The organism is Kineococcus deserti, assembly GCF_050871945.1.
In the GTDB taxonomy this organism is placed as follows: Bacteria; Actinomycetota; Actinomycetes; order Actinomycetales; family Kineococcaceae; genus Kineococcus.
Genome location: NZ_JBJLSI010000023.1, coordinates 1 through 56159 on the forward strand (window position 1 = coordinate 1; position 56159 = coordinate 56159).

The 56159-nt window shown below is 74.0% G+C and carries 57 protein-coding genes, 3 tRNA genes, 1 pseudogene and 2 riboswitches (1 of these 63 running past the window's edge); of the genes and pseudogenes, 34 read left to right on the forward strand and 27 right to left on the reverse strand.

Annotation, left to right across the window (positions count from 1 at the left end):
- From ACRYR2_RS16620 to ACRYR2_RS16635, 4 genes and pseudogenes are all read left to right on the forward strand, one after another.
- A pseudogene (locus tag ACRYR2_RS16620) lies at window positions 1–155 on the forward strand (sugar ABC transporter ATP-binding protein); the annotation flags it as partial.
- A 26-nt stretch (window positions 156–181) separates the two neighbouring features.
- Complete coding sequence (locus ACRYR2_RS16625) at window positions 182–1252, forward strand: Gfo/Idh/MocA family protein (protein ID WP_432564007.1); 1071 nt, start codon at window positions 182–184, stop codon at window positions 1250–1252.
- Between the two features lie 50 nt (window positions 1253–1302).
- Window positions 1303–2157 carry a sugar phosphate isomerase/epimerase family protein gene (locus ACRYR2_RS16630; protein ID WP_432564093.1) on the forward strand — a complete coding sequence of 285 codons (855 nt, stop codon included), beginning with the start codon at window positions 1303–1305 and terminating at the stop codon, window positions 2155–2157.
- Window positions 2158–2309: 152 nt separating this feature from the next.
- A complete protein-coding gene (locus tag ACRYR2_RS16635; protein ID WP_432564008.1) occupies window positions 2310–3311 on the forward strand; it encodes a substrate-binding domain-containing protein in 1002 nt (333 codons plus the stop codon).
- 91 nt (window positions 3312–3402) lie between these two features.
- Here the strand turns inward: ACRYR2_RS16635 and ACRYR2_RS16640 are convergent, their stop codons facing one another.
- Together ACRYR2_RS16640 and ACRYR2_RS16645 are read right to left on the reverse strand one after the other, a co-directional pair.
- Entirely contained in the window at window positions 3403–4158 is a 756-nt protein-coding gene (locus tag ACRYR2_RS16640; protein WP_432564009.1) for an SDR family oxidoreductase, read from the reverse strand.
- Complete coding sequence (locus tag ACRYR2_RS16645) at window positions 4155–4607, reverse strand: hypothetical protein (protein ID WP_432564010.1); 453 nt, start codon at window positions 4605–4607, stop codon at window positions 4155–4157. Before ACRYR2_RS16645 ends, ACRYR2_RS16640 begins: the two co-directional genes overlap by 4 nt.
- A gap of 93 nt (window positions 4608–4700) precedes the next feature.
- Here ACRYR2_RS16645 and sigJ point away from each other — a divergent pair, with 93 nt between their 5' ends.
- Window positions 4701–5651 (forward strand): RNA polymerase sigma factor SigJ, encoded by a 951-nt coding sequence (gene sigJ, locus ACRYR2_RS16650; protein WP_432564011.1) that lies wholly within the window; start codon window positions 4701–4703, stop codon window positions 5649–5651.
- On the forward strand, window positions 5648–6358 hold the full coding sequence (locus tag ACRYR2_RS16655) for an SDR family oxidoreductase (RefSeq protein ID WP_432564012.1): 711 nt from the start codon (window positions 5648–5650) through the stop codon (window positions 6356–6358). The genes sigJ and ACRYR2_RS16655 overlap by 4 nt, the downstream gene beginning before the upstream one ends.
- A 20-nt stretch (window positions 6359–6378) precedes the next feature.
- Here ACRYR2_RS16655 and ACRYR2_RS16660 read toward each other — a convergent pair whose 3' ends face one another.
- The 3 genes from ACRYR2_RS16660 to ACRYR2_RS16670 all read right to left on the reverse strand — a co-directional run bounded on the left by ACRYR2_RS16660 (window position 6379) and on the right by ACRYR2_RS16670 (window position 9476).
- Entirely contained in the window at window positions 6379–7182 is an 804-nt protein-coding gene (locus ACRYR2_RS16660) for a sugar phosphate isomerase/epimerase family protein (RefSeq protein ID WP_432564013.1), read from the reverse strand.
- A gap of 64 nt (window positions 7183–7246) precedes the next feature.
- Window positions 7247–8245, reverse strand: coding sequence for a sugar phosphate isomerase/epimerase family protein (locus tag ACRYR2_RS16665; protein ID WP_432564014.1), 999 nt, complete (start codon window positions 8243–8245; stop codon window positions 7247–7249).
- A 13-nt stretch (window positions 8246–8258) separates the two neighbouring features.
- Complete coding sequence (locus ACRYR2_RS16670; protein ID WP_432564015.1) at window positions 8259–9476, reverse strand: Gfo/Idh/MocA family protein; 1218 nt, start codon at window positions 9474–9476, stop codon at window positions 8259–8261.
- Window positions 9477–9692: 216 nt separating this feature from the next.
- Between ACRYR2_RS16670 and ACRYR2_RS16675 the strand changes: the two genes are divergently transcribed.
- The 3 genes from ACRYR2_RS16675 to ACRYR2_RS16685 all read left to right on the forward strand — a co-directional run bounded on the left by ACRYR2_RS16675 (window position 9693) and on the right by ACRYR2_RS16685 (window position 12914).
- A complete protein-coding gene (locus tag ACRYR2_RS16675; protein ID WP_432564016.1) occupies window positions 9693–10082 on the forward strand; it encodes a tautomerase family protein in 390 nt (129 codons plus the stop codon).
- 68 nt (window positions 10083–10150) lie between these two features.
- A riboswitch (glycine riboswitch) is annotated at window positions 10151–10242 on the forward strand.
- A 1-nt stretch (window position 10243) separates the two neighbouring features.
- Window positions 10244–10346, forward strand: a riboswitch (glycine riboswitch).
- A 45-nt stretch (window positions 10347–10391) separates the two neighbouring features.
- Window positions 10392–11507: a glycine cleavage system aminomethyltransferase GcvT gene (gcvT, locus tag ACRYR2_RS16680; RefSeq protein ID WP_432564017.1), complete on the forward strand. Its 1116-nt coding sequence runs from the start codon at window positions 10392–10394 to the stop codon at window positions 11505–11507.
- A 3-nt stretch (window positions 11508–11510) separates the two neighbouring features.
- Window positions 11511–12914, forward strand: a complete 1404-nt coding sequence (locus ACRYR2_RS16685) for an L-serine ammonia-lyase (protein ID WP_432564018.1) — start codon at window positions 11511–11513, stop codon at window positions 12912–12914.
- On the opposite strand, the gene ACRYR2_RS16690 is transcribed toward ACRYR2_RS16685, so the two are convergent.
- On the reverse strand, window positions 12865–13773 hold the full coding sequence (locus ACRYR2_RS16690) for a DMT family transporter (RefSeq protein WP_432564019.1): 909 nt from the start codon (window positions 13771–13773) through the stop codon (window positions 12865–12867). The two genes, ACRYR2_RS16685 and ACRYR2_RS16690, sit on opposite strands and share 50 nt — an antisense overlap.
- A 59-nt stretch (window positions 13774–13832) precedes the next feature.
- Here ACRYR2_RS16690 and ACRYR2_RS16695 point away from each other — a divergent pair, with 59 nt between their 5' ends.
- The 5 genes from ACRYR2_RS16695 (at window position 13833) to purM (ending at window position 17919) form a co-directional block, all read left to right on the forward strand.
- Window positions 13833–14426, forward strand: coding sequence for a TetR/AcrR family transcriptional regulator (locus ACRYR2_RS16695; RefSeq protein ID WP_432564020.1), 594 nt, complete (start codon window positions 13833–13835; stop codon window positions 14424–14426).
- Window positions 14427–14525: 99 nt separating this feature from the next.
- Window positions 14526–14918 (forward strand): sterol carrier family protein, encoded by a 393-nt coding sequence (locus ACRYR2_RS16700; protein ID WP_432564021.1) that lies wholly within the window; start codon window positions 14526–14528, stop codon window positions 14916–14918.
- Window positions 14915–15265: a hypothetical protein gene (locus ACRYR2_RS16705; RefSeq protein WP_432564022.1), complete on the forward strand. Its 351-nt coding sequence runs from the start codon at window positions 14915–14917 to the stop codon at window positions 15263–15265. The genes ACRYR2_RS16700 and ACRYR2_RS16705 overlap by 4 nt, the downstream gene beginning before the upstream one ends.
- A 12-nt stretch (window positions 15266–15277) precedes the next feature.
- A complete protein-coding gene (gene purF / locus ACRYR2_RS16710) occupies window positions 15278–16834 on the forward strand; it encodes an amidophosphoribosyltransferase (RefSeq protein WP_432564023.1) in 1557 nt (518 codons plus the stop codon).
- Complete coding sequence (purM, locus tag ACRYR2_RS16715) at window positions 16831–17919, forward strand: phosphoribosylformylglycinamidine cyclo-ligase (protein WP_432564024.1); 1089 nt, start codon at window positions 16831–16833, stop codon at window positions 17917–17919. The genes purF and purM overlap by 4 nt, the downstream gene beginning before the upstream one ends.
- 87 nt (window positions 17920–18006) lie before the next feature.
- Here purM and ACRYR2_RS16720 read toward each other — a convergent pair whose 3' ends face one another.
- Window positions 18007–18261: a DUF3073 domain-containing protein gene (locus ACRYR2_RS16720; RefSeq protein WP_432564025.1), complete on the reverse strand. Its 255-nt coding sequence runs from the start codon at window positions 18259–18261 to the stop codon at window positions 18007–18009.
- Window positions 18262–18457: 196 nt separating this feature from the next.
- Between ACRYR2_RS16720 and xylB the strand changes: the two genes are divergently transcribed.
- Window positions 18458–19912: a xylulokinase gene (xylB, locus tag ACRYR2_RS16725; RefSeq protein WP_432564026.1), complete on the forward strand. Its 1455-nt coding sequence runs from the start codon at window positions 18458–18460 to the stop codon at window positions 19910–19912.
- Here the strand turns inward: xylB and ACRYR2_RS16730 are convergent.
- From ACRYR2_RS16730 to ACRYR2_RS16755, 6 genes are all read right to left on the reverse strand, one after another.
- Window positions 19905–20777, reverse strand: a complete 873-nt coding sequence (locus ACRYR2_RS16730) for a GGDEF domain-containing protein (RefSeq protein ID WP_432564027.1) — start codon at window positions 20775–20777, stop codon at window positions 19905–19907. The genes xylB and ACRYR2_RS16730 overlap by 8 nt on opposite strands.
- 8 nt (window positions 20778–20785) lie before the next feature.
- Window positions 20786–21097, reverse strand: a complete 312-nt coding sequence (locus ACRYR2_RS16735; protein WP_432564028.1) for a hypothetical protein — start codon at window positions 21095–21097, stop codon at window positions 20786–20788.
- A 209-nt stretch (window positions 21098–21306) separates the two neighbouring features.
- A tRNA-Phe gene (locus ACRYR2_RS16740) sits at window positions 21307–21379 on the reverse strand.
- A gap of 30 nt (window positions 21380–21409) precedes the next feature.
- A tRNA-Asp gene (locus ACRYR2_RS16745) sits at window positions 21410–21483 on the reverse strand.
- Window positions 21484–21593: 110 nt separating this feature from the next.
- Window positions 21594–21666, reverse strand: a tRNA-Glu gene (locus tag ACRYR2_RS16750).
- A gap of 143 nt (window positions 21667–21809) precedes the next feature.
- The gene (locus tag ACRYR2_RS16755) at window positions 21810–22922 is read right to left on the reverse strand and encodes a DNA topoisomerase IB (RefSeq protein ID WP_432564029.1); all 1113 of its coding nucleotides are present in this window, start codon (window positions 22920–22922) and stop codon (window positions 21810–21812) included.
- An 81-nt stretch (window positions 22923–23003) separates the two neighbouring features.
- On the opposite strand from ACRYR2_RS16755, the gene ACRYR2_RS16760 reads away from it, so the two are divergent.
- Window positions 23004–24044: a PHP domain-containing protein gene (locus ACRYR2_RS16760; RefSeq protein ID WP_432564030.1), complete on the forward strand. Its 1041-nt coding sequence runs from the start codon at window positions 23004–23006 to the stop codon at window positions 24042–24044.
- On the opposite strand, the gene ACRYR2_RS16765 is transcribed toward ACRYR2_RS16760, so the two are convergent.
- Window positions 23983–24879: a helix-turn-helix domain-containing protein gene (locus tag ACRYR2_RS16765; RefSeq protein WP_432564031.1), complete on the reverse strand. Its 897-nt coding sequence runs from the start codon at window positions 24877–24879 to the stop codon at window positions 23983–23985. The two genes, ACRYR2_RS16760 and ACRYR2_RS16765, sit on opposite strands and share 62 nt — an antisense overlap.
- 103 nt (window positions 24880–24982) lie before the next feature.
- On the opposite strand from ACRYR2_RS16765, the gene ACRYR2_RS16770 reads away from it, so the two are divergent.
- Together ACRYR2_RS16770 and ACRYR2_RS16775 are read left to right on the forward strand one after the other, a co-directional pair.
- A complete protein-coding gene (locus ACRYR2_RS16770) occupies window positions 24983–25678 on the forward strand; it encodes an SDR family NAD(P)-dependent oxidoreductase (protein ID WP_432564032.1) in 696 nt (231 codons plus the stop codon).
- Window positions 25679–25781: 103 nt separating this feature from the next.
- Window positions 25782–26282, forward strand: a complete 501-nt coding sequence (locus tag ACRYR2_RS16775; protein ID WP_432564033.1) for a DUF4383 domain-containing protein — start codon at window positions 25782–25784, stop codon at window positions 26280–26282.
- A 26-nt stretch (window positions 26283–26308) separates the two neighbouring features.
- On the opposite strand, the gene ACRYR2_RS16780 is transcribed toward ACRYR2_RS16775, so the two are convergent.
- Entirely contained in the window at window positions 26309–27502 is a 1194-nt protein-coding gene (locus tag ACRYR2_RS16780; RefSeq protein WP_432564034.1) for a phytanoyl-CoA dioxygenase family protein, read from the reverse strand.
- A gap of 122 nt (window positions 27503–27624) precedes the next feature.
- Here ACRYR2_RS16780 and ACRYR2_RS16785 point away from each other — a divergent pair, with 122 nt between their 5' ends.
- From ACRYR2_RS16785 to ACRYR2_RS16805, 5 genes are all read left to right on the forward strand, one after another.
- The gene (locus ACRYR2_RS16785; RefSeq protein WP_432564035.1) at window positions 27625–28659 is read left to right on the forward strand and encodes a LacI family DNA-binding transcriptional regulator; all 1035 of its coding nucleotides are present in this window, start codon (window positions 27625–27627) and stop codon (window positions 28657–28659) included.
- A gap of 39 nt (window positions 28660–28698) precedes the next feature.
- Window positions 28699–31566, forward strand: a complete 2868-nt coding sequence (locus tag ACRYR2_RS16790) for an ATP-binding protein (RefSeq protein WP_432564036.1) — start codon at window positions 28699–28701, stop codon at window positions 31564–31566.
- Between the two features lie 52 nt (window positions 31567–31618).
- Complete coding sequence (locus ACRYR2_RS16795; protein WP_432564037.1) at window positions 31619–33040, forward strand: FAD-binding oxidoreductase; 1422 nt, start codon at window positions 31619–31621, stop codon at window positions 33038–33040.
- Between the two features lie 8 nt (window positions 33041–33048).
- The gene (locus ACRYR2_RS16800; protein WP_432564038.1) at window positions 33049–33909 is read left to right on the forward strand and encodes an NmrA family NAD(P)-binding protein; all 861 of its coding nucleotides are present in this window, start codon (window positions 33049–33051) and stop codon (window positions 33907–33909) included.
- A gap of 116 nt (window positions 33910–34025) precedes the next feature.
- Window positions 34026–34526, forward strand: coding sequence for a DUF4383 domain-containing protein (locus ACRYR2_RS16805; protein ID WP_432564039.1), 501 nt, complete (start codon window positions 34026–34028; stop codon window positions 34524–34526).
- Between the two features lie 54 nt (window positions 34527–34580).
- Here ACRYR2_RS16805 and ACRYR2_RS16810 read toward each other — a convergent pair whose 3' ends face one another.
- The gene (locus ACRYR2_RS16810; protein ID WP_432564040.1) at window positions 34581–34946 is read right to left on the reverse strand and encodes a DUF2834 domain-containing protein; all 366 of its coding nucleotides are present in this window, start codon (window positions 34944–34946) and stop codon (window positions 34581–34583) included.
- 62 nt (window positions 34947–35008) lie between these two features.
- Between ACRYR2_RS16810 and ACRYR2_RS16815 the strand changes: the two genes are divergently transcribed.
- On the forward strand, window positions 35009–35671 hold the full coding sequence (locus tag ACRYR2_RS16815; RefSeq protein ID WP_432564041.1) for a MerR family transcriptional regulator: 663 nt from the start codon (window positions 35009–35011) through the stop codon (window positions 35669–35671).
- Window positions 35668–36615 (forward strand): hypothetical protein, encoded by a 948-nt coding sequence (locus tag ACRYR2_RS16820; RefSeq protein WP_432564042.1) that lies wholly within the window; start codon window positions 35668–35670, stop codon window positions 36613–36615. The genes ACRYR2_RS16815 and ACRYR2_RS16820 overlap by 4 nt, the downstream gene beginning before the upstream one ends.
- Here the strand turns inward: ACRYR2_RS16820 and ACRYR2_RS16825 are convergent.
- The 5 genes from ACRYR2_RS16825 to ACRYR2_RS16845 all read right to left on the reverse strand — a co-directional run bounded on the left by ACRYR2_RS16825 (window position 36575) and on the right by ACRYR2_RS16845 (window position 42154).
- The gene (locus ACRYR2_RS16825; RefSeq protein ID WP_432564043.1) at window positions 36575–36793 is read right to left on the reverse strand and encodes a hypothetical protein; all 219 of its coding nucleotides are present in this window, start codon (window positions 36791–36793) and stop codon (window positions 36575–36577) included. The genes ACRYR2_RS16820 and ACRYR2_RS16825 overlap by 41 nt on opposite strands.
- Window positions 36794–36937: 144 nt before the next feature.
- Window positions 36938–37987, reverse strand: coding sequence for a lipoyl protein ligase domain-containing protein (locus ACRYR2_RS16830; RefSeq protein ID WP_432564044.1), 1050 nt, complete (start codon window positions 37985–37987; stop codon window positions 36938–36940).
- Window positions 37977–39446, reverse strand: a complete 1470-nt coding sequence (locus ACRYR2_RS16835; RefSeq protein ID WP_432564045.1) for a GGDEF domain-containing protein — start codon at window positions 39444–39446, stop codon at window positions 37977–37979. Before ACRYR2_RS16835 ends, ACRYR2_RS16830 begins: the two co-directional genes overlap by 11 nt.
- Before the next feature lie 114 nt (window positions 39447–39560).
- Window positions 39561–41501 (reverse strand): acyl-CoA dehydrogenase family protein, encoded by a 1941-nt coding sequence (locus ACRYR2_RS16840; RefSeq protein ID WP_432564046.1) that lies wholly within the window; start codon window positions 41499–41501, stop codon window positions 39561–39563.
- Window positions 41498–42154, reverse strand: coding sequence for a TetR/AcrR family transcriptional regulator (locus ACRYR2_RS16845; protein WP_432564047.1), 657 nt, complete (start codon window positions 42152–42154; stop codon window positions 41498–41500). The genes ACRYR2_RS16840 and ACRYR2_RS16845 overlap by 4 nt, the downstream gene beginning before the upstream one ends.
- An 86-nt stretch (window positions 42155–42240) precedes the next feature.
- On the opposite strand from ACRYR2_RS16845, the gene ACRYR2_RS16850 reads away from it, so the two are divergent.
- From ACRYR2_RS16850 to ACRYR2_RS16890, 9 genes are all read left to right on the forward strand, one after another.
- A complete protein-coding gene (locus ACRYR2_RS16850; protein WP_432564048.1) occupies window positions 42241–43482 on the forward strand; it encodes an acetyl-CoA C-acetyltransferase in 1242 nt (413 codons plus the stop codon).
- 32 nt (window positions 43483–43514) lie between these two features.
- Window positions 43515–44807 (forward strand): 3-oxoacyl-ACP reductase, encoded by a 1293-nt coding sequence (locus ACRYR2_RS16855; protein ID WP_432564049.1) that lies wholly within the window; start codon window positions 43515–43517, stop codon window positions 44805–44807.
- Window positions 44807–45655, forward strand: a complete 849-nt coding sequence (locus tag ACRYR2_RS16860; RefSeq protein WP_432564094.1) for a MaoC family dehydratase — start codon at window positions 44807–44809, stop codon at window positions 45653–45655. The genes ACRYR2_RS16855 and ACRYR2_RS16860 overlap by 1 nt, the downstream gene beginning before the upstream one ends.
- A gap of 148 nt (window positions 45656–45803) precedes the next feature.
- Window positions 45804–46736, forward strand: a complete 933-nt coding sequence (locus ACRYR2_RS16865; protein ID WP_432564050.1) for an ABC transporter ATP-binding protein — start codon at window positions 45804–45806, stop codon at window positions 46734–46736.
- Complete coding sequence (locus ACRYR2_RS16870; RefSeq protein ID WP_432564051.1) at window positions 46736–47548, forward strand: ABC transporter permease; 813 nt, start codon at window positions 46736–46738, stop codon at window positions 47546–47548. Before ACRYR2_RS16865 ends, ACRYR2_RS16870 begins: the two co-directional genes overlap by 1 nt.
- A gap of 20 nt (window positions 47549–47568) precedes the next feature.
- Window positions 47569–48702, forward strand: a complete 1134-nt coding sequence (locus ACRYR2_RS16875) for a sensor histidine kinase (RefSeq protein WP_432564052.1) — start codon at window positions 47569–47571, stop codon at window positions 48700–48702.
- On the forward strand, window positions 48699–49328 hold the full coding sequence (locus ACRYR2_RS16880; protein ID WP_432564053.1) for a response regulator: 630 nt from the start codon (window positions 48699–48701) through the stop codon (window positions 49326–49328). Before ACRYR2_RS16875 ends, ACRYR2_RS16880 begins: the two co-directional genes overlap by 4 nt.
- Window positions 49328–50065, forward strand: a complete 738-nt coding sequence (locus tag ACRYR2_RS16885; RefSeq protein ID WP_432564095.1) for an SDR family NAD(P)-dependent oxidoreductase — start codon at window positions 49328–49330, stop codon at window positions 50063–50065. Before ACRYR2_RS16880 ends, ACRYR2_RS16885 begins: the two co-directional genes overlap by 1 nt.
- 46 nt (window positions 50066–50111) lie before the next feature.
- A complete protein-coding gene (locus tag ACRYR2_RS16890; protein ID WP_432564054.1) occupies window positions 50112–50903 on the forward strand; it encodes an SDR family NAD(P)-dependent oxidoreductase in 792 nt (263 codons plus the stop codon).
- Here ACRYR2_RS16890 and ACRYR2_RS16895 read toward each other — a convergent pair.
- The 6 genes in view from ACRYR2_RS16895 to ACRYR2_RS16920 are tightly spaced (at most 6 nt apart) and all read right to left on the reverse strand, a layout consistent with a single transcriptional unit that may run on beyond the window.
- Window positions 50867–52039, reverse strand: a complete 1173-nt coding sequence (locus ACRYR2_RS16895) for an alpha/beta hydrolase family protein (RefSeq protein ID WP_432564055.1) — start codon at window positions 52037–52039, stop codon at window positions 50867–50869. The genes ACRYR2_RS16890 and ACRYR2_RS16895 overlap by 37 nt on opposite strands.
- A complete protein-coding gene (locus ACRYR2_RS16900) occupies window positions 52036–53073 on the reverse strand; it encodes an LLM class flavin-dependent oxidoreductase (RefSeq protein ID WP_432564056.1) in 1038 nt (345 codons plus the stop codon). Before ACRYR2_RS16900 ends, ACRYR2_RS16895 begins: the two co-directional genes overlap by 4 nt.
- A complete protein-coding gene (locus tag ACRYR2_RS16905; protein WP_432564057.1) occupies window positions 53070–53420 on the reverse strand; it encodes a TIGR04076 family protein in 351 nt (116 codons plus the stop codon). The genes ACRYR2_RS16900 and ACRYR2_RS16905 overlap by 4 nt, the downstream gene beginning before the upstream one ends.
- Entirely contained in the window at window positions 53417–54391 is a 975-nt protein-coding gene (locus tag ACRYR2_RS16910) for an ABC transporter ATP-binding protein (protein ID WP_432564058.1), read from the reverse strand. The genes ACRYR2_RS16905 and ACRYR2_RS16910 overlap by 4 nt, the downstream gene beginning before the upstream one ends.
- Entirely contained in the window at window positions 54388–55410 is a 1023-nt protein-coding gene (locus ACRYR2_RS16915) for an ABC transporter ATP-binding protein (protein ID WP_432564059.1), read from the reverse strand. Before ACRYR2_RS16915 ends, ACRYR2_RS16910 begins: the two co-directional genes overlap by 4 nt.
- Before the next feature lie 6 nt (window positions 55411–55416).
- Window positions 55417–56159, reverse strand: partial view of an ABC transporter permease gene (locus tag ACRYR2_RS16920; RefSeq protein WP_432564060.1) — the 3' portion only. Its footprint extends 139 nt past the window's final position; only the last 743 of its 882 coding nucleotides appear in the window; the start codon falls outside the window, past its right edge; it ends in the stop codon at window positions 55417–55419.

Below are 56159 nucleotides of genomic sequence, written 5' to 3' on the forward strand. Positions count from 1 at the left end.
ACTTCGTGATCCTGAACCGGGGCAACGTGTCCCTGGACTCCTCCCGGGCCGACATCAGCCTGGACCGGCTGACGAACGAGATGGCCGGTGGGGCCGAGCTGGAAGCGCTCAGCCACGAACTGTCCGCGGTCACCGCGGCGACCAACGAGAACTAGCACGACGAAGGAGCGACGAACCCGTCATGACCACCACGAGCACCACGAGCACCACCTCCTCGCTGGAACCGGACAGCGCCCGGCAGGGCTACGACCGGGACCGTGCGGTGCGGGTCGCCGTCCTCGGGGTCGGCATGATGGGCCAGGACCACGCCCGCCGGCTGGCGACGCTGACGGCGGGCGCGGAACTGGTCGCCGTCAGCGACGTCGACGTGGCCCGCACCGACGCGGTCGCCAAGGAGTTCGGGGTCCGTGCGATCCACGACCCCAAGGCCGCCATCGCCGACCCCGAGGTCGACGCCCTGGTCATCGCCACCCCCGGGTTCACGCACGAGGAACTGGTGCTGCTGGCGCTGGAAGCCGGCAAGCCGGTCCTGTGCGAGAAGCCGCTCACGACGTCGGCGGAGACCTCGCGCCGGATCGTCGAGAAGGAGGCCGAGCTCGGCCGCCGGCTCGTGCAGGTCGGCTTCATGCGCCGCTTCGACACCGGCTACCAGCAGCTGCGCGCGCTCATCGAGTCCGGTGAGTACGGCGCCCCGCTGTTCCTGCACTGCGCGCACCGCAACGCCACGACGCCGCCGAACTTCTCCTCCGAGCAGCTGATGCTCGACTCGGTCGTGCACGAGGTGGACGTCGTGCGGTACCTGACCGGCGAGGAGATCGTCGCCATCCGGGTCATCGCGCCGCGGTCGACGACCCAGGCGCCGGAGGGGTTGCTGGACCCGCAGTTCGTCATCATGGAGACCGAGAGCGGTGTCCTGGTCGACGTGGAGATCTTCGTCAACACGACGTTCGGCTACGAGGTGCGCACCGAGCTGGTGGCCGAGAAGGGGCAGGCCCGCATCGGGCTGCCCGAGGGCATGGTCACCCAGTCCGGCGCGGGCTGGGGCGGGTCGATCCCCAAGGACTTCAAGGAGCGCTTCGGCGTGGCCTACGACGTGGAGTTCCAGCGGTGGATCGACGCGGTCCGGGCCGGCACCAACGTCGACGGACCGGGTGTGTGGGACGGCTACGCCGCGGCCGCCGTCTGCGCCGCCGGCGTGGAGTCCCTCAAGACCGGGCAGCGGATCGAGATCGACCTGGGGGCGAAGCCGTGAGCGACCTGGCCAAGGGCTTCAAGGCGGACACCGTCCCGCGCAACGAGACGTTGCAGATCGCGCTCGACACCTACATGTTCCGCGAGGTGCCGCTGCTCGACCTGCCGGCCCTGGTGGCCGACCTCGGCTACGAGTGGATCGAGCTGTCGCCGCGCGAGGACTTCATCCCGTTCTTCCGGCACCCGCGCGTCGACCTCGCGACCGTCCGCAAGTTCCGCGCCGCGCTCGACGCGGCCGGAGTGGGCGTCGCGTCCACGCAGTTCGTCCAGCGCTGGTCCGGACCGGGGGAGGACGAGCGCAAGCAGGCCGTGCGCAACATCAAGCGCATCCTCGAGGTCACGACCGAGCTCGGCGTCCCGGTGGTGCAGAGCGAGTTCAACGGTCGCCCCGAACTCCCCGAGGCCAGCGAGGCCCGGTTCTTCGACTCGCTCGAGGAGCTGCTCCCGCACTTCGAGGAGAAGGGGATCGAGCTGCGGCTGGAGCCGCACCCCGACGACTTCGTCGAGGACGGGTTCCGGGCCGTGGACCTCGTCCGCGGCATCGACAAGCCCTACGTGGGTTTCGTGTACTGCACCCCGCACACGTACCACCAGGGCGGCGACGGGCCCGGGATCATCCGCTACGCGGGCGACCTCGTCCGGCACGTGCACGTCGCGGACAGCTTCGACTTCCGCGCCTCCAGCGGGTTGCGGTACATCATCAACCCGCCCGGGTCGACCGCCCGGATCCACCAGCACCTGAACATCGGTGAGGGTGAGGTCGACTTCGACGGCATCTTCGCCGCCCTCGGCGAGGTGGGCTTCTCCGGTGCCCTGTGCTCCAGCGTCTTCGCCTGGGAGGAGAAGGCCGAGGAGTCCAGCCGCTTCATGCGCAAGCAGATCCAGGAGTACGTCGACCGCTGGTGACGCAACGGTGCCCCGCCCGCCGGAGTGGGCGGGGCACCCCACGGATGCACCGCCCGGCCCGGCCGTCGGCGCAGGTGAGCAACACCCCACTGGCCGGACTGACCGCCACCCGCACGGTGCGGGTGGCACCTGTCGATGAGGATGGGAAAGAGATGAAGAAGTCTCGTCTTGGTTTCCGTACCGCGGCCGCGCTGGCGGTGGCGGCGCTCGGGCTGGCGGCCTGCAGCAGCACCGGCGGCGCGCAGGACAGCGGCGACTCCGGCGGCGGCGGCAACGTCGCGGACACGCCGAAGTTCACCGTCGCGATGATCACCCACGCCTCGGCGGGTGACACGTTCTTCGACATCATCCGCAAGGGCGCCGACGCCGCCGCGGCCAAGGACAACATCGAGTACCAGTACTCGAACAACGACAACGCCGCGCAGCAGGCCACCCTGATCCAGAACGCCGTCGACGCCAAGGTGGACGCCATCGCGGTGTCCATGCCGAACGCCTCGGCGCTGACCGGGGCGCTGGCCAACGCCCAGGCCGCCGGCATCCCGGTCGTCGGGTTCAACGCCGGGTTCAACGACTGGAAGGCCAACGGCCTCATCGGGTACTTCGGCCAGGACGAGACGATCGCCGGGACCGCGGCCGGGGAGCGGCTGGCCTCCGAGGGCGCCAAGAAGGTCCTGTGCGTCATCCAGACCCAGGGGCAGGTCCAGCTGGAGGACCGCTGCAAGGGGGTGGCCACCGGGATGGGCACCGCGGGGTCGGTCGAGAACATCTACGTCAACGGCGTCGACGCCTCGGCGGTGCAGACGACGCTGACGGCCAAGCTGCAGCAGGACTCCACGATCGACCACGTCATCACCCTCGGCGCGCCCATCGCCCTGATCGGGGTGCAGTCGATCACCGAGGCGGGCAGCGCGGCCAAGCTGGTGACGTTCGACACCAACGCCGAACTGGTGCAGGCCGTCCAGGACGGGACGGTGCTGTGGGCGGTCGACCAGCAGCCGTACCTGCAGGGGTACGAGGCCATCGACGCGCTGTGGCTGTACCTCAACAACGCCAACACCATCGGTGGTGGCCAGCCCACGTTGACGGGCCCGGCCTTCATCGACTCCTCCAACATCGACGTGGTGGCCGAGTACGCCAAGGCCGGCACCCGCTGACCCCGGCGACTCCCGAGAACCCCGGTGGGCGTGCAGCCCGCCGGGGTTCTCCCGTGCCCGCCCCCTGGACCCGCCGCAGTCGGATCCCCGCTCAGCGGACGGGGATGGGCAGGTGCGCGATCCACTGGGTGAAGGTCTGGCTCCCGAGGTCGGCGCCGGGACCGGCGGTGAGCGAACCGTTGCGCATGGCCCGCCCGAACACGCCCGGCACGCGGACGGGCAGGACGGGGCCGCGGTGACCGCAGGCCCGGCCGTAGGCGCGGACCATGTCGGTCATGCGCTGCACCTCCGGGCCCGCCAGGTCCGGCACCCGGCCCGAGGGGCCCTTCACGGCGAGTTCGACGAGCCGCTCGGCGACCTCACGCGCCGCCACCGGCTGGGACCGCATGACCGGGGCCAGGTGCAGCGGGCCGGCGCGCAACGTCTCGAACACCTGCCGGGCGAACTCGTGGAACTGCGTGGCGCGCAGGATCGTCCACGGCACCGCGCCGGCGGTGACGACCGCCTCCTGGCGCACCTTGCCCGCGTAGTACCCCACGGGTGCGGCCTCGATGCCCACGATCGACAACGCGACGTGGTGCCCCACCCCGGCGAGCTGCTCGGCGGCCAGCAGGTTCGTCGAGGTGGTGCCGAAGAACTCCCGGCACGCCCTGGTCGACCGGCTGCGGTCCGAGGCGACGTCGACGACGGCGTCCACGTCGCCGAGCGCGGCCTCCAGACCGGTGCCGGTGACCAGGTCGACACCGCGGGAGCGGGACAGGACGACGGTCTCGTGGCCGTGTTCGGTGGCGACGTCCACGACGTGCCGGCCGACGGTGCCGGTTCCTCCGGCGACGGCGATCCTCACGGGGTGACCTCCTCGGTGCGATCGGTGGTGCGATCGGTGGTGCGATCGGTGGTGCGTGCGGGGACCAGCAGGGGGAGCGCCAGCACGAGGGTGCTGGACAGGGACACCACCTGGGCGACGACGTCGACGGTGCCGAGGTGCCCCAGGTGCCCCAGGTGGTAGGCCAGGTGCGGCACCGAGTAGACCACCCACGCCAGCCCGGCGACGGTGGCCGGGCCAGGTCGTCGGTACCGCGCCGCCAGGGCGCTCGCCGCGGCCAGGGCCAGGTTCAGGGTCCCGACGTCGCGGACCAGGTGCTCGTCGAAGGGTCCGTCCAGCGCGATCCACGCGCTGAACGGGCCGGGGAACGACTGGTGGAAGGACGCCGGGAAGAACGCGGCCCACACGCCCACGTACAGGCCCAGGAACGCGAGGACGCCCAGCAGGACCCGGCGCGCGGTGAGTGTCATGCCTGGTCGACGGAGCAGGGGCCCGGAGTGTGAGGCGAGGGTGAGCCTGACGTTCTGGCGGGCTGCTCCGTCAGGAGGACGAGGAGGTGCGGGATGAGCGCTGAGGCAGACCTGGACGAGGTCCCCGGAGAGGTCCACGACGAACGGCGGCGACTGCTGTCGCTGGCCTACCGGATGCTCGGGACGACGGCCGAGGCCGAGGACGCCGTGCAGGAGACGTACGTCCGCTGGTACCGGATGACCGAGGCTGAACGGGCCGCGGTCGTGAACCCGCAGGCCTGGCTGACCCGCGTCGCCAGCCGCGTCTGCCTCGACGTGCTGGCCTCGGCCCGGCACCGCCGCGAACGGTACGTGGGGGAGTGGCTGCCCGAGCCCGTGCCCGCGGACCTGTTCGCGGGCGCCGCCGACGGCTCCGCGACGGCGCCCGTCGACCCGTTCGAGCGGATCAGCCTGGACGAGTCGGTGAGCACCGCGGTCCTCGTCGTGATGGAGGCGATGACACCGGCCGAGCGGGTCGCGTTCGTCCTGCACGACGTGTTCGCGTTCCCGTTCGCCGAGATCGCCGCGATCGTGGGCCGGACACCGGCGGCCGTGCGGCAGCTGGCCTCCTCGGCCCGCCGCCGGGTCCGCGAGCACGGAGCCGTCGGGCTGGACCGCCGCGACCACGACGACGTGGTGCGCGCCTTCGCGCACGCGGCCGGCACGGGTGACCTGGCCCGCCTCACCGCGTTGCTCGACCCCGCGGTGACGTTGCGTTCGGACGGCGGTGGGGTCGTCAGCGCCGCGCGCCGTCCGGTCCTCGGGATCGAGAACGTGGCGCGGTTCGTGCTGGGCGTCGTGCGCAAGGACGACGGGCTCGTGTTCAGCCCCGAACGCACGGGCGACGGGCTGGCGTTCGTCATCACCTCGAAGGGGGCCGTGCGGGGCGTGCTGAACCTCCGCGTCGTCGACGGCCTCGTCCGTGACGTCTGGATCCAGGTGAACCCGGGCAAGCTCCGGGCCTGGACGGCAGCGCAGCCGGTGCAGGAGGGGGGCCGGTCGTGAGGATCTTCGTCGCAGGTGGCCGTGGACAGGTCGGCGTTCCCCTGGCCGACCTGCTGCGCTCGCAGGGCCACGAGGTCGTCGTGGGGTCGCGGGCCGACGGCGTGGACGTGCTCACCGGCGCCGGTCTCGGGGCCGCGCTCGCCGGCGTCGAGGTCGTCGTCGACGTGCTGAACACCACCGAGACCGAGGCCGGGGCGGCCACGGCGTTCTTCCGGGGAACCACCGAGCGGCTGCTGGCGGCCGAGCAGAGCGCGGGGGTGCGCCACCACGTGCTGCTCTCGATCGTCGGCGCCGACCGGGCCCTGGCCAACGGCTACTACGCCGGCAAGGTCGCCGGGGAGGACGCCGTGCGGGGCGGGGACGTCCCGTTCTCGATCGTGCGGGCCACCCAGTTCGTCGAGTTCGTGCCGACCCTCGCCGACTGGCTGACCGTCGACGGTGCGGTGCTGGCGGCACGGACGCTGCTGCAACCGGTCCCGCTCGCCGACGTCGTCGACCTGCTGGCGCGGACCGCCACCGGGCGACCCTCGGGCACGACGACGGACCTGGCCGGGCCGCAGGCCGTCCCGCTCGACGAGTTGCTGCGCCGGGCGCTGGCCGACGACCCGCGGGAGGTGCGCACCGTGCAGGGCCAGTCGCTCGGGGCGGAGTCCACCGACGCGCTGGTCCCGCTGGGCGAGCACCTCACGGGTTCGCGGCGGGGGTGACGCGCACCCGGCCGGCCGGTCTACGCACGGCGGCCCAGTTCGTCCTCCACGATCGTGCGCTGGACGCCGAGCCCGGCCCACTCGTCGCCGGGTTCGGCGTCGTAGACGAGGCAGAACGGTCCGGTGTACCCGTTGTCCAGGACGGTCGAGACGCTGCGGCGGTAGTCCTCCTCGTCGACGGAGGAACCGTTCCAGTGCGCCTTGGCGTGGCAGGTCTCGGCGTAGCGGGTGACCGCGGCCAGCTCGGCGTACTTGCCCGGACCGGTCCAGTTCCCGAGGTCGACCAGCAGCCCGACGGCGCCGTCGAGGGGGTCCAGGATCGCCTCGACGTCGGCGGCGTCGGCGGTCACCCCGAGCCAGTTCTCGGTGACGAGGCGCACGTCGCCGGCGCGGGCGGCGATGCGGCCCAGGGCCTGCGAGCTCACCCGCTGGGCGTCCTCCGTGCGGGTCCTGCCGGCGACGACGCGCATCCGGCGGGCGCCGAGGGCCGCCGCGTCGTCGAGGTAGGAGGAGATCCAGGCCTCCTCGCGCGGGCCGTCCTGCGGGTGCGTCAGGTCGCCGTCGTCGACGAGCAGCGCGTCCAGGACGACGTCCGCCTCGGCCAGCGCGGCGCGCAGTTCGTCCAGGTAGCCGGCGTCGCGGTGGGGGAGGTGGAAGTGGCACAGCTGCACGGTGCGGTACCCGCGGGCGCGCAGTTCCCGGGGCAGTTCCAGCAGCGGCAGGCCGGTGGGGTCGCCCGTGGCGCCCGCGCGGAACCTCCCCAGGGTGCGGTCCAAGGACCAGGCGTGCACGGCGGCGGCCCGGGTGGTGTCGTCGGTGACCATGCCTCCAGCATGGCCGACGGGTGCCCGGCTCCGGGACCGGGCACCCTCCGACACCGGCGGGTGATCAGACGCCGGCGGACTCCGCGGCCTCCAGCAGCACGCCGGCGGCGACCTCGAGGCCCTCGACGCGGCCGAGCGAGACGTCCTCGTGCTCGATGTTGCAGGCCATGTCGGGGTCGACCTCGTGCAGGGCGCGCAGGAACTCGGCCCAGAACGCGGTGTCGTGGCCCTTGCCGAGGGCGACGAAGTCCCACGCGGAATCCTCCGGCCACTCGTTGACCCACTCGTCGCCGCCGAGGTTCGTGCGGTCCTCGCTCGGGTCGAGGCGGCGGAACCGGTTGTCCAGCACGCCGTAGACCGCGGCGGCGGGGTTGATCCGGACGTCCTTGGCGGCGGCGTGGAACACCAACGGCCCCAGGTCGCGCACGACGGCGACGGGGTCCATCTGCTGCCAGAACAGGTGCGAGGCGTCGAGTTCGACGCCGACGTTCGTGGCGCCGGTGCGCTCGACCAGCTCGCGGATCCCGGCCGGGTTGAACACCAGGTTCTGCGGGTGCAGTTCGAGGGCGACCTTCACGTCGTGGTCGCGGGCGAGCGCGTCGATCTCCTTCCAGAACGGGACCGCCACCGACCACTGGTGCTCCAGGACGTCGAGCGCGGCGGAGTTCCAGGCGTTGACGATCCAGTTCGGGCGGGTCGCGCCGGGCTCGCCGCCGGGCAGACCGGACATCGTCACGACGCGGTGCTCGCCGAGACGGTGGGCCAGCCGGATCGAGCGGCGCACGTCCTCGGCGTGCTCGTCGCCGATGGCCTCGTCCGGGTGCAGCGGGTTGCCGTTGCAGTTCAGGCCCGCGAGGGAGACGCCGGTGCCCTCGAAGGTCCCGAGGAAGTCGTCGCGTGCGGTGTCGCTGACGAGGATGTCGTCGAAGGTGGGGATGTGGACCGGCGGGAGGAACCCGCCGGAGTTCAGTTCGATCCCCGTCAGGCCGAGGCCGGCGATGACCTGCAGCGCCTCGGGCAGGGGACGGTCGTGCAGGATCGCGTTGTAGACGCCCAGTTTCACGGTCTTCTCCGGATCAGTCGACGGGAACGAGTTCGCCCTTGCCGTCGGCGGCCTTCGTGACCGCCTCCAGCACGCGCAGGTTGTGCAGGCCGTGGGCCAGCGGCGGCACCACGGGCAGCCCTCCGATCGGGGTTCCGACGCCCCCGGCGACCTCGTTGAGGAACGCCCGGCACTGGAAGGTGAAGAAGTCGGCCTGGCCGTGCCCGACGCTGGGGAAGTCCATCGGCAGCCCACCGGCGACGTAGGGGTGCCCGGGGCCGACGAGGACCTGCCGGTACCCGTTGATCACGCCGGGTGCCGTGGAGTCGGCGATGGTGAACTCGCCGGTCCGGTTCAGGTCGAACGCCCCGGCGCCGTTCTCGGTGAAGATCTCGAACCCCAGCCCGTTGGGCAGGCCGTGTGCGATGCGGGACACCGAGAAGGTGCCCGTGGCGCCGCCCGCGAAGGAGGCGGTGAACGTGACCAGGTCCTCGTTCTCGACGTCCTCGAACTCGGTGCCGACCTCGGCCATGGCGTGTCCGACGACCGCGCCGACGGGTTTCGGCCGGCGCGTGGTGACCTGTGAGAAGACGGTGCCGCGCACCGACTCCAAGGGGCCGCAGAAGAACTCGCCCAGGTCGACCAGGTGGCTGCCGATGTCGGCCAGGGCGCCGGAACCCGGCCCGCCCTTGTACCGCCAGCTGATCGGCGCGTCCGGGTTCGCCGCGTAGTCGCACCAGTAGTGCCCGTTGAAGTGGCGGACCGCGCCGAGGTGGCCGTTCAGGACCTGCTCGCGCAGGGCGTTGATCGCGGGGGAACGGCGGTAGGTGAAACCGACGGCGGCGACCTGGTCGGGACGGGCGGCGGCCGCGGCCACCATCGCCTCGGCGTCGGCGACCGAGGGGGCCAGCGGCTTCTCGCACAGCACGTGCTTGCCGGCGGCGAGCAGGCCCTCGACGACCTCGCGGTGCAGGTGGTTGGCGACGACGACGCTCACGGCGTCGATGTCGTCGGCCTCGGCGACCGCCTGCCACGACGTCTCGGGGCGGTCGTAGCCGTAGCGGGCCGCCGCGGCCGTCGCGAAGGGTTCGTGGGCGTCGGCGACGGCGACGAGGCGGACGGGGGGCAGGCCCTCGCCGTAGGGGCCACCGGTCAGCGTCGTGGCGGCGCGGTAGCCGGCGAGGTGGGCGCGGCCGGCCATGCCGGCCCCGATGACGGCGACCCCGAGGGGACGCGCAGGTGTGGCAGACATCGTCGTGAGCCTTCCGGGAAGGGCGGGTGGAGGAGTTCCGCGCCGTCGTCGGCGCGGCTTTCAAACCGGTTTGAAAGAGCACGGCAAGAATCGGTTCGAACGCCGCCGCTGTCAAGCCGCCCGAGGCCGTTGGTCGTGCGGGCGACGACGGGGGTTCCGTGCGCGGCCGCTCTCATGTCAGAATGACAGGACAAAGTTGTCGTCCTGGAGGTGCCCGTGCCCCTGCTCCGCTTCGACCTCGTCGCCGGCCGCAGCCCCGAGGAGCTGCGTGCCCTGCTCGACGCCGCCCACGACGCCGTCGTGGAGGCGTTCGAAGTCCCCGGTGGTGACCGCTACCAGGTCGTCCACCAGCACCCGCGCGGCGAGCTCGTCGTGCACGACACCGACCTCGGCATCGAGCGCACCGACGCCGTGGTGCTGCTGCAGATGACCAGCCGGCAGCGCAGCCGGGAGCAGAAGGAGGCGTTCTACCGCCTGCTCACCCGCAACCTCGAGAAGGAGTGCGGCATCGCCCCCAGCGACGTCGTCGTCTCCGTCGTGGAGAACTCCGACGCCGACTGGTCCTTCGGGCACGGCCGGGCCCAGTTCCTCACCGGGGAGCTGTAGCCGGTCCGCAGCTGGTCGGCGCGGCGGTCGTGTGTCACGCTTCTGCTCAGAACTGAACACACGGCCGCTGCGCCCCGGCGGGAGAGTCCCACCCCGCGCGGTGGGCACCGAAGGAGCAACCACCCCGGAACCTCTCAGGTCCACGTACCGCCGCGGGCAGGCCGCTCTGGAAAGCAGGACCCGAGGGGGTCCTCACCGACGGGGAAAGCCGTGCGGCACGACCAGTGCCGTCGGTGAAGCTCTCAGGTCCCGTGACAGAGGGGGTCCGGTACGCGACCGCGCCGTGCGGTCGTGACGAGAGGAGCCCCCTTGGCCACGACCGCCAGGACAGTCCCGACCGCCAGCCCGCTCGCAGCGGCCCACGCGGCACTCGGTGCGTCCTTCACCGACTTCGCCGGCTGGTCGATGCCGGTGCGCTACGCCTCCGACCTCGCCGAGCACCAGGCCGTCCGCTCCAGCGCCGGCGTCTTCGACCTGTCCCACATGGGGGAGATCCGCGTCACGGGACCGCAGGCCGCGCAGGCCCTCGACGCCGCCCTCGTCGGCCGGCCCTCGACCATGCCGATCGGCCGGGCCGCCTACGGCATGGTCGTCGACCACGCCGGCGGCATCGTCGACGACCTGGTCACCTACCGGCTCGGCGAGACCGAGTTCCTCGTCGTGGCCAACGCCGCCAACGTCGAACCCGTCGTCGTCGCGATCGCCGACCGCGCCCGCCCTCACGACGCCCACGTCGCCGACGAGACCGCCCGCTGGGCCCTCGTGGCCGTCCAGGGCCCGGCGTCGGTGGCAATCGTCGACCCGCTGGTCGACGCCGACCTCACCGCGCTCGGCTACTACCGCTGCACCCCGGCGGTGCTCGACGGTGTGGACGTGCTGGTGGCCCGCACCGGCTACACCGGTGAGGACGGCTTCGAGGTGTTCGCTCCCGTCGAGCAGGCCGAGCGGGTCTGGAACCTGCTGCTGGAAGCCGCCCGCGAGCACGGCGGGGTCCCCGCCGGGCTGGCCTGCCGCGACACCCTGCGGCTGGAGGCGGGCATGCCGCTGTACGGGCACGAACTGTCCCGCGAGGTCAGCCCCTACGCGGCCGGCCTGGGCCGGATCGTGAAGCTCGACAAGGAACCCGGTGCCGTCGGGCTCGAGGCCCTGCGACGGCTCTCGGAGGAACCGCCCACGCGGGTGCTGGTGGGACTGCGCGGCAGCGGCCGCCGGGCGCCGCGCGCCGGGTACGCCGTGCTGGCCGACGGGGCCGTCGTCGGGCAGGTCACCAGCGGGGCGCTGTCGCCCACCCTGGGGTACCCCGTCGCCATGGGGTACGTCGAGGCCGCGCACGCCGCTGCCGGCACGGCGCTCACCGTCGACGTGCGCGGAACCGAGCTGCCCGTCGAGGTCGTGCAGCTGCCGTTCTACCGTCGGGACCGCTGAACCGTGGCGCTGTCCGTGTTCGACATGTTCTCGATCGGCGTCGGCCCCTCCAGTTCGCACACCGTCGGCCCGATGCGGGCGGCGCTCGCGTTCGCCGAAGGGCTCGCCGCGGACGGCGCGCTGGACCGGGTCCGGGCGATCACGGTGGACCTCCACGGCTCGCTGGGGGCGACCGGCCGCGGGCACGGCAGCGACCGCGCGGTCGTGCTCGGCCTGCTGGGGGAGCGCCCCGAACTCCTCGACCCCGACGCCGTGACGGGTCTCCTGGACGAGGTCCGCGCGAGGCGCGAACTGCGCGTCCTGCGTCGGCACGCCGTCGCCTTCGACCTCGACGCCGACGTCCGGCTCGTCGGCCGCACCTCGCTGCCGGCGCACCCGAACGGCATGGTGTTCACGGCCCGCGACGCCGACGGCGCGGTGGTCGCCGAACGCACCTCGTACTCGGTCGGCGGGGGTTTCGTCCGCGACGACCCGCTCGACGCCGCCGAACCCGTCGCGGGTCCGGAGGAGGAGTTGCCGTTCGGTTTCCGCACCGCCGCGGAACTGCTGGAGAACTGCCGCCGGATCGGGCTGGGTGTGGCGGGACTGGTGCGCCGCAACGAGGAGAGCCGCCGCCCGGCCGCCGAGGTGGACGAGGGGTTGCTGCGGATCTTCGCCGCCATGGCCGCCTGCGTCGAGCGCGGGCTGGTCACCGACGGAACCCTTCCCGGCGGGCTGGGGGTGCGCCGCCGGGCTCCGCGGTTGCACCGCCAGCTCCTGCAGGAGGAGGGCAGCGCCGACGTCCTGCACGCCATGGACTGGGTGAGCCTGTTCGCCCTGGCCGTCAACGAGGAGAACGCCGCGGGCGGGCGTGTCGTCACCGCGCCCACCAACGGCGCGGCCGGCATCGTGCCCGCCGTCCTGCACTTCTACCGCCGTTTCGTCCCCGGCGCCGACGACGCCGGAACCGTCCGGTTCCTGCTCGCGGCCGGCGGGATCGGGATCGTCCTCAAGGAGACCGGGTCGATCTCCGGGGCCGAGGTCGGCTGCCAGGGCGAGGTCGGCTCGGCCAGCGCGATGGCTGCCGCCGGGCTGGCCGAGGTCCTCGGCGGAACTCCCGAGCAGGTGGAGAACGCGGCCGAGATCGCCGTCGAGCACCACCTCGGGCTGACCTGCGACCCCGTCGGCGGGCTCGTCCAGATCCCGTGCATCGAGCGCAACGCCGTGGGTGCCACGACCGCGATCCACGCGGCCCGCACCGCGATGCGCGGCGACGGCAGCCACGTCGTCAGCCTCGACACCGCGATCGCGACGATGCGGCAGACGGGGGCGCACATGCGCTCGGAGTACAAGGAGACCTCCCTCGGCGGCCTCGCGCTCACGGTCGTGGGGCGGCCCGCGGTGGGAGTGAACGTTCCGGAGTGCTGACCGCCTCGCGAGTCCCGGGCGTGTCCCGCAGCAGGACCACGGCCGCCGCGCTGACGAGCAGGCCGAGCAGGGTCGCGGCGCGCAGCGGCTGGCCGAACATCGCCGCGGCCCACAACGCCGTGGCCGCGGGGGTCAGGTACAGCAGGGTGCTGGCCCGGCCCGCCCCGTCCCGGGTGGTGACGAGGTGGTAGACGCCGTAGCTGGCGATCCCGGCGAGCGCCGCCCAGGCCACGGCGATCCGGAAACCCGCCGTCGCCGGCGGGGTGAGTCCGCCGGTGCCGGCGGCGACGGCGGTGAACAACCCCGCCGTGACGGTCGACTGGACGGCCAGCGTCGGCATCACCGGCAGCGCTGACCCCGACGACCAGCGTTGCTGCAGCAGGGTTCCGGCGGACAGCGACAGCATCGCCGCCGCGGGCAGGACCAGCGCCGCGACGGCCACCCCGGCACGCAGGTCGCCCAGGGCCGTCAGGGCGACGCCGGTGGTGCCCAGCGCGAGTCCGGCCAGGTGGGCGGGGCGCCAGCGGTGCCCGTCGAGCAGCGCGCCCGCGGCGAGCACCAGGGCCGGTTGCAGGGACGCGACCAGGGCCGACGTGCCCGCGGGGACGCCCGCGGCCGCGGCCCACACGACCCCGCCCAGGTACACGCCCTGGATCAGCAGGCCCAGCACGGCCTGACGGCCCCACTCGGGCCGGTCGAAGGTCCTGGCCGCCCGCAGCAGCCAGGGCAGCAGGAGCGCGGCGGTGGCCAGGCCCCGCCAGGCGAGCACGGTGTCGGGTCCGGCGTGCCGGGCCCCGAGTTCGGCGCCGATGAAGCCGGAGCTCCAGACGACGACCAGGACGACGCTGCGGACGGTCACGCGCCTCAGGTAACCATACCGGTCGGTATACTCGCAGTGCACCGATCGAGGAGGCCCCCGTGCTGACCGGACTCACGTCGCTCGACGCGACCACCCCGCCCGCGCTGCGGGCGGTGCTGGAACCGCTGCCGCCCCTGACCGCGGCGGGGACCCGGTTGCTCGAGGCCGCGGCGGACCTGTTCTACGAGCACGGCGTGCGCGCCGTGGGCGTCGACCTCATCGCCGAGACCGCCGGCACGACGAAGAAGACGCTCTACGACCGGTTCGGCTCCAAGGACGCCCTCGTCGCGCTGTACCTGCTGCGCCGGGCCCAGCGCTGGCGCGAGCACCTGCTGGCCCGGCTCGTCCGGCCCGACCCGCTGCTGGTCTTCGACGCGCTGCAGGAGTGGATGGGGACCCAGCGCCGCGGCTGCGCCTTCGTCAACGCCTACGCCGAGCTCGGCGACACCGACCACCCCGCCGTCGCCGTGGTCCGGGCGGAGAAGGCGTGGATGCGCGCGCTGTTCGACACCCTCACCGGCGATCCGGACCGGGGGGCGCACGTCCACCTGCTCTACGAGGGGACCCTCGTCGTCCTGACGGCCGGCGCCGACCCGTCGGCGTTCGACCGGGCTCGCCGCGCGGTCGCCCTCGCGCTCGGGCGACCGGGCTGAGACGCGTTCGAGCACGGGGTCACCGCGCGCCGCCACGGGCGGCGCGGCGGCGGGTGCCTCGCCGCGTCGGCCGCGCACGGCCGGTGCGACGATGACGAGGTGCCCCCTCGCCGTCGCACCGATCCCGCGCAGGGCCTGGCCGCCGTCCGGGCCGTGGAGGACACGCTCGCGCAGGGCGGGAAGCCCGCGCGGGCGGTGCTGGCCACGGCCGTGCGGTACTCCCTGGAGGAGCTCGCGGCCCGCCACCCCGGCGGCAGCGTCGAGGTCCGGGTCCCGCCCTTCGCCGCCGTGCAGGTCCTCGAGGGGCCCCGGCACACCCGGGGGACCCCGCCGGCCGTCGTCGAGATGGACGCGGCCACCTGGCTGGCGCTGGCCACCGGGACGCTGGAGTTCGAGCAGGCCCGGGCCGGCGGACGGGTGCAGGCCAGCGGCAACCGCGCCGACCTCGGGGACCTGCTGCCGGTCGTGCCACCGCGTACGGTTCTCCCGTGAGCGAGCAGTCCCGGCCCCCGTCCTCCGAGTCCCCGGCGCACCCCGGGCCGCAGGAGCAGGAGGAGCAGGACGTCACCGCGTTCGTGCAGGTCACCCGCCGCAAAGCGCCCAGGTTCCGGGCCTTCGCCGTGACCGGTCTGGTCGTCGCGTTCGTGGTCGCCGCGGTCGTCGCCCTGGTGACCCCGCCCAGCGCCGGGTACTCCCAGCAGGCCCTGTTCGGCTACCTCTTCTGCTCCCTCGGGCTGGTCGGTGTGCTGGCCGGCGCGGGCATCGCCGTGCTGGTGGACCGGCGCACCGGCACCCGTCCCGCGCCCCGCGCGCGGCGCGGCAAGCGTCGCGGGGTGTGACACACTCGGACCGTGGCCCGCGGTGACGGACGTCTGAACCACGACCTGCTCCCCGGCGAGAAGGGCCCCCAGGACGCTTGCGGCGTCTTCGGGGTCTGGGCGCCGGGTGAGGAAGTCTCCAAACTCACCTTCTACGGTCTCTACGCCCTGCAGCACCGTGGGCAGGAGGCCGCCGGCATCGCCGTCAGCAACGGCGAGCAGATCCTCGTCTTCAAGGACACCGGTCTGGTGTCCCAGGTCTTCGACGAGTCCGCGCTGGAGTCCCTGCAGGGGCACATCGCGGTCGGGCACGCCCGGTACTCCACGACCGGCGGCGGCGGCTGGCAGAACGCCCAGCCCACCCTCGGCGACACCGCCGGCGGCACGGTCGCGCTGGCGCACAACGGGAACCTGACCAACCAGTTCGCCCTGCGCGACATGCTGGCCGAGCGCTACCCCGAGCAGCCGCGGCCGGTGCTGCGCGGCCGGCCCTCGCCCAGCGAGATCGCCCGCGGCAACACCACCGACACCGCCATCCTCACGGCGCTGTTCGCCGGTGACCCCGACCGCACCCTCGAGGCCACGGCCGCCGAGGTCCTGCCGCACGTGCAGGGCGCCTTCTCGCTGGTCTTCATGGACGAGCACACCCTCTACGCCGCCCGCGACCCGCAGGGCATCCGCCCGCTGGTGCTGGGCCGGCTCGACCGCGGCTGGGTCGTGGCCTCCGAGACGCCCGCCCTCGACATCGTCGGCGCCAGCTTCGTGCGCGAGGTCGAGCCCGGTGAGCTCATCGCGATCGACGCCGACGGCCTGCGCAGCACCCGGTTCGCGCCGGCCAAGCCCAAGGGCTGCGTCTTCGAGTACGTCTACCTGGCCCGCCCGGACACCTCCATCAACGGCAAGGTCGTCCAGGAGTCGCGCGTGGAGATGGGCCGGACGCTGGCCCGTGAGCACCCCGTCGAGGCCGACCTCGTCATCCCGACCCCCGAGTCCGGGACGCCCGCGGCCATCGGCTACGCCGAGGAGTCCGGCATCCCCTACGGCCAGGGGATGGTCAAGAACTCCTACGTCGGCCGGACGTTCATCCAGCCCAGCCAGACGATCCGCCAGCTCGGCATCCGGCTCAAGCTCAACCCGCTCAAGCACGTGGTGGCGGGCAAGCGGCTGGTCGTCGTCGACGACTCGATCGTGCGCGGCAACACCCAGCGCGCGCTGATCCGCATGCTGCGCGAGGCCGGGGCCGCCGAGATCCACGTGCGGATCTCCTCCCCGCCGGTGAAGTGGCCGTGCTTCTACGGCATCGACTTCGCCACCCGCGCCGAGCTGATCGCCAACGGCCTGTCGATCGAGGACATCGCCCAGAGCATCGGGGCGGACTCCCTGGGCTACATCTCGGCCGAGGGCATGATCGCCGCGACCGAGCAGCCCGCCGAGCGGCTGTGCAGCGCGTGCTTCACCGGCGAGTACCCGGTGCCGCTGAACGACCTCGACCGGCTGGGGGAGCGGTCGATGGACAAGCCGCGCATCCCGATCACGCCGGTCTCCCGGCACGAGACCCACCAGAACGTCCAGCAGGGAGCACAGCAGTGAGCGGAACCACCTACGCCTCCGCGGGCGTCGACGTCGTCGCGGGGGACCGCGCCGTCGAGCTCATGAAGGCGTCCGTCGCCCGCACGCAGGGCCCGGAGGTGGTCGGTGGTTTCGGCGGGTTCGCCGGCCTGTACGACGTCTCGGCGCTGAAGGACTACCGCCGGCCGCTGCTGGCCACCAGCACCGACGGCGTCGGGACGAAGGTCGCGATCGCCCAGGCGCTCGACAAGCACGACACCATCGGTTCGGACCTGATCGGCATGGTCGTCGACGACATCGTCGTGGTCGGGGCCAAGCCGCTGTTCATGACCGACTACATCGCCTGCGGCCGGGTCGTGCCCGAACGGATGGCCGCGATCGTCGACGGCATCGCCCGCGCCTGCGCGGAGGCCGGGGTGGCCCTGGTCGGCGGCGAGACCGCCGAGCACCCGGGTCTGCTGGGCCCGGACGAGTACGACGTCGCCGGAGCCGTCACGGGAGTCGTCGAGGCCGACGAGCTGCTGGGCGCCGAACGGGTCGAGGTCGGCGACGTGCTCGTCGCGATGGCCTCCTCCGGGGTGCACTCCAACGGGTACTCCCTCGTGCGCCGCGTCTTCGCCGACGCCGGCTGGGGCTACGACCGGCACGTGGAGGAGTTCGGCCGCACCCTCGGCGAGGAGCTGCTGACCCCCACCCGCATCTACGCCCAGCCCGCGCTCGCGACGCTGGCCACCGGCGGGGTGCACGCGATGAGCCACGTCACCGGTGGCGGTCTGGCCGCGAACCTGGCCCGGTGCCTGCCCAGCCACGTCACCGCCGAGGTGGACCGCTCGACGTGGACGCCGGGGGCGGTGTTCAGCCTCGTGCGCGACCTGGGGAAGGTGCCCGCGGACGACCTCGAGCGCACGCTGAACCTGGGCGTGGGCATGCTGGCGGTCGTGCGGCCGGACAGCGTGGACGCCGTCGTGAGCACGATCGAGCAGGCCGGCATCCCGGCGTGGGTGTGCGGTGAGGTCCGGGAACGGACCGAGGCGGACGGCGCGAGCAACGGCAAGGGCATCGCAGGGGGCGTGACGCTGCTCCGGGGTCGCCACCAGGGTTGGTGAGCGGGTCCGGAGGGCGTCACGCCCCCTGCGATGCCTCGCGGTTGGTGCAGTGGTGCTGGTGCTGCACGACCTGGTTGTCGTGGCCCGTCAAGCCCGACGCTTGGACGACCACTCGTCCTCGTCGTCCGTTGCGGTGTACTTCGACCAGTCCTCGGAATCGTCCGAGTCGTCGTCTTCCACGTCAGACTCCGGCGCCTCCGGAGCGGTTGCGCGCTCCATCTGGCGGTACGGGTCGGGCCCGTGAAGCTCACGTTGCAGAGCGTTGTAGTCGGTCTCGGGGCTGAAGTACTTCAGCTGCCGAGCGACCTTCGTCTGCTTGGCCTTCTGACGGCCGCGCCCCATGGCGTCGACCCCCTCGCGCGTCGGCCGGGGCAGGCTGGGCGTGCCCCGGAGTAGCTGTCATCTCTCCGTGGGACCCAACGGTACATGTTCACGAGACGTTCCGGCATCCCGGTCGCCGGGGTCGCACCCCGGACGGAGCACGCCGACCCGTGACGGGGCCGCCGTGCGCGCCCCGGCCATGGTGTTGGCTGTGCCCATGACCAGCCCCATGACCAGCACAGGAGCCGGTGGGAAGCGTCCGGTCGTGGCCGGGATCGACTCCTCCACGCAGTCGTGCAAGGTGGTCGTCCGCGACGCCGAGTCGGGCGAGTTGCTGCGGATCGGCCGCGCCAGGCACCCCGACGGGACCGAGGTCGACCCCGCGCACTGGTGGCGGGCGCTGACCGAGGCCGTCGCCGACGCCGGCGGGCTCGAGGACGTCGACGCCCTGGCCGTGGGGGCCCAGCAGCACGGCTCGGTCCTGCTCGACGAGCACGGCGAGGTCGTCCGCCCGGCGCTGCTGTGGAACGACGGGCGCTCGGCGGCCGCCGCCGACGCGCTGACCGCCGAGCTGGGCGGGCCGAAGGCGTGGGCCCAGGAGGTCGGCAGCGTCCTGGTCGCCTCCCTGACCATCACCAAGCTGCGCTGGATCGCCGAGCACGAACCGGAGAACGCCGCCCGCACGGCCGCGGTGTGCCTGCCGCACGACTGGCTGACCCACCAGCTCGCCGGCGGGACGTCGACGGGCGCCCGGCTGGTCACCGACCGTGGCGACGCCAGCGGGACCGGCTACTGGTCGCCCGCCGACGGCGCCTACCGCACCGACCTGCTGCACAGGGCCTTCGGCGCGAGCCCGGCGCTGCCCGACGTCCTCGGCCCCGCCGAGGGGGCCGGCACCAGCGCGAGCTCGCTGACGCGGGGCGCGACCCTCGGGCCGGGAACGGGCGACAACATGGCCGCAGCCCTCGGGGTGGGAGCGCAGGTCGGTGACGTGGTCGTCTCGATCGGCACCTCCGGCGTCGTCAGCGTCGTCAGCGACATCCCCACCTGCGACCCCTCCGGGCTCGTCGCCGGCTTCGCCGACGCGACGGGCCGCTACCTGCCGCTGGTCTGCACGCTCAACGCCGCCCGCGTGCTCGACGCGGCCGCGCGCATGCTCGGCGTGGACCACTCCGAGCTGTCCCGGCTGGCGCTGTCGGCGCCCGCGGGCAGCGGCGGGCTGGTCCTGGTGCCCTACCTGGAAGGGGAACGGACGCCCGTCAGACCCGACGCGACGGGCGCGCTGCACGGTCTGACGCTGGCCACCTCGACCCCCGCGCACATCGCCCGGGCCACCGTCGAGGGACTCCTGTGCGGGCTGGCCGACGGCCTGGACGCCCTCGTCGCCCAGGGCGTCGAGATCGGCCGGGTCGTGCTGGTCGGCGGCGGCGCGCGGTCGGAGGCCGTGCGGCGCCTGGCCCCGGCGGTGCTGGCCCGTCCCGTCGTCGTGCCCGAGCCGGGGGAGTACGTGGCCGACGGGGCCGCCCGCCAGGCGGCCTGGGTGCTGGCCGGTGGGCAGAACCCGCCGGACTGGACGCTGAACGCGTCGCAGACGTTCGAGGCCGAGCCGACGCCGGCCGTGCGCGAGCGCTACGCGCAGGTGCGCGACCTCACGGCGGACCGCCTCAGGTGAGGGACTGCCGCGCGCCGCGTGCGTCCCGCACGTCGATGGTGCGGTGCGCGCGCTTGTCCGCGTACATCCGGGCGTCCGCCTCGGCCAGCACGGCCTCCGCGGGGCGGCTGAGGTCGTCGGCGGCCCAGCCCACCGACAGCCGCACGTCGACGCCCGTCAGGGCGTTCCGGACGCTGTGCCGCAGCCGCCGCGCGAGCTTCTCGACGTGCTCGGAGGGGACCGCGTCGACGAGCACGACGAACTCGTCACCGCCGAGCCGGGCGACGGTGTCGCTGGGACGCACCTCGGCCGCCAGCCGCCGGGCGACCTCGACGATGAGCGCGTCCCCGGCGCGGTGACCGAGGGCGTCGTTGACCTCCTTGAGGCCGTCGACGTCGCACAGCAGCACGAAGGTCCGCAGGGTCGGGTCGGTCTGCACCCGGGCGCGCGAGCGCTCCCAGCGGTCGGTCAGCAGCACCCGGTTGGGCAGGCCCGTCAACGCGTCGTGCGCGGCCCGGTGACCCAGCTCGCGCTCGATCGCGACGCGCCCGGAGACGTCCCACGCGGCGAGGACGAGGCGGTCCCCGGCCTGGGCGCGCGCGGCGACCTCCACACGCAGCGAGGGGCGGGCCAGCGGGCGCACGCGCAACGGGCCCAGGCGGGCACCGGGACGGCGCCCGGCCTCGCCCAGGGCGGCCCGGGCGCGCTCGCGGTCACCGGCCACGAGCAGGTCCAGGACGTCACGGCCGGGCAGGTGCTGGGCGTTGACCACGACCAGCCGCTCGACGTCGGGGGAGGCCCACAGGACCGTCGTGCCGGACAGCAGGACGGTGGCCGGGGCACCGGCCGCGAGGGAGCGCCAGTCCGGTCGCCTCCCGTCGTCCACGGGAACGGTCAGGAGCCGGACCGGCGGGCCAGCGCGTCGCCGACCCCGGCCAGCACCGCGGCGGCGGCCGTCGTGGTCAGCACCGCCGGCCACGGGCCGAGCCGCTTGGACAGGGGGTGGGACAGGCCCACCAGGGCCACGGTGCCGGCGGTCAGAGCGGCGGCCAGGCCGGGCGCACCCCCGGCCCAGCGCGGGAGGGCGGCGGTCAGGCCCGCGGCGAGGGCCACCCCGGCGAGCCTGCGGTCGCCCGTGCGCCGGCCGACGGCGTAACCCCCCAGGACGGCGGGACCGATGAGGGCTGGGCTCGGGATCGCGGGCACGGCAGGAGGCTAACGCCGGAGGTGCCTGCGGGACCGGTGGGCCCGCGGACGTCGGCTCGACGTGGGCGGGTCGTCCCGGGGCGCGCCGGGCGGAGGTGGGGGCACGTCACCCGCGGTGGACGGTCCGACGGGAGGAGTGGTCCGGCGTCCGGGAACGACGAAGGCCCCGACGCTGCTGCGTCGAGGCCTTCGTCGAAGTTCGTTCCAGGTGGCCAGGAGCGGGGTCGAACCGCTGACCTTCCGATTTTCAGTCGGACGCTCTACCAACTGAGCTACCTGGCCGTGCCGGGCCGGTTGAACCGGCACGACGAGCGACCCCGACGGGACTCGAACCCGCGACCTCCGCCGTGACAGGGCGGCGCGCTAACCAACTGCGCTACGGGGCCTCAAAGAGGCCTTGTCTTGCTTGTGTTGCTCGGCCTTGCTTGCGAGAAGAACTCTACCCGATCCTCGGCGGTGGTCGTGACCACCTCCTCGGACCCGGTGGTCCGCTGCGTACCCCCAACGGGATTCGAACCCGTGCTACCGCCTTGAAAGGGCGGCGTCCTAGGCCACTAGACGATGAGGGCGTGGCACCGACGGCTCACGCCGAAGGCTCGACCAGCATAGGGGACGGCCGCCGGTGCTGCCGTCCACGGGGAGCGGACCGTTGACGCGTCGGGCCGGACCTACCGGCTCGACGCGTCAACGGTCCCCCCTCCGGCCCCGCACCTCAGGCGGCCGGCTGGTCGGTGCCCGGGACCGAGAGCCGCTTAGAGGCCAGGCGAGGAGTGCGCCCCCGGGCGATCGAGCGCACCACCGCGTCGGGATCGGTGTGCAGCAGGTCCTGCACGGCCAGCTCCACCGCCCCGTGGGTGGCGGGGTGGCCGAACGAGGCGCCGTCACCGAGCTGCTCGAGCACGGGGGCGATCGTCACCCCGTCGCCGAACAGGTCGATGACGCGCGGGTCGATGTAGCTGCTGCGGCACACGCTGGGGGTGTTGCCGAGGTACTCCGAGACCTCCGCGCAGGCGCGGGTCACCGCCCGCTTGCGGGCCGTCGCCGTCCCCGCGACGGGCAGCGACACCGCGAGCGCGACGGCCGCCAGCACCGTCGCGTGCCAGGTCCGGAAGTCCTTGGCGGACACGTCCGGCCCGATCGTCTCGTGCAGGAACTCGTTGACGTCGTCGGCGGTGACGTCGTGCCAGCGGTTGCCCTGCTTCCACACCAGCAGGTCCTCACCGCCTCCGCGCCGGCGCTTGAGCGAACGCACCACGTCGCGCACGGCCGGGTCGGCGATCACCGCGGTCCGGTCCTTGCCGGACTTGGCCACGTAGGAGAACACCAGTTCCTGCCCGCGCTGGTGCACGTGGTCGCGGCGCAGCGTCGCCAGGCCGTAGGAACCGTTCTCCTCGGCGTAGGTGTCACCGCCGACGCGGAAGAACCCCAGGTCCAGCAGCCGGAACGCCGCGGCGAGCACCCGTTCGCGGGTCAGGCCGTCGGTGTGCAGGAGTTCCTCGACGCGTTCGCGCGCCGCGGGCAGCCGGGCCGCGACCTCCAGGACGCGGTCGTGCTTGGCGCGGTCGCGGTCGGCCCGCCACTGCTCGTGGTACCGGTACTGCCGACGGCCGCGGTCGTCGGTGCCCACGGCCTGCAGGTGCCCGTTGGGGAACGGGCAGATCCACACGTCGGTGTACGCGGGCGGGATGGCCAGCGCACTGATGCGGGCGATGACGTCGGGGTCGACGATGCGCTGGCCCTCGGTGTCGAGGTACGTCCAGCCCTTGCCGCGCCTGCGGCGCGAGAAACCGGGCGAGGAGACCGAGACGCGGCGCAGGCGAGGCACGTCCCGATGGTGCAGAGTGGTTCCCGCCCCCGCATCCGGGAACCGGGCCCCAGAACCCGCAGAGAACGTGGAGGAGCCGCCGTGGACCCCGTGCAGGCGTTGCGGCGCACGGCCTTCCTGCTGGAACGCGAGCAGGCGAGCAGTTTCCGGATCGAGGCGTTCCGCAAGGCCGCCGCGGCCCTGCTGGCGCTGGACGCCGACGAGTTCGACGCGCGGCTGGCCGCCGGCACCCTCACCGAGCTCAAGGGCATCGGGAAGTCCTCCGCGCAGATCGTCGTCCAGGCGGCGGCCGGGCGCACCCCGGACCGGCTGGCGGAGCTCGAGGCCGCGGCCGGCCCGCTGGCCGAGGGCGGGGAGGAGCTGCGGGCCCTGCTGCGCGGTGACCTGCACACCCACACCGACGCCAGCGACGGCGGCAGCTCGCTGGTCGAGATGGCGTTCACCGCCGCCGAACTCGGTCACGAGTACGTCGCCGTCACCGACCACTCCGAGCACCTGACGGTGGCGCGCGGCCTGAACCGCGAGCGCCGGGAGGAACAGCTCGCGCAGATCGAGGCGCTGGCCGCCCCGCTGGCCCCGTTCCGGCTGCTGTCGGGCATCGAGGTCGACATCCTCAAGGACGGCGCCCTGGACTGCCCGCCCGACCTGCTCGCGCGGCTCGACGTGGTCGTGGCCTCGTCGCACTCCGAGCTGCGGATGGCCTCCGGCGCCATGACCCGGCGGATGCTGACGGCGATCCGGTCGGGCCGCATGGACGTCCTGGGGCACTGCACGGGGCGCATGGTCAGGGGCGGGCACGGCAGGGTCGGCGAGAAGGGGCGCCCACCGAGCCAGTTCGACGCCGAAGCGGTGTTCGCGGCCTGCGTCGAGTTCGACGTCGCGGTCGAGATCAACGCGCGGCCCGAACGGCTCGACCCGCCGCGGGCCCTGCTGCGGCAGGCCGTCGAGGCCGGGTGCCTGTTCGCGCTGTCCACCGACGCGCACGCCCCGGGGCAGCTGGACTGGCAGCCCTACGGGTGCGCGCGGGCGGCCGAGTGCGGGGTTCCCGCCGACCGGATCGTCACGACGTGGCCGGTGGAACGGGTGCTGGAGTGGACGGCGCGGCGGCGCCCGGCCCGCTGACCTCCCGCCCACCGGTGACCCGCAGGAACTCCAGCTTCTCCTCGTCCGGTGAGCCGGCCGCGGCGCTGTAGACGACGAGCCGGACGTCGGAACCGGGGACGGTGAGCACGTCGCAGTCGCAGGTCACCTCACCGACCACCGGGTGCTGGATCGTCTTGCGGGCCGAGACGTGGTGGCACACGCACCCCTCCTCCCACAACGCCGCGAACTCGGTGCTGCGCGTGCGCAGCTCGCCCACCAGGGCGCTCAGCCCCCGGTCGCGCGGGTAGGTCACCAGCGCGGCGCGCAGGTCGGCGACCAGCGCCCGCTCGAGCTCGTCCCGGCCGCGGCGGACCGGCCAGGACGTCAGCTGCCGGTCGCCACCCAGGAACACCGAGCGGACGAGGTTGCGGTCGTCGTGGGCCCGGGCGCCGGGGTCCCCGAGCAGCGCGGCCCACGGGGGCGTCCACTGCAGCAGCGTCCAGTCGGCGGCGAAGACCCCGATCGGCAGGTCGCCCAGCCGGGCCACCATCCGCTGCACGCCCGCCGGGACGTGGCTGGAGATCGTGCCGTCGAGCGGCGGCAGCAGACCGGCGAGCCGGTAGGCGTGGTCGCGTTCGTCCGGGTTCAGCTGCAGCGCGCGGGTCAGGGTGCCCACGACCTGCGCCGACGGGCTGGTCGCGCGGCCCTGCTCCAGCCGCACCACGTAGTCGACCGACAGGCCCGCCAGGTCGGCCAGTTCCTCCCGGCGCAGTCCCGCGGCGCGGCGCCTGGCGCGGGCGGGCAGGCCGACGTCGAGGGGGGAGAGCCGGTCGCGCCAGCGGCGCAGAGCCGTTCCCAGGGTTTCGGCGTCCACCCCGCCATCGTGCCCCGCAGGCGCTCCGTCAGCCTGGTACTGCCCGACCCACCGTCGCGGCGGGCACTGGCCGGCCTGCGCGGCCCGGCGCACGCTGGGCGCCATGACCACCACGTTCATCACCGGAGCCAACAAGTCCCTCGGGTACGAGACCGCCCGCCGGCTGATCGCGGCCGGGCACGACGTGATCGTCGGCGCTCGCGATCCGCAGCGGGGGCAGGCCGCCGCCGACGCGCTCGGCGCGCGGTTCGTGCGGATCGACGTCACCGACGAGGCGTCCGTGCAGGCCGCGGCCGACGACGTCGCCGCCCACGAGGGAACGGTGGACGTCCTGGTCAACAACGCCGGGGTCCCCGGGCCGCACGCCCCGGCCGACGAGCTCACCGCGGCCGACGCCCTCGCCGTCTACGACGTCAACGTGTTCGGGATCGTCCGGGTGACCCGCGCCTTCCTGCCGCTGCTGCGCCGCTCCGCCAACCCCGTCGTCGTGAACGTCACGAGCGGCATGGGGTCCTTCGCCCTGACCCACGACCCCGCCGCGGACGAGTCGCAGTTCCCGATGCCGCTCTACACCTCCTCCAAGTCGGCCGTGACCATGCTGACGACGCAGTACGCCAAGGCGCTGCCGGAGGTGAAGTTCAACGCCGCCGACCCCGGGTACACCGCGACGGACTTCAACGCCCACGGCGGACACCAGACGGTCGCGGAGGGGACCGACGCGATCGTCGAACTCGCGACGATCGGCGAGGACGGCCCCACGGGGCAGTTCCGCAACCGGTACGGCGTGGTGCCCTGGTGAGTCCGGGAACGCCCGCCGGGGTGCGGGGGCGCGGCGATCACGCCATCCTGGCGTCCTGACGTCGAACCACCGGCGTGGTGGTCGATCCTCCGGAGGTGGTGACGTGGCTGTTCCGCACTCGTCGACCGGCGCTCCTGCCCTCCCGTCCGCCGACGACCCGGCCGTGGCGGCCGTCGGGACGCGCGGCGGCCCGGTCCGGCGGCACGCGCAGGTCACCGGGCTCATCCTGTGCGCGCTGGGACTCCTGGGTCTGGTGCCCGGCATCACGACCCAGTACGACCAGATGGGGTTCTTCCGCAGCGGGGCGCAGCTGTTCGGGGTCTTCACCGTCTCGATCGTGACGTCGGCCCTGCTGTTCCTCTACGGCGTCACCCACCTGGTGTTCGCGGGATCGGTCCGCCAGGCGCACAAGACGGTCGTGCTGCACGCCCTGCTCCTCATCGGCATGGGCGTGGCGGGTGCGGGGATCGTCTTCAACTCGCCCGCGGACGTGCTGCCGACCGACGTGGCGAGCAACTGGCTCTACCTCGGCCTGGGAGTGTTCTTCCTCGTCGGCTCGTGGGTGACCCGACGGCGGCAGATCCACCGGCACGGCGTGTTCTGAGCCGTGCCGGTGGACCTGCCTGCGGTTCAGACCTCGTCGGTGCGACGCCGCGCGGCGTAGGCGTCGAGTTCCTCGTTCGTCCGCTCCGCGGGCCAGCCCTCGGCCAGCGCCCGGTGCAGCAGTTCGGTCTCCGACAACGGGGTGAGGCCACCCACGTTGGGGTCCAGGTCGAGGTTCGTCGGGAACGGGTACCCCTCGGTGGCGGTCGTCACCGCGTTCGCGAGGAACTCCTCCGAGGCTCCCGATCCCTTGCGGGACAGCAGGGCCGGGTAGACGGCCTTGGCGGTCTTGACCCGGTCGACGGTCTCCATCGCGCGGCCGAAGGCCGAGGAGACCTGCAGCAGGTTCGCGACGCGCTGCACGTCGGCGGAGACGTTGGAGCCCGCGCCGTGGAACAGGGCGGGGTTGAAGAACGCCGCGTCGCCCTTGGCCAGCGGCAGCTGCACGTGGTGCGCGGCGAAGTACTCGCGGAACTCCGGCTGCCGCCAGGCCAGGTAGCCCTGCGGGTACTGGTGGGAGTACGGCAGGTAGAGCGTCGGGCCGCTCTCGACGGGCATGTCGCTGTGGGCCACCGCCCCCTGCAGCGTCAGGACCGGGGAGAGCAGGTGCACGTGCGCGGGGTAGCGGGCCGCGACCGGGTTGGACAGGAAACCCAGGTGGTAGTCGCGGTGCGGGTCCTGCGCCTTGCCGCCGGGGCGGACGACGTTGACCTGGGAGGTGACCTGGTAGCCCGGGCCGAGCCAGGCCGTCGAGACGAGGGCGAGCACGTCGTTGCCGTAGTAGTCCACGAACGCCTCCGGATCGCGCACGGCGAGCTTCTCCAGCGCGTTCCAGACCCGGTCGTTCGCGCCGGCCTTGGCGAAGTGGTCGCCCTTGGCGGTACCGGCGGCCTTCTCGTCGGCGATCATCGCCTCGAAGGCCGTGGTGACGCGGTCGACGACGCCGGTGTCGACGAACGCCCCCTTGAGGACGACGACGCCGGGCCCGTCGGTCAGGGCGCGCACGAGTTCACCCTCGACGGCCTCGCGGCCGGCGTCGTCGGCGACCGCCGCGCGCAGCGTGGCGGAGTCGTAGACCAGCACGTTGCGCTGCACGTCGGCCGCGTGCGGGTAGGCGGCCAGGTCGGTGGTCCGGTCGACGAGCCCGGCGAACTCGGCGACGTCGCAGTCGCTCTCGCGGAAGCGGATCGGGAGGGGGCGGGCCGTGGTCGGTGCGCTCATGGTTTCTCCTCGTCGAGAGTCGGGTCGGGAGTTCTCTGATCGGTGGGCGCTCTTCGAGGCTAGCGGCCGGTGAGGGGTTCGTGGCATCGTCGATCCATCAAGAACGCATCAGAGGAGACGCGGTGAGCCATCCCTACCGCATCCGGGAGATCGCCCAGCAGGCCGGACTGAGCACCGCCACGGTCGACCGCGTCCTGCACGGCCGCGCGGGGGTGCGCGCCGCCACGGTCGCCGAGGTCCACCGTGCGATCGCCGACCTGGACCGGCAGGCCTCCCAGGTGCGGCTGGGCGGGGCGACGTTCTTCGTCGACCTCGTCGTGCTGGCGCCCGACCGGTTCTCCCGCGCGGTCCGCACCGCCCTGGAGGCCGAGCTCCCGTCGTTGCGGCCGGCCGTGGTGCGGGCCCGGTTCCACTTCCGCGAGGCCGGCACACCGGCGGACCTGGCCGCGACGATGGACGCCATCGCCGAGCGCGGCTCCAGCGGTGTGCTCCTGAAGGCCCCCGACGACCCGGCCGTGGTGGCCGCGGTCGCGCGGCTGGAGGAACGCGGCATCCCGGTCGTCACCTTCGTCACCGACGTCCCGACCAGCCGGCGGATCGCCTACGTCGGGATGGACGACCGGGCGGCCGGGGCGACCGCCGCCTACCTGCTGACCACCGCGGCTCCCGACTCCACCGGCGTGCTGGTCGCGTTGAGCCGCAGCACGTTCCGCGGGGAGGGGGACCGGGAGCTCGGGTTCCGCGCCGCCTTGCGGAACCTGGCGCCGCAGCTGCCGGTGCACGTGGTGGAGGGCACCGACGGTCTGGACGCCGCCACGGGCACGGCCGTGCCGGAGGTGCTGGCCCGGCACGAGGGCATCGACACGGTCTACTCGATCGGCGGCGGCAACCGCGCCGTCCTGGCGGCCTTCGAGGCCGCGTCCCGGCCGGTGCGGGCCTTCGTCGCCCACGACCTCGACGCCGAGAACGTCGTCCTGCTGCGCGCACGCCGGCTGACGGCCGTCCTGCACCACGACCTGCGCGCCGACGTGCGCCGGGTGTGCCGGGCCGTCATGCAGGCGCAGGGCGCGTTGCCGGGCCGGCCGAGCTCGCACCCCTCGCAGATCCAGGTCGTCACGCCGTTCAACGAACCGGCCGGGCTGCTCGGGGACGGCTGACCCTGGTCAACCGGCGCGGGCGCGCGGACCATGACCCGCGTGCTGGAGGTGCGCCTGTTCGGCGTTCCCGACGTGCGGGTCGACGGCGTCGTGGTCCCGCTGGCGTCCGGCCGCGCGCTGCTGCTGCTGGCCCGGCTGCTGCTGCGCCCCGAACCGCAACGCCGCGAGCACCTGGCGCAGCTGCTGTGGCCGCACTCGGCGCCGGCGCAGGCCCGCACGAACCTGCGGCACGTCGTCCACACGGTGCGGACCACGCTGCCGGCCGCCGTGCTGCGCTCGACCGCGACGACGCTGGCGTGGGGGGAGGCGGAGACCTGGGTGGACGTCACCGCGTTCACCGGACTCGCGGGCGCGCGGGACCCGGACCGGCTGCGCGAAGGCGTCGCGCTCTACACCGGTGACCTGCTGACCGGCTGGGACGAGGAGTGGGTCCTGACCGAACGGGAGGCGTTGCGGCGCAAAGCCGTGGAGGCCCTGGACCGGCTGGCCGGCCTCCTGGCCGGGCGCGGTGACCTCGCCGCCGCCGTGTCCGCGGCCGAGCGCGCGCGGGACCTCGATCCGCTCACCGAGGAGCCGTATCGCCGGCTGATCGGGCTGCACGAGGCGCGCGGCGACCGGGCACGGGCGCTGCGGGCCTACCACGAGTGCGCCGCCGTGCTGCGCGAGGAACTCGGAACGGAACCCTCCGCCCGGACCCGGGCCGCCTACGAGGCGCTGCTGCCCCGCGGGGGGCGGGACGAGCGCGTTCCGGGAACGGCCCCGCTGGTCGGCCGCCGCCCCGAACGCCGCCTGCTGGCCGAGCTGTGGGCGCGGGCCCGCGGGGGCGCGGCGCAGTGCGCGGTCGTCACCGGCGAACCCGGCATCGGCAAGACCCGGCTGGTGGAGGAGCTGCGGGCCTGGGCCGCCCGCCGGGGCGCGACCACGGCCACCGCCCGCTCCTACCCGGTGGAGGGCGCGCCCGCGTACGGGCCGGTCGTGGAGTGGTTGCAGGCCCTGGGCTCCTGGCGGGACGCGCTGGAGCCCGCCGCGCTGGCCGTCCTTGCCCGGCTCGTGCCCGGGCTGCCGGCCACCGCGGCCCCCGCCGACGAGGACCCCCGCAGGCAGTTGTTCGACGCGGTCGCGGACGCGTTGCTGGCCGCGCGCGGGCCCGTGCTGCTGGTGGCCGACGACGTCCACGCCGCCGACCGGCAGACCCTGGCGTTCGTCCACCACCTGCTGCGGACCCGGCCCACCGCGCCGCTGCTGCTCGTCGCCACGGCCCGGCTGGCCGAGACCGACCCGGGCGACCCGCTGCGCGGACTGCTCACCGCGCTGCACGCCCTGGGCCGGTGCACCCAGCTGGACCTGGCGCCGCTGGACGCGGCGCAGGTGAGCACCCTGGCCACGGCGGTCGCCGGGCACGAGGTGGACGCGGCCACCGCGGCCCGGCTGGCCACCGAGACGGCGGGCAACCCGCTGTTCGTCGTCGAGGCCGTGCGGGCGGGCTGGCCGGGCCCGGGGGCTCCCGACGTGCTGGTGCCACCGGTCCGGGCGGTGCTGCAGGCGCGGCTGGACCAGCTCAGCCCCGGCGCCCGCGACCTGGTCGGTCTGGCCGCCACGGCGGGCTCGTCGGTGCCCGTGGAGGTGCTGAGCGCCCTGCGGCCGGACGACGAGGACGGGCTGACCCGCGACCTGGACGAGCTGTGGCGGCGCGGGCTGCTGATCGCCGGCGGCAGCACCTACGACTTCAGCCACGACCTGCTGCGCGAGGTCGCGGTGCGCTCGCTGGAGCCGGCCCGTCGCCGGCACGACCACGTCCTGCTGGCCCGGGCCCTGGCCGGCCACGACCCCGACCGGCGCGACGCGCCGGCCGGCCGGATCGCCGCGCACCTGCACGCCGCCGGCCGGAACGCCGAGGCGGTCGCCTGGTACTGCCGGGCCGCCGTCGCGGCGCAACGGGTCCACGCCGACGCCGACGCGGTCGACCTGCTCGAGCGGGCCCGCGAGGCGGTGCGGGTGAGCGCCGACGCCCCGTCCCGGGACGAGCGCGAACTCGACGTCCTCGTCGCCCTCAGCGCGCCGCTGGCCGCCGTCGAGGGGTACGGCTCCCCGCGGCTGGCCGCGGTCCTCGCCGACGCCACGGCCCTGGGTGGGGCCCTGGGCCGCGAACCGGCCGCACCGGTGCTGCGGGCGCTGGGGATGGCGGCCCTCTCGCGCGGGGACGTCGACGCCGCCCTCGGCTTCGGCGAGCGCCTGCACGCCACCTCGCAGGACGACCTCGTCGCCGTCGAGGGGCACTTCCTGCAGGGCGTGGCGACGTACTGGCGGGGGGAGCGGACCCGCTCGCGCCGGCACCTCCAGGCCGCCCTGGCCCGTTACCGACCGCAGGACCGGCCGGTGCACCTGCGCTCCTTCGCCCAGGATCCCCAGGTGCTGTGCCTGGCACGGCTGGCGTTGCTCGACCTCGCCGACGGCGACCCCGGCACCGCCCGCCGGCGCCGCGACGAGGCGCTCGCCCTGGCCCACCGCGGGCGGCACCCGTTCACCCTCGGCGCGGCGTTGCTGTTCGCGGCCCTGCTGGACCTGGAGCTCGCCGACGTCGAGGCCCTGCGGCGGCACGCGCACGAGCTCACGGAACTGCTGCCGCACGTGCAGGCCCCCGCGGTGAGGCTGGTCGCCGCGGGTTTCGAAGGCCACCTGCGCGTCGTCGACGGGCGGTCGCGGGAGGGCCTGGCCGCGATCGACGCGGCGCTCGCGGACCCGGGACGGCTCACCGCACCGGGAACGCCGGCGATGCTGCTGCGGATCCGGCTCGCCGCGTGCGAGGTCGTGGGGGACCGCACGGGCGCCGGGGCCGCCGCGCGGGCGTTGCTGGCCGGCGACGTGCGGGTGTGGGACGAGCTGGCCCGGACCGTGCTGGAACGCTGAGCGGTCCAGCGCGGAACGCCCGTGGAACCGCCCCCGGCGCACCCTCGCCGTCATGACGCCGATGACGCCGATGACGCCGCTGACGACGCTGACGACGAGGAGTGGCACGAGGTTGCGCGAACGGTTCCGGGGCGCGCTGCTGCGGCCGGGGGAGGAGGGGTACGACGAGGCCCGGCGGACGTGGAACGGCGCGGTCGACCGCAGGCCGGCGCTGATCGCCCGCTGCGCCGGCGCCGACGACGTCGTCGAGGTCGTGCGCTGGGCGCGGGACCAGGACCTGCCCCTGACCGTCCGCGGCGGCGGCCACTCCGTGCAGGGACACGCCGTGGCCGACGGCGCCGTGACGGTCGACCTGTCGCTGCTCAAGGGGGTGCAGGTCGACCCGGCCGCCCGCACCGCCCGGGCCGCCGGCGGCGCGGTGTGGGGGGAGTTCGACCTGGCCACGCAGCGCCACGGGCTGGCCACGACCGGGGGAACCGTCAGCCGGGTCGGCGTGGCCGGGTCCACCCTCGCCGGCGGATTCGGGCACCTGGCGCGCCGGCACGGGCTGACCGTCGACAACCTGCGCGCGGCCGACCTGGTGACGGCCGACGGCCGGCGTGTGCGCGCCGACGCCGACCGGACACCGGAACTGCTGTGGGGGTTGCGCGGTGGCGGCGGGAACTTCGGGATCGCCACGGCCCTGGAGTACGACCTGCACCCGGTGGGCCCGCTGGTCCTGGGGGGTTTCGTGTACTGGCCGCTGGACCAGGCGGCACTGGTGCTGCGGGCCCTGGCGGAGTTCTCGGCCACGGCCCCCGACGAGTTCTCCGCCGTCGTGGTGGCGCACCGCGCACCGCCGCTGCCGTTCCTGCCGCCCGCGTGGTCCGGGCGCCCGGTGCTGGGGTTGCTGCTGGCCTGGTGCGGCGGGTTCGAGGAGGGGACCCGGGTCCTGGCGCCCCTGCGGGCCGTCGGAAATCCCGTCGCCGACGCCGTCCGGCCGATTCCCTACCGCGTGCTGCAGACCGTGCTGGACGCCGGCGTCCCCGGCGGTGACGCCGCGACCTGGCGTTCGCAGCGGCTGGAGCGGCTGACCGACCCGGTCGCGCAGGAGGTCGCCGCCCGGGTGGAGTCGGCACCGTCGCCGCAGGCCGTGGTCACCGGCTGGGTCCTGGGCGGTGCGGCCGGCCGGGTGCCGGCCGAGGCCACCGCCGTCGGTGGACGGGAGGGTTTCGAGCTGCGGTTCGTCGCCCTGTGGCCCGCCGGCACCGATCCCGGGCCGCACCGCGAGTGGGTGCGCCAGGGCTGGGAGGCGTTGCGGCCGTACGCCACCGGTGAGCAGTTCGCGACGTTCCTGTCCGACGAGGGCCCGGCCGGGGTGCGGGCCGCCTACGGTTCCCGGCTGGCCCGGCTGGCCGCCCTGAAGAACACCTACGACCCCGGCAACGTCCTGTCCGCCAACGTCAACATCGTCCCCTCGGGAGGTTCGAAGTGAAAGTTCTCGTGACCGGTGCGACCGGCTCCGTCGGAGCGCACGTCGTGCGCGGGCTGTGCGAGCGCGGGATCCCCACCCGCGTTCTCGTCCGCGACGCCTCGGCGTCGCCGCCCGGAGCCGAACCCGTCGTCGGCGACTTCGCCGATCCGCCTTCGCTGGCCCGCGCGGTGAGGGGCGTCGACCGCGTCTTCCTGGCCTGCGGCAACGTTCCCGGTCAGGTGGCGTACGAGTGCGCCGCCGTCGACGCCGCCCGGGTCGCGGGAGTCGAGCGCGTCGTGAAGCTCTCCGGACCGCACCCGTCCCCGGACTCGCCGCTGGTCTTCGAACGGTGGCACGCGCAGATCGAGCAGCACCTGCTGTCCTCGGGGGTTCCGTGGGTCCTGCTGCGGCCGCGGACGTTCTGCACGAACCTGCTGGCCTCGGCCGCCGCGGTGGCCGAGGGGGTGCTCCCGGCGCCGGCCGGTGACTGCCGGATCGCCTACGTCGACCCGCGCGACGTCGCGGCGTGCGCCGTCGCGGCGCTGACGGCGGACGGCCCGGCGGGTGGTGTCTGGGAGCCGTCGGGACCGGAGGCCTTGTCGCACGCCCGGATCGCCGAGGAGTTGTCCGCGGCCACGGGGCGGCCCGTGCAGTACGTCGACCTGCCCGAGGACGTGGCCCGGGCCGGCATGCTCGGGGCGGGCCTGCCCGGGGAGGTGGTCGAGTTCGTCCTGCGGTTCTTCGCCGGCGCCAGGGCCGGAACCGTCGACACGTCCGCCACCGGTGCGGTGCGGGCGCTCACCGGGCACGACGCGCGGCCGTTCGCCGAGTTCGCCAGGGAGCGCGCCGCCGCCTTCGGGCGCTCGCCGGTGCGGGCCGCGGCCACCTGAGGTGCGGACGCCTGCGCGGTAGGCCATCCTCGAGGTGGATCGTCGAGCCAGCGGCGCGCCCTGACCCGAGAAGCCGGTCGTGAGCCGGCAGGACCCGACCACCCGAGAGGCCCGACGTGGAAACCTCCCGCGCAGCACTGCCCAGCCAGCCGTACGGAAGGACGGGTGACCCGGCGGTCGACGCCGTCGGGACACGGGGCGGGCCCGTCCGGCGGCACGCGCAGGCCACCGGCGCCCTGCTGACCCTCCTCGGCGTCCTCGGCTTCGTGCCCGGCATCACCGCGAACTACGACGAGATGGGGTTCTTCCGCAGCGACGCCCAGTTGTTCGGCGTCTTCACGGTCTCCGTCGTCAGTTCGGCGCTGCTGTTCCTGTACGGCGTGACGGTGCTGGCGTTCGCGGGGTCGGTGCGGCAGGCGCACAAGAACGTCGTGCTGCACGCGCTGGTGCTCATCGGCATGGGGGTCGCCGGGGCGGGCATCGTGGCGAACTCGCCGGCCGACGTCCTGCCGACCAATCCGGCCAGCAACTGGCTGTACCTGGCGCTGGGCGTGATCACCCTGGTGGGCGGGCACGTCAGCAGGCAGCGGCAGGTCCAGCGCCACGGCGCCTTCTGAGCCGCCTCCTCAGCACCGCGAACCCCGGGTCGTCCACGGCGGACGGCCCGGGGTTCACGCTGTCCGGCGGCGCAGCGTGAGTTCACGCAGGCCCAGGAACAGCGGGAACGTGAACGCCAGCGCGAGGGCGAACGTCAGCGGGACGAGCAGCCACGACCAGCGGGTCCAGCCCAGCCGCCGGCCCTCGACGACGAAGAGCACGCAGGCCGCGAGCGCCACGACGAGGACGTCGACGGCCGCAGACGAACTGGCGGGGTTGACGAACCACGCCTCGACGTAGCCCAGGCCCTGCGGGTCGGCGATGAACCGCAGGTTGAAGGTCCAGGTCCCGACGAGGCCGGCCAGGGCCAGGGCGAACCAGACGGCGGCCAGGGCGGGGCTGCCCCGGTGGGCGGTGGGCGGGTTGCCCGGAACGGTCACGGCACACCTCCGATGACGGCAACGCATTGACAGTTCCACTATCGATAGAAACACTACCACTCGTGCGCATCTCCGAGCTCAGCTCCCGCAGCGGCGTCAGCACGGCGTCGATCAAGTACTACACGCGGGAAGGGCTGCTACCCGCGGGGGAGCGCACGGGCTACAACCAGACCGAGTACACCGACGCCCACCTCCAGCGGCTGCGGCTCATCCGCTCCCTCATCGACGTCGGGGGCCTGCCGGTGGCGGCCGTCGCCCGCGTCCTCACCGCCGTCGACACCCCCGAACTCCCCCTCGGGGAGGTTCTGGGTGTCGCCCAGCACGCTCTGCCGCAGGCGATCGCACCACCTTCGGCGCAGGCCGTGCAGCGCGCCGAGGCCTTCGTCGCCGAGCACGGCTGGCACGTCCACGACGGCAACCCCGGCCTGCGCGCCGTGGCCGGTGTCCTCGACGGCTGGGCCGGTGTGGGGCGCGAGGACCTGGTCTCGGTGCTGCCCGCCTACGCCCGCGCCGCCGACATCGTCGCCGCGGCGGACGTCGACGCCGTCTCCGCGGGGATCCGGGCCGCCGCCGAGGGCGGTGACCGCGACTCCGCGGCCCAGACCGTCGTCGTCGGGACCGTCCTGGGTGACCAGCTCCTCGCCGGCCTGCGCCGCATCGCCCAGGAACACGCCGCCACCCAGCGCTACGGCCTCAACCCACCCACCGATCGGAGCACGCCGTGAGCACGATCGCCCCATCCACCCCTCGCACCACCCTGCCCGTTCCCGTCCGCTGGAACCGGCCCCTGCTCGTCCTGGCCGCCGCGATGGCCGTCCTGTCGGTGGCCTGCCTCGTCCTGGCCGTCGCCGACCCCCGGGAGGTGCTCGGCCAGAACGCCTGGTTCAAACCGCTGAAGTTCTCGCTCTCGATCGGCATCTACGCCGTCTCGTTCGCCTGGCTCGTGGGTCTGCCCGGGCTGCGCCGGCCGCGCCTGGCCGGGGTCGCGGCGTGGGTCACCGTGGTGGGGCTCGTCGCCGAGATCGTGGTCATCACCTGGGCCGCCGCCGCGGGGACCACCAGCCACTTCAACGTGGCGACCCGGCTGAACACGGCGTTGTGGGGCGTCATGGCCGCCTCCATCGCCGCCGTGTGGGTCATGACGCTGCTCGTCGGGCTGCTGGTGTTCCGCAGCCCGCTGCCCGACCGGGCGCGCACGCTCGCCCTCCGCGCCGGTGTCGTCCTGGGCCTGATCGGCATGGCGCTGGCCTTCCTCATGACCAGCCCGACCCAGGACCAGCTCGACGACCACCGGGGCGTCGTCGGTGCGCACGCCGTCGGCGTCGCCGACGGGGGACCCGGGCTGCCGTTCCTGGGCTGGAGCACCGAGGGCGGGGACCTGCGCATCCCGCACTTCGTCGGACTGCACGCCCTGCAGGTGATCCCCCTGGGGCTGCTGCTGCTGGAGGTGCTCAGCCGTCGGGCCACGGCGCTGCGGGACGAGCGCACCAGGTTCCGGCTGGTCCTGGTCGCCAGCCTCGGCTACGCCGCGCTCACCGGCCTGCTGACCGTCCAGGCCCTGCTGGGGCAGCCGTTGCTGCGGCCCTCCCCGGCGGTGCTCACGGCCGCTGCCGTGCTGGCCCTGGCCGTCAGCGTTCCGGCGGCAGCAACGCTGCGCCGAGCGCGGTGAGCAGTTCGACGACCTCGGCGCGGTCCAGGCGCACGGTCGAGGTGCAGGTGGTGTCCTGCCAGACCGACAGGACGACGCGGCCGGCCTCGGGGTGGGTCGTGACCCGCAGCGCCCGGCCGGGCCGGTCGGCGTCACGCACGACCCCGGTGCGCGTGCCTCGCTCGACGGTGTGCTCCACCACCTGAGTCTGCGCTTCCCGGCACCCGCTGTCCACGGAACCGGCGTCTCCGGTGACGGCGCGAACCGCCACTGCGATCCGCCGGCGCGGCGGCAGCTCACCGCGCGGACGCTCGGCTGGTCCGCCCGCTGGACGGCGGTGTGATCAGGGGATGCGTGCCACCCAGTCGCGGGTGGCGAACTTCTCGCGCACCAGCTCCTCGGCGGCCTCGAGCTCGGCGGCCGTCAGGTCCGAGTCGGCCAGCCCGTACTGCCGGCGGAACGTGGCGACCATCGAGTCGATGACCTCCTCGCGCGGCAGCCCCGTCTGCCGGCGCAGCGGGTCGACGCGTTTGGCCGCGCTGGCCAACCCCTTGCCGGACAGCTTCTCCCGGCCGATCCGCAGCACCTGCAGCATCTTCACGGCGTCGATGTCGTAGGACATCGTGACGTGGTGCAGCACGGTTCCGTCCGCCAGGCGCTTCTGCGCGGCGCCGGCGATCTTGCCCTGCTCGGTCGCGATGTCGTTGATGGGCTGGTACCAGGCCTTGACGCCCAGATCGCCCAGCGCCACCAGCACCCAGTCGTCGAGGAACGCGTACGACTCGGTGAAGCTGAGCCCCTCGACGAGGGAGCCGGGGGCGTAGAGCGAGTACGTGATGGTGTTGCCCGGTTCGACGAACATCGCCCCGCCGCCGGAGATGCGGCGCACCACCTCGACCCCGAGGCGCTGCGCGGCCTCGCCGTCGACCTCGTTGACCAGCGACTGGAAACTGCCCAGGACGACGGCCGGGCTCGCCCACTCCCACACGCGCAGCGTCGGTCCCCGGCGCCCGGCGGCGACCTCACGGGTCAGGACCTCGTCCAGGGCCATGTGCACCATGGGCGCCTGCGGGCCGGTGTGCACGAACTGCCACTCGTGGTCCAGCCAGCCCGTGGCGCCCCCGACCGCGCGGCGGACGGTGGTCGCGACGGCCTCCGGGGTGAACCCCAGCAGGACGGCGTCGTGCGGCAGCGCCGCGCGCACCCGGCCCGCGATGTCGGCCGCCTCCGTGTCGGCCGGCAGGCCGGTCAGCGCGGCGTCGATCGCCTCGAGCGCGTCGTCGGGTTCGAGGAAGAAGTCGCCGCTGAGCCGGACGTCCGCCAACCGCCCCTCGAGCACGTCGAGGTCGACGACGACCAGCTTCCCGCCGGGAACCTTGTACTCACCGTGCACGGTCGAAGGCTACGTCGTGCCGCCCGGCGTGCTTGTGGCGGTACATCCGGCGGTCGGCCTCGAGCAGGAGGGCGTCGACGCCGCCGTCGGTCTGCGGCTCGAACGTCACCGCACCGATGGACGTCGACACGGAGCAGGACCCGTCGGCCAGCACCACGGGCTCGGCCACGGCTCGGCGCAGCCGATCCACCAGGTCGGGACGACGGTCCTGGACGACGACGACGAACTCGTCGCCGCCCAGCCGTGCGACCAGTCCCAGTGCGCCGACGACCTCGGCGATCCGCCGCACGGTGACGCGCAGGACCTCGTCGCCCGCGGCGTGGCCGTGGGTGTCGTTGACGAGCTTGAAGCCGTCGAGGTCGAGCACGAGCAGTTCCCAGACCTGCTCGCCACCCCGGAGGCGCCGCTGCCGACGTGCCTGGAGTTCCCGGTCGAGCCCGCGGCGGTTCCACGCGCCGGTGAGCTCGTCACGGACCACCGCGGCGGCGGCTTGTTCGGCGCGTTCCGCCTGCACGACGTGCCACAGGGCCTCCACGAGGGCCAGCGCCAGGGCCACCGCGACCAGCCCGACCTGGTGGCCGGTCAGCGTGCGCTGCGTGAGGCCGGCGGTGGACACGACCAGCACGCTCACCGGCAGCAGCAACCGCCGCAGGACGCGCAGGAGGAGGCCGGTCGCCCTCGTCGTGCCCACTGCTCCGGGTGGCAGCGCGGCCAACGGCGCGACGGGGTCACCGCGGCGCAGCAGGACGACGGTGCAGAAGGCGCAGCCGGCGAGGGCGAGGGTGAAGGACAGGACGCCGGTCCAGGCCGTCGACTCCAGGAGGCTGAGCAGCATCAGCGCGTCGGCGGCGGCCAGGGTCAGCGCGGCCGTCGCCGGGGCGGCTGACGTGAGGGTCGTGCCCTGCCGCACGAGGAGCCCGGCCGCCGCGGCGACCAGTGCGACGTCGAAGGCCAGGAAGACGGAGTACGGGCGGTTGTGGGCGATGAAGGCGCCCAACGGGGTGAGCAGGGCGAGCAGGGTCGCCGCGCTGGTCGCCACCTGGGCCACGCCGAGGGCGCCGCCGAGCGACGACCCTCCCCGGCGCCGCGCTGCCTCCGGCAGGGCGAGAGCCAGGAGGAGAGCGCCGAGGGGGTAACGCAGCAGCATCGCCGCGACGGTGGCGGCGGGCTCGTGCTGACCGGTCGCGTAGGCCACCGCCGGCGACGCGGCCGTGAGCAGCCAGTAGGAGTCCCCGGCCGCGGTCAGCGTCGCCCAGCCTGCCAGCAGCCCGACGATCCACCGGGCACGGGTGGTCGGGGCCAGCGCCGCGGTCGTCGCCAGCACGGCCGAGGCGGCCACCTCCACCAGCACCACCGGGGCGTCGGTGGCGCCGGCGTAGGTGTTGACCATGAGCGCCCACACCAGGGCCAGGCCGCTGATCGACGCGACGTGCAACCGGTTCCCGCTGCGCAGCCGCACGAGAGCCCCGCCCCCTTCCGCCGAGGACGAATCCCTCTGTCGCCCAGCCTGGCACGCGGACGAGCGTTTCAGGGCGGAGTTCGGGAACTCCCCTCGCGACGTCGACCGAACGGGTCAGTCGACCAACGACGACGCCAACCACGCGCGCGGCGTCCCGAACCCGGCGAGCAGTTCCTCGGTGCGCGGGCGCAGCTTGCGGCACAGGGTGTTGACGGCCGTGGTGATGGCCTTGGCGCGCAGGGTCGTCATCCGCCGGTGCTCCAGGTACCAGCCCTTCTCGGCCTCCAGGAGCGCCAGCACGTGCAGGTCGCAGACGTCGCCCAGCAGGGTGGCGACGGCGGGGTCCTCGCACCGGGCGATGGCTGCGGCGAAGGCCTCGGCCACGATGCGGTCGGTGTGCGCGCGCCCGGCCAGCAGCAGGTGGTCCTGCAGGTCGTCGATCGCCGTGAACCGGTCCGCCTCCGGCTTGGACCGGGCCCGCCGCATCCGCTTGGCGAGCGACTCGGTGATGTGCCGCTCCCGGTCGGTGAGCATCCGCAACTGCCAGGCCCGGTCGTGCAGGTCGTCGGGCACCCGGCCGGCCTCGACGACGTCGGCGACCAGCGAGCGGGCCGGACTGCGGCCGGCGTAGGTGGTGACGAAGTCGCGGGTGGCCAACCGGGCCATGCCCAGGGTGTCGAGGTCGGAGAACTGCTGCGCGTACGAGGTCAGCAGGCCCTTGGCGACCAGTTGCAGCAGGACGGTGTTGTCGCCCTCGAAGGTCGTGAACACGTCGGTGTCGGCCTTCAGCTGCGGCAGCCGGGAATCGGCGAGGTAGCCGTTGCCGCCGCAGGCCTCCCGGCAGGTCTGCAGGGTCCGGGTGGCGTGCCAGGTCGAGGCGACCTTCATCGCCGCGGCGTGTCCCTCGAACGCCCGCTGCCGGGCCGGGTCGGGTTCGGAGCCGGACAGCTGGACGCCGAGCAGTTCGTCCATCTCGCCCATGAGCTCGTCCTGGGCGAACGACAGCGCGTAGGTCGTGGCCAGCGGGACGAGCAACCGGCGCTGGTGGGCGAGGTAGTCGAGCAGGACGACCTCGTCGTCGCCGCCGGGGCGTTTGAACTGCGTGCGGCGGGCGCCGTAGCGCAGGGCGATCTCCAGGCCGACCTTCGTCTGCGACAGCGCACCCCCCGAGACGCTGACCCGGCCCTTGACCAGGGCTCCGAGCATCGTGAAGAACCGGGAGTTCGCGCTGGCGATGGGGGAGGAGTACGTGCCGTCCTCGGCGACGTCGGCGTACCGGTTCAGCAGCGCCGTGCGCGGGATCCGCACGTGGTCGAAGCTCAGCCGGCCGTTGTCCAGGCCGTTCAGGCCCATCTTGCGCCCGTCGTCCTCGCGGGTCACGCCCGGGACGTCGTTCCCGTCGCGCCGCAGCGGCACGACGAAGGCGTGCACGCCCCGCGGTTCCCCGGCCGTCACCAGCTGGGCGAACACCACGGCGATGTCGGCGTCCTCGGCCGCACCGCCGATGTAGTCCTTGCGGCACGAGGCGTCCGGGGTGTTCACCACGAACTCCTGCGTGCCGGGGTCGTACGTCGCGGTGGTGCCCACCGAGGAGACGTCGGACCCGTGCCCCGTCTCGGTCATCGCGAAGCAGCCGACGAGTTCCAGGCGCAGCAGCGGGCCGAGGAGTTCGGCGTGGTGGCGTTCGGTGCCCAGGGCCTGCACGGCCCCGCCGAACAACCCCCACTGCACACCGGACTTGATCATGAGCGAGGCGTCGCCGAAACCCAGCATCTCGAACTGGGCGACCTGACCGCCGGGGGAGTCCCCGCCGCCCCAGCGCGAGGAGTACCCGAGTTCGTGACCGCCCCACCGGGCCAGCGTCCGCAGCCGCTCGCGGGTCAGGTCGCGGTGCTCGCGGGTGGACAGGTGGTCCAGCGGGCCGAAGAGGTCCTGGGGAGCCTGCCGGCGGAAACGTTCCTTCAGGTCGGCGAACCGGCCGTCGAGGTGCCGGCGCAGCGCCTCGGTGTCCAGCGGAGCGGCGGTCGGTGCGGGTCGTTCCTCGATCGTGGTCACGGAACCTCCTCCGGGGCGGGCGCCAGGACGGCGGACAGGCCGCCCCAGGCGAGACTGGTCAGGTCGGAGACGAGCGTGGCGGCCGGGATCCGGTCGGTGCTGGAGATCCACCGGTCGGCGGCGGTGCGGATCATCGCGATGAGGCCGTGCGCGAGGGCGTCGGCGGAGGAGTCCCGGGCACCGGCGACGCGCAGGTGGGCCGTGATGGTGCGCGCCGTCTCGGCGGCGATGGTGCCGGAGAGGCGCTGGACGGGATCGCTGGAGACGGGCCGTTCGAGCAGCGGGTGCGAGACGACGAACCGGTAGACCTCCGGGTCGGCCTCCACGAGCCGGACGTACGCGGCGATGATCGAGGCCAGGGCGTCGCGCGGGCCGGTGGCCCGCTCCACGGCCTCGCCGAGTTCGCGCAGGATCCGGGAGTTCACCCGCTCGGCGACCGCGAGGTAGAGGTCCTCCTTGTCGGTGAAGTGCCGGTACAGGACGGTCTTGCTCGTTCCCGCGACGGCGGCGACCTCGTCCATGCCGACCCCGGCGCCCTTGGCGGTGATGGCCCGCAGCGCGGCGGTCACGAGTTCCTCGCGGCGACGCCGGCGGTGCTCGACCCACCGGGTCCGCCGTCCGTCCTGCGCGAGTCCGTCCTCGATGACATCCACTCCTCGACGGTACCTCCTACGACGGGTATCGGGTACTGCAAGTACCTGATAACTTCGGGGACGTCCACGTCGTACGAGGAGGTTCCGTGACCAGACGCGCCGCCATCGTCGGCGGAAACCGCACACCGTTCGTCCGCGCCGGCCGCCGCTACGCCCAGGCCTCGGCGCAGGACCTGCTCGTCGCCGCCCTCGACGGGCTCGTGGCCCGCTACGGGCTGGCGGGGGAGCGGCTCGGCGAGGTCGTCGCCGGCGCCGTCCTCAAGCACAGCCGCGACCTGAACCTGACCCGCGAGGCCGTGCTGTCCACCGCGCTGGACCCGGCCACACCCACCTACGACGTGCAGCAGGCCTGCGCCACGGGCCTGGAGACGGCCGTGCTGGTGGCCAACAAGATCGCCCTGGGGCAGATCGAGGCCGGCATCGCGGGCGGGACAGACTCCGCCAGCGACGCACCCCTCGCCGTCGACGACGGGCTCCGCCGCGTGCTGCTGGAGGTCTCCCGCGCGAAGTCCCCGACGGCGCGGCTGGCGGCGCTGGCGAGGTTGCGTCCCGGGCAGCTCAAACCCGTGCCGCCGCGCAACGCCGAGGCCAGGACGGGCCTGTCGATGGGCGAGCACGCCGCCCGCACGGCGCTGGAGTGGAAGGTCTCGCGCGAGGAGCAGGACGAACTGGCCCTGGCCAGCCACCGCAACCTCGCCGCCGCCTACGACCGCGGGTTCTTCGACGACCTGCTGACCCCGTACCTGGGCGTGCGCCGCGACGACCTGCTGCGGCCGGACACCTCCCTCGACAAGCTCGCCGCCCTCGAACCCGTCTTCGGTGCGGACCTGGACGGCGCGGCGACCATGACGGCCGGGAACTCCACGCCCCTGACCGACGGGGCCGCGGCCGTCCTGCTGGCCTCCGACGAGTGGGCCGCCACCCGGCGCCTGCCGGTGCTGGCCCACCTGGTCGACGCCGAGACGGCCGCGGTCGACCACGTCCACGGCGAGGGCCTGCTCACCGCACCCGTCGTCGCCGTCCCGCGGTTGCTGCAGCGCAACGGGTTGACGCTCGCCGACCTGGACCTGGTCGAGGTCCACGAGGCCTTCGCCTCGACCGTCCTGGCGACCCTGGCGGCGTGGGAGGCCAACGGCACGGGAACCGTGGAACGGCAACGGCTCAACGTCGCCGGTTCCTCGCTGGCGACGGGGCACCCGTTCGCCGCGACGGGCGCGCGCATCCTGGCCACCACGGCCAAGCTGCTGCACGAACGCGGCGGCGGCCGGGCGCTCATCTCCATCTGCGCCGCAGGGGGCCAGGGCATCGCGGCGCTGGTGGAGGCGTGATGGTGCTGGGTGCCGATCCGTACGGTGCGCTCGTGGGCACCGGGCCGGGCAGGTTCCTCGCCTCCCGCGCCGGGCTGCCGAAACCTCCGCGGTTGCGGCGGTACGAAGCCGGTCAGGACCTGCTGACCGGTCCCGCGCGCGTGCTCGGCCTGAGCGGTGCCTCCTGGACCGCCGAGGTCACCGGCTGGCTGCGCGCCGCGGGCGTCGAGGTCGTCCTGGGGAACGACGGCGACGAACGGCTGGGAGCCGTCGTCGTCGACGCGACCGGGCTGCGCCGGGTCGCCGAGCTCGAGGAGCTGCGCGCCGGGCTGGCCCCGGAGTTCAGGCGGACCACCGGCCGGGTGGTCGTCCTGTCCGCGGTCCCGGCCGAACTGCCGGACGTGGAGGCCCGCGCCGTCCAGCAGGGTCTGGAAGGTTTCGTCCGCAGCCTGGCCAAGGAGGCCCGCGGCGGGACGACCGTGAACCTGCTGCGGGTCGCCGACGGCGCCCGGACGTCGGTGCGGTCGGCGGTGGAGTTCTTCTGCTCGGCCCGCTCGGCGTTCGTCGACGGGCAGCCGCTCGTCGTCGGCGCCGGAGTTCCCGTGCCCCCCCGGGACCGTCGGGTCGCCGTCGTCACCGGTGCGGCGCAAGGCATCGGAGCGGCCACCGTCGAGGTGCTGGCGCGCTCCGGGCACCACGTGGTCTGCGTCGACGTCGCCGCCTCGGGGGACAAGCTCGCCGCCGTCGCCAACCGCGTGCAGGGGTCGACGTTGCACCTGGACGTCACCGCCGAGGACGCGCCCCGGACCCTGGCCACCCACCTGGCCGACCGGTTCGACGGCGCCGACGTCGTCGTGCACAACGCCGGCATCACCCGCGACAGGTCGTTCGTGAACCTCGACGAGGCCGCCTGGGGTTCCGTGCTCGCGGTGAACCTCGCCGCCCCGATCCGGCTGACGACCGGACTCCTGGACCACCCCGGGGCGCTGGCGCCGGGCGCGCGGTTCGTCTGCCTGTCCTCCATGAACGGCCTGGCGGGAGCCAGGGGACAGACGAACTACGCGACCAGCAAGGCCGGACTCGTGGGGCTCGTGCAGGCCCTGGCCGGTCCGCTGGCGCAGCGCGGTCTCGCGATCAACGCCGTCGCCCCCGGGTTCGTCGAGACGCCGATGACCGCGGCCATGCCGCCGGTGCCGCGGGAACTGGGCCGGCGGATCTCCAGCCTGCAGCAGGGCGGTCTGCCGGTCGACGTGGCCGAGACGATCGGCTGGCTGGCCCAGCCGGACGCCGCGGGCATCGACGGTCAGGTGCTGCGGGTGTGCGGCCAGAACCTGCTGGGGGCGTGATGGCGGACCGTGAACTGACCGCTGAGCCCTCGCTGCCGCAGTTGTACGCGCGCTCGGTGCTGACCCGGCCCCGGCGCTCGGTCGACTTCCCCCGCACCCGCGTCGTGCGGCGCGGGGTGCGGTTCGACCTCGCCCGGCTCGCCGCCTTCTGCCGCAGCACCGGGTTCCCCGTGCGCGACACCGTGCCGCTGCCGTTCCCGCACCTGGTGGGTTTCGGCCTGCAGGTCGACCTCATGGTGCGGGACCCCTTCCCGTTCGGGCTGCTCGGGCTCGTGCACCTGGCGCAGGAGTTCGAGCAGACCCGTCCGCTGCGCGCCGAGGAGACCGTCGACGTGAGCGTGCGGGCCGTGGGGATGCTGGCGCACCGCCGCGGCGCCACCGTCGACCTGCAGACCGAGGTCGCCGCCGCCGGGCACGTCGTGTGGACCGGCCGCAGCCGCTACCTCGCCCGCGGCGTGAACTGGCCGGGCCAGCCCCGCGACTTCGAGCGGCTCGAGGCGCCGGAGGGGCAGGGAACGCTGTGGCGGGTGCCCGCCGACGCCGGCCGCCGCTACGCCGAGGTCAGCGGGGACGTGAACCCCATCCACCTGTCCGCCCTGACGGCCCGGCCCCTGGGGTTCCGCCGCGCCCTGGCGCACGGGATGTGGACCGCCTCCCGCGCCCTGGCCGACCTCGGCGGTCCCGCGCTGCAGGCGGGCCGGTACGAGGTGGACTTCGGCGCGCCGCTGCTCGTGCCGGCCACCGTCCGGCACGTCGCCCGTCCCACCCCGGCGGGGTGGGTCAGCGCCGTCCGCAGCCGCGACGGCCGCAAGCTGCACCTGGCCACCCGCCTCACCACCCGCGCCTGACCGAGCCGGACCCGCGAGTGCACGATCACGGGAGGGTGTGATCACGGAGGAGGCATGAGGTTCGTCACGGGCCGGGTGTGCAGGAGCGGCGGAAAGTCGTGATCGCGGGCACGGGGCGTGGGCCGGATCCGGGGCCAGCCTCGAGGACATGAGCGCAGTCGTCGTCAGGGACCTCACACGCACCTACGCCGGTGGCACCCGGGCGGTGCGCGGCATCAGCTTCTCCGTCCGCCGGGGGGAGGTGTTCGGGCTCCTGGGCACCAACGGCGCCGGCAAGACCTCCACCGTCGACGTCGTCACCGGCCTGGCCAGGCCTACCACGGGCAGCGTCAGCGTCCTGGGCCACGACCCCGTCCGCGACCGCCGCGCGGTCCGCCCGCGCACCGGCGTCGTGCTGCAGTCGGGCAACCTGCCCGGTGAGCTGACCGTCGCCGAGACGCTGCAGATGTGGAGCGGCACGCTGACCCGCAGCCGCCCCACTGCCGAGGCCGTCGAGGCCGTGGGCCTGCAGCACAAGCTCGACGCCGCGGTGAAGTCGCTGTCCGGCGGGGAACGCCGCCGGCTCGACCTGGCCGTCGCGCTGCTCGGCCGGCCCGAACTGCTCGTCCTGGACGAACCCACCACGGGGCTGGACGCGCAGTCGCGCCGCTCGGTGTGGGAACTCGTGCGCGAACTCGTCGCCGGGGGAACGGCCGTCCTGCTGACGACGCACCACCTGGAGGAGGCCGAGGAACTGTCCGACCGCCTGGCGATCATGCACCGCGGCCTGGTCGCGGCCGAGGGCACCATCGCCGACGTCGTCGCCGGTCACCGCTCCGAGATCCGCTGGCGGGCCGAGGCCGGCCACCCCGACCCGGCCGACCTGGACGCCGGGGACACCGTCAGCGTGTCCGGCCGCCACGTCGTCGTCCGGACGAACCACCTGCAGCGCAGCCTGTCCCGCGTCCTGGCCTGGGCCGACAGCCGCACCCTGGTCCTGCCCGAGCTGAAGGCCACTCCGGCCTCGCTGGAGACCGCGTTCCTCGAACTCGCCGCCACCACCACCGAACGTCCCGAGAACACCGTCGGAGAGGCCGCCTGATGAGCACCCTCGAGAAGACCGTCCAGAACAGCCCCGCGGTCGAGACGACCAGCAGGGTCCCCGGCACCCTGCGCCGCACCTGGTCCCTGACCCGCGCCGAACTGCTCCTGCTGCGGCGCAACAAGACCCTCATGTCCATCGCGCTCGTCATGCCGATCAGCGTCATCGGCCTGTTCAGCCTCCTCGAGGGAGGCGTCGGCGACGGCGGGGACGCCACCGCGCTGGCCATCGCCAGCACGGTCGGGATGCTGCTGCTGTTCGTCGTGTACTACAACGTCCTGTCCACCGCGGTCGCCCGCCGCGAAGAAGGTGTGCTGCAACGCCTGCGCACCGGGGAGGCGGCCGACGCGGAGATCCTGGTGGCGCTCGCGGCACCCGCCGTGGCCATCACCCTCGTCCAGACGGTCGTCCTGGCGGCCGCCGGTGCCGCCGTCCTCGGCCTGCCCGTCCCGGAGAACCCGCTGCTGTGCCTGGCCGGTGTCCTCGCCGGCAGCGCCGTGTTCACCGGGCTGGCGCTGATCACCGCGATGTTCTCCCGCACGCTGGAGTCGGTGCAGGTGACGAGCCTGCCGGTGCTCGGCATCGCCGTCCTCGGCGCCGGGATGGCCCTGCCGCTGGAGGTGCTGCCCGAGCGTCTGGGCGACATCGCGCAGTTCACCCCCCTGTCCCCGGTGCTCGACCTCGTGGGCGCCGGCTGGACCGGCAGCCCGTCCGGCGCGGAGGTCTGGCAGGCCGCCGGGGTGGTGCTGGCCTGGATCGTGCTGAGCGTCGTGGTGGTGCAGCGGCGGTTCCGCTGGTCGCCGCGGGTGTGACCTCTGGCAGAGTCGGGCCCGTGGACCTGCTGGGCAGCTGGCGCGCCGCGGACGACCCGCGGCGCGTCGAGCTGTACACGCGCTGGTCGCTGCTGCCCTCGGTGGTCATCGCGCCGCTGGTCGTCCTCGGTCTCACGGTCGAGCACGACCGGGTCGGTGCCCTCGTCGCCACCGCCGGTTCGCTCGTGCAGGCCGCCGTCGTCGCGAAGGTGCTGGGACGGGTCGTGGACCGCAGGTCCTGGGGCCGGTCGCTGCTCGCGCTGTGGGTCCTCGGGTCGCTGCTCGCACTGGTCGCGGGTGCCGTCGCGTTGCGGGACACCGGCGGTGGGCAGGTGACCGCGGCAGCGGCCGTCGCGATCCTGGGCCTGGCGCCGCTGGGGCGCTTCCCCTTCCGCCGCTACGCCGTGCCCGTCGCAGCGTCGGCGGCCCTCGTGACGGCGCCGTTCGCCGCCGACGGCGCCCTCGTCGCGATCCTCACCTCCTACGCCGTGCTGGCCGCCGCGATCGTGCAGATGTCGATGTGGTTGCTCGACGTCGTGCGCGAACTCGCCGACGCCGAACGCGACCGGGTGAGACTGGCACTGGCCGAGGAACGGCTGCGCTTCGCCCGCGACCTGCACGACGTCGTCGGCCGCGACCTGTCGGCCATCGCCGTGACCAGCGACCTCGTCGCCGAACTGGCCCGACGTGGCCGGCCCGAGGCCGTCGAGCGGGCCGAGGAGGTCCGCACCATCGCGCAGAACTCCCTGCAGCAGATCCGCGACGTCGTGCGCGGGTACCGGGCCGTGGACCTGACGACCGAGCTCGACGGATCGGTCGCGCTGCTGAAGTCCGCCGGGGTCGAGTGCACGGTCGAGCACGACGAGCACGACCTGCCCGACGAACTGCGCTCCGCCGCGGCGTGGGTGATCCGCGAGGGCGTCACGAACGTCGTGCGGCACAGCGCCGCGACGTGGTGCCGGATCACCGTCGCCGGTGGTCCCGCGGAACTCGCCGTCCGGATCGAGAACGACGGCGTCACCCCGGCCCAGCACCGGCCCGGTTCCGGGTTGGCGGGCCTGGCCGAGCGGCTGCAAGCGTTCGGTGGAACCCTCGACACCCGACGCGGCGACGGAACGTTCACCCTCGAGGCCCGACTGGAGATGACCGCGTGATCCGCGTACTGCTCGCCGACGACGAGAACCTCGTGCGCAGCGCCGTCGCCGGCCTGCTGGACCTGCAGGACGACCTGGAGGTCGTCGGCCAGGCCGCGAGCTGTTCCGAGGCGCTCGCCGTGGCGCGCAAGGAGAAACCCGCCGTCGCGGTCCTGGACCTGCAGATGCCGGCGGGGGACACCCGCCCGGACACCCCCGCGGACGGCATCGCGCTGGCCGAACGGCTGCACACCGAGATCCCCGGGCTCTGCACCCTGCTGCTGACCAGCCACGGCCGCCCCGGCCACCTCAAGCGCGCCCTGGAGGCGGGGGTGCGCGGTTTCCTGCCCAAGACGTCGTCGGGTTCGGTGCTGGCCGAGGCGATCCGCACGGTCTCGGCGGGCGGGCGCTACGTCGACCCGTCGCTGGCGGCCGACGCCATCGCGGCCGGAGCGAGCCCGCTGACGGCGCGCGAGGCCGACGTCCTGGAGCTGGCCGCGGACGGCGCCGGGGTGGAGGAGATCGCCGTGAAGGTGTCGCTGTCGCCGGGAACGGTGCGCAACCACCTGTCGTCGGCGTCGGGGAAGCTGGGTGCGGCGAACCGGCACGAGGCCGTCGCCAAGGCGCGGAAGGCGGGATGGATCTGATGGGCAACCCGGTGCTGCTGCTCGGCGGCCGCAGCGAGATCGGTCTCGAGGTCGCCGAACGCCTCGTGCGGGCCGGGGCGCGCACCGTCGTGCTCGCCGCCCGCCGCGCCGGCGAGCTCACGACGGAGACCGCCCGTCTGGAGAGCGTCGGGGCGAGCGTGGAGACGGTGGAGTTCGACGCCGACGACCTCGCCTCCCACGGCCCGCTGCTCGCCCGGGTCGTCGAACGGCACGGCGCCCTCGACGCCGTCGTGGCGTTCGGGATCCTCGGCGACCAGGCCCGGGCCGAGCACGACGTCGAGCACGCCCTCGCGGTCGTGCACACCGACTTCGTGGCCCAGGTCAGCGTGCTGTCGCACCTGGCGAACCTGCTGCGGCCGTTGCGCTCGGGGCGGATCGTCGTGTTCTCCTCGATCGCGGGGGCGCGGGTGCGGCGGGCGAACTACGTCTACGGCTCGGCCAAGGCCGGCCTGGACGGTTTCGCCTCCGGCCTGGCCGACGCCCTGCACGGCAGCGGGGTGCGGCTGCTGCTGGCCCGGCCCGGTTTCGTCGTCGGCCGGATGACGCGCGGGATGTCCCCGGCCCCGTTGTCCAGCACCCCCGCGCAGGTCGCCGACGCCGTCGTGGCGGGCCTGGCCGCCGGGCGTGAGGTCGTCTGGGTCCCCGGGACGCTGCGAGCGCTGGCGGCGGCCATGACCGTCACGCCGCGCGCGCTCTGGCGCCGCGCCCCGCGCTGAGCCGCTCGCCGCGCGGACCGGCCGTGGCGTGCCTAGCGTGACGGCCATGGATCTCGAACTCACGGGACGCACGGCGCTCGTCACCGGTGGCGACTCCGGGATCGGCTGGCACACCGCGAAGCTCCTGGTGGCCGAGGGCGCGACGGTCGCGATCACCGACGTCGACCAGGAGATCCTCGACGAGGCCGCCGCCGAACTGCCGGGCGACGTGCTCGCCGTCGCGGCTGACCTCACGGACCCCGCCGACGTCGAGCGCCTGCACCGCGAGGTGACGCACGCGCTCGGCGACCCGGACGTCCTCGTGCACGCCGCCGGCATCACAGGAGCGCAGGGGCTGTTCCACGAGATCGACGAGGACGGCTGGCGCTCGACGCTGGAGACCGACTTCTTCGCCGCCGTCCGCGTGGTCCGCGCCTTCCTGGACGGCATGCGCCGCGGGGGCTGGGGCCGGATCGTGCTGCTGGCCTCCGAGGACGCCGTGCAGCCCTACGAGGACGAACTGCCGTACTGCGCCGCCAAGGCGGCGGTGCTCAGCCTGGTCAAGGGCCTGTCGAAGACGTACGGCGGTGAGGGCGTCCTGGTCAACGCCGTCTCGCCGGCCTTCATCGCCACCCCGATGACCGACGCCATGATGGCGAAGCGGTCACAGGAGAAGGGCGTCGACGTCGACGAGGCGATCAGGACGTTCCTCGACGAGGAACGGCCGTTCATGGAGCTCAAGCGCCGGGGACGGCCCGAGGAGGTCGCGGCCGTCATCGCGTTCCTCGCCTCCGAGCGGGCGAGTTTCGTCAACGGCAGCAACTACCGCGTCGACTCGGGGTCCGTCGCGACGATCTGAGTCGAGCCCAGGCGGTCCCGGAGCAGCTGCACCGTCCGCTCCCAGATGCCCGTGCGGGGGTCGATGACCGAGAAGTGGTTCCCCTCGTCCTCCACGAAGGTGACCTCGTCGCCGCCTGCTGCGGCGGCGCTGACGAAAGCCCGGGACAGTTCCAGCAGGTCGAGGTTGTCGCCACGGCCCACCACGACGGCCAGCGGAAGGCCGATCGGGATCCGCTGCAGCGGTGAGGACTCGGCGTAGACCGCGGGGATGTCGTCGGCTCGCCCACCGAGGGCCGTCGAGACCGCGCCCTCGCCCAGCCAGCGGCGGTCGGCCGTGACCAGGTCGAGGACCCCGGCCTGGGAGACCGTGAGTGCAGGGCGAACGCGCCGCGACGGGTCGGCCGCCACGTCAGCGGCCAGGCGCACGACCAGCTGGCCGCCCGCCGAGTGCCCCAGGGTGACGACCCGGTTCAGGTCCAGCCGCTCGTCGAGGTCCGCGAGGACCTCCAGCGACGCCGCGACGTCGGCTGCGGTGCCGTTCCAGCCGGCCTCGGCCGGCCGGCGGTACTCCACGTTCCAGGTGGCGAAGCCCCGGGTGAGCAGGTCGACCGCCATGGGTTCGGACAGGTCGTTCTCCCAGCGGGAGCGCCAGTACCCGCCGTGGACCAGGACGGCGACGGGGAACGGCCCGGGACCGTCGGGGACGCGCAGTTCACCGCGCTGGTCCGGGTCGTCGCCGTAGACCACCGTCCGGGCGGGGGAGACGAGCGTGCAGTGCCAGGCGTCGACGGCGAACCGGAGTCCGTCGACGCCGCGGCCCCGGACGTGCCGCCGGACGACCTCGGAACGGTCGGGGCCGGTCCCACCGACGTCGCGCTCGTCGAGGTCGACGCGGACGACCGCGGCCCCGTGCAACGGCAGACCCGCCCGGACCTGGGCGTCGAGATCCGCGGGGTCCGCGGGCAGCAGCAGCAGGAACTCACCACCGGTCACCGCGTCCGCGACGGCCGCGGAGAACTCCTGCTCCGTGCTCGTCACGACGAACTCACCGACGGCGCCGCGCGCCGTCAGGGCGCGGGTGAACACCTCTTCGGCCGTCCTCGCGTCCCTCAGGACACCGGGACCGACGACGGCCACGAGCCGGGCGGCGGTCACGACGCGACCGCCACGCGGTCGGGCACCCGGGTGCGGTCGAGCAGGGGGAGGACGCGTGAACCGATGAGGTGGACCCCTTCGTCGGTCCGCAGACCCTGTGGCGTTCCGAACTCGATGCGGTCCACGCCGGCGTCGATGAGCCGCTGAGCGAGCGCGGCCACCTGCTCGGGGGTTCCGGAGAACGCGAACCGGTCGAGGAGGTCGTCGGGGACCAGTCGCCCGGCGGCGTCGTGGTCGTCGTCGGCGACGTGCCGGCGGATCCCTTCGATGAGGTCGGCGGGGATCTCGACGGTGGCGTCGAGGCCACCGACGACGGCCAGGTACATGGCCACCTCGGCGCGGGCCTTGGCGCGGGCGGCCTCGCCATCCTCGGCCACGACGGTCACGGCCCCCAGGCAGACGCGGGTGCTGCCCACCGGGCGGCCCGCCCGTTCCTCACCGACGGCGAGACGTTCGCGGACGACGGCCACGGCGTCGGGGTTGGCCGAACCGCCGAGCTTGACCTCGTCGGCGATCTCGCCGGCCATCGCCAGGCCGCGAGGACCCCAGCTGCCGACGAGCACGGGAACCGCCGGCCGGGCCCGGTCGAACCGGAAACCCGTGCCGGGGGCCAGTCGGAACTCCCGGCCCTCGAAACCGGCGGTGTCACCGGCCAGCAGGGCCTGCACGTACTGCACCGTCTCCCGCATGCGCGACACGGCCCGCGGCTGGTCGATCCCGACGTCCCCGAGCCACGTCCCGCGGGCCAGCCCCAGGTAGGCGCGCCCGGCCGAGGCGAGGTCGAGGGCCGCGACCTGCCCGGCGATCTCGAACGGGTGCATGGAGAACGGGTTCCAGCAGGCGGCGCCCAGCCGGACCCGTCCGGTGACCGCGGCCATCTCCAGCAGGGCGAAGATCGGCGGTTGGTACATGAGGTCGGAGAACACGCTCAGGACGTCGATCTCGTAGTCCTCGGCGGCCTGCGCGAGGCGGGCGTACTCGCCGGCAGCCTTGTCGGACTGGATGCCCAGCCCGATCTCGACACGGGTGCTCACGTGAGGTCCTCCGAGCGCAGGGTGCGGGAACCGAGGCGGTCGATGCGCATGACCAACCGTTCCTCGGGGTCGGGACAGGCGACGTGGGAGTCCTTGCTCATCCAGTCGCCGGCGGGCAGGTCACGTTGCTTGGCGGCGATCATCGGCAGGACGGCCGCGAACGCGTACATGCAGAAGTGCTTGCCCTCGGGCAGGCGCATCTCGTTGGAGCGCACGACGTCGATGTAGTCGCCGACCTCCAGGCCACAGACCGGGCGGCCCTCGATCCGGTCGACGCAGATCCGCAGGTCGTGCAGGCGCATGTCGCCGCCCTCGACGTGTTCCAGGTCGGTCTCGTCACTGCTCATGAACTGGCTCCGGTGGGGGTGCGGTCGTGGGCGAGCCAGCACGCGGCCTGCCGGCCGGTGCCCGCCGCGGGGGGACGGGTGGTGATCCGCAGCAGCGGTTCGGTGGTGCACGCCTCGAACGCCCGCGGGCAACGCGGCCGGAACCGGCACCCCTCCGGTGCGTTGCCCGGGTCGGGCACCTCACCGGTCAGCGGTTCGGGCAACCCCGCGCCGACCTCGACGCGAGGGACGGCCGCGGTCAGCGCTGAGGTGTAGGGATGCGCCGGGGCGCTCCACAACTCGTCGGTCGGGGCGAGTTCGGCGACCTTGCCCAGGTACATGACGGCCGTGCGGTGGGCGATGTGCCGGACCAGGGCCAGGTCGTGGGAGATGAACAGCATTCCCACGCCGAGTTCGCGCACCAGTCCGGTCAGGGTCTGCACGACCTGCACCTGGCTCGACGCGTCGAGCGCCGTGACGGGTTCGTCGGCGATCAGGTACGCGGGTTGCGGAACCAGGGCTCGCGCGATGGCGATGCGCTGCAACTGCCCGCCGGAGAACTGGTGGGGGAACCGGTCGGCCACGTCCGGGGACAGCCCGACCCGTTCCAGTTGTTCGACGACGCGGTCCGTGCGCGAACGCGCGGGAACGTCGGCGGGCACACCGTCGGCGAGCTGGCTGCCGATGCGCCGCCGCGGGTTCAGCGAGGAGTAGGGGTTCTGGAACACCATCTGCAGCCGCAGTTCGGTGCGCGGTCGCCGGCGCCAGGACAGCGGGGCGATCTCCTCGCCGTCCAGGAGCACGTTCCCGCGCCGCGGGGCGATCAACCCCGAGGCGACCCGGGCCAGCGACGACTTGCCGCAGCCGGACTCGCCGACCAGCCCGACGACCTCGCCGGGCTCGACTTCCAGGGAGACCCCGGCCACGGCCTGCACGGTGCGGCCGGCGCGGCCGCGGTACTCCACCTCGACGTCGTTGAGCTGCAGGCTCACCGGGTGACCTCCACGGTCTGCGGTGTGGCCGGGGCGTGCACGAGGCACGCGGCCCGGTGGCGGGGGTCGGCGGACCGGTCGCGCGCGGGGACGGGCGCCAGCGGCGGGGCCGCCGAGGTGCAGGCGTCCACGCGGTCGGCGCAGCGCGGCGCGAACGGGCACCCGGCGGGCGCCGAGGCGGCGTTGACGGGGATCCCGGGGATGGGGACGAGGTCCACGGTGCGGCCGTCCTCGCTCACCTCGGGACGCGCCGACAGCAACGCCGTCGTGTACGGGTGGCGGGAGTCGCGCAGCAGGTCCGCGGTGGGTCCCGTCTCGGCGATCCGGCCGGCGTAGAACACGTAGGTGCGCCGGGCCAGGGCGGCCAGCACCCCGAGGTCGTGGGTGATGAACAGGACGGTCAGGCCCCGTTCGCGGGCCAGCCGGTCGAACAGGTGCAGGATGCCGGCCTGCACCGTCACGTCGAGCGCCGTCGTGGGTTCGTCGGCGACGAGGACCCGGGGTTCGGCGGCCAGCGCGGCGGCGATCGCGATGCGCTGGCGCATGCCACCGGAGAACTGGTGCGGGAAGGCGCGCAGCGCCGCGTCCGGGTCGGGCAGGCGCACCTCCTCGAGGAGTTCGGCGGCGCGGGCGGACGCGGCCTTCTTCGACAGGCCGAGGTGGCGGCGCATGTGCTCGGTCAGCTGCGTCCCCACGGTGAGCATGGGGTGCAGCGAGGCCGTGGGGTCCTGGAACACCATGGCGATCTCACCGCCGCGCACGGCCCGGCGCTGCCGCGCCGGTAGGGCCAGCAGGTCCCGGCCGTCGAACTCGGCCCGGCCGCTGACCCGTGCGCCGTCGGGCAGCAGACCGAGCAGCGCCCGGCCGGTCATCGACTTGCCCGAGCCGCTCTCGCCGGCGATCCCGACGATCTCGCCGGCCCCGGCGGACAGCGTGACGTCGGTGAGGACGTCGACCGGGCCGGCGGGTCCGGGCAGGTCCACGGCGAGGTGCTCGAGCTGGAGGAGGGGTTCAGACACGGTGTCTCACCGTCCCGTCGTCGAGTGCGGGTCGAGCTTGTCGCGCAGTGCGTCGCCCAGGACGTTGCAGGCCAGCACCGCGGTGAGGATCGCCAGTCCGGGGAACAGCGAGACCCACCAGCGGGTGATGTCGTTGGTGCCCGAGGCGATCATCGCGCCCCACTCCGGCGACGGTGGCCGCGGGCCCAGACCCAGGAACGACAGCGCGGCCAGCAGCAGGATGGCGTTGCCGAACTCCAGCGTGGCCAGCACGATCGCCGGCCCGAAGCTGTTCGGCACCACGTCGCGGCGCAGCGCGGTGACCGGCCCGACCCCCAGCATCCGCGAAACGTTGAGGTAGTCCTCGGACCGGATCGTCAGCACCGCGCCACGGATGACCCGCGCGTACACCGGCCAGGAGACGATGACCAGGGCCAGAACGGCGTTGGCGGTGCTCGGCCCGAAAGCCGCGGCCACCGCCATCGCCAGGATGATCTGCGGGAACGCGAACACCAGGTCGGTGATGCGCATGACGACGGCGTCGACGGCTTTGCCCACGTACCCGGCGACCAGGCCCAGCAGCCCGCCGAGCGCCAGCGCGCAGGTGACGATGGCCAGGGCCAGTGGGATCGACAACCGGGCACCGTGCAGGACGCGGGACAGCACGTCGCGGCCGAGTTCGTCGGTGCCGAACGGGTGCGCCGCACTGGGCGGGGAGTAGAGGTTCGCCGTCTGTTCCAGCGGGTCGTGCGGGGAGATCACCGGTGCGG

Bases quoted from the DNA above. Each gene is read 5' to 3' on its own strand.
- ACRYR2_RS16625 (WP_432564007.1), top strand. From the start codon at position 182: ATGACCACCACGAGCACCACGAGCACCACCTCCTCGCTGGAACCGGAC.
- ACRYR2_RS16635 (WP_432564008.1), top strand. From the start codon at position 2,310: ATGAAGAAGTCTCGTCTTGGTTTCCGTACCGCGGCCGCGCTGGCGGTG.
- ACRYR2_RS16645 (WP_432564010.1), bottom strand. From the start codon at position 4,607: ATGACACTCACCGCGCGCCGGGTCCTGCTGGGCGTCCTCGCGTTCCTG.
- sigJ (WP_432564011.1), top strand. From the start codon at position 4,701: ATGAGCGCTGAGGCAGACCTGGACGAGGTCCCCGGAGAGGTCCACGAC.
- ACRYR2_RS16660 (WP_432564013.1), bottom strand. From the start codon at position 7,182: ATGGTCACCGACGACACCACCCGGGCCGCCGCCGTGCACGCCTGGTCC.
- ACRYR2_RS16670 (WP_432564015.1), bottom strand. From the start codon at position 9,476: ATGTCTGCCACACCTGCGCGTCCCCTCGGGGTCGCCGTCATCGGGGCC.
- ACRYR2_RS16720 (WP_432564025.1), bottom strand. From the start codon at position 18,261: ATGGGGCGCGGCCGTCAGAAGGCCAAGCAGACGAAGGTCGCTCGGCAG.
- xylB (WP_432564026.1), top strand. From the start codon at position 18,458: ATGACCAGCCCCATGACCAGCACAGGAGCCGGTGGGAAGCGTCCGGTC.
- ACRYR2_RS16770 (WP_432564032.1), top strand. From the start codon at position 24,983: ATGACCACCACGTTCATCACCGGAGCCAACAAGTCCCTCGGGTACGAG.
- ACRYR2_RS16780 (WP_432564034.1), bottom strand. From the start codon at position 27,502: ATGAGCGCACCGACCACGGCCCGCCCCCTCCCGATCCGCTTCCGCGAG.
- ACRYR2_RS16795 (WP_432564037.1), top strand. From the start codon at position 31,619: ATGACGCCGATGACGCCGATGACGCCGCTGACGACGCTGACGACGAGG.
- ACRYR2_RS16860 (WP_432564094.1), top strand. From the start codon at position 44,807: ATGGCGGACCGTGAACTGACCGCTGAGCCCTCGCTGCCGCAGTTGTAC.
- ACRYR2_RS16865 (WP_432564050.1), top strand. From the start codon at position 45,804: ATGAGCGCAGTCGTCGTCAGGGACCTCACACGCACCTACGCCGGTGGC.
- ACRYR2_RS16870 (WP_432564051.1), top strand. From the start codon at position 46,736: ATGAGCACCCTCGAGAAGACCGTCCAGAACAGCCCCGCGGTCGAGACG.
- ACRYR2_RS16885 (WP_432564095.1), top strand. From the start codon at position 49,328: ATGGGCAACCCGGTGCTGCTGCTCGGCGGCCGCAGCGAGATCGGTCTC.
- ACRYR2_RS16890 (WP_432564054.1), top strand. From the start codon at position 50,112: ATGGATCTCGAACTCACGGGACGCACGGCGCTCGTCACCGGTGGCGAC.
- ACRYR2_RS16905 (WP_432564057.1), bottom strand. From the start codon at position 53,420: ATGAGCAGTGACGAGACCGACCTGGAACACGTCGAGGGCGGCGACATG.